Here is a 42,105-nt window from a genome sequence, read left to right as displayed (position 1 = left end):
AGTAGAGGGTGTGAACAACCGAATAAAGACGCTGAACAAAGTCGCCTATGGGTATCGTGATTGGGAATTTTTTGAGTTAAAAATCAAAGCCAGTCATGAGGCGAAGTATCGATTTTCCGGATGAACCGCTATAGGGATACAAAGTACTAAAGACGACGCAAAAAAATCCCCAAGCATGGCTCGGGGATGAAAAGGTTTGAGCAAAGTGGCATCAAGCGCCGCTCATATCATTCTGCGCAGATTAACGCTGAGCTTTTTGTGCTTCTGATTCACATACTGCGGCCGTAAAGATCACGTCAGTTGAGCTGTTGAGCGCCGTTTCCGCTGAATCTTGGATAACACCGATGATAAAGCCGACCGCGACCACTTGCATTGCAATGTCGTTGGAAATCCCGAACAGGCCACACGCCAGCGGGATCAAAAGCAGCGATCCCCCCGCAACACCAGATGCGCCACACGCCGACACCGCCGCCACAACGCTGAGCAGGATTGCGGTCATCAGATCCACTTCAATACCCATGGTGTGTACCGCAGCCAGAGTCAGTGTTGTGATGGTAATAGCAGCACCGGCCATGTTGATGGTCGCACCTAGTGGAATCGATACCGAGTAGGTGTCTTCATCCAGTTTTAGCTTTTCACACAAAGCCATGTTGACTGGAATGTTAGCCGCACTAGAACGGGTAAAGAAAGCCGTTACGCCACTTTCACGCAGACACTGGAACACTAACGGGTATGGGTTTTGTTTGGTTTTTACGTAAACCATCGCTGGGTTAACCACCAGTGCAATGATCGCCATCGCGCTCAGCAGTACCACTAACAGGTGTGCGTAACCGGCCAACGCGTCAAAGCCCGTAGTCGCGAAAGTAGACGCAACGAGGCCGAAAATACCGAACGGCGCCAAACGGATGATGAAACGCACAATGTGTGAAACGCTGTGGCTGAGATCTTCAAACACCGCTTTGGTGGTCGCTGAGGCATGATGCAGTGCCAAACCAAGGCCCACACCCCAAGCCAAGATACCAATATAGTTGGCATTAGTTAGCGCGTTAACTGGGTTATCCACCAGCTTGAACAGCAGGGTTTTAATTACTTCCAGAATACCTTGCGGCGGGTTCGCCCCTTCCGCACCCGTCACTAGGGTCAGTGTCGTTGGAAACATGAAGCTCAAGACAACGGCTATCAGAGCAGCAAAGAAGGTTCCCGCCAGGTACATCACCACGATTGGGCGCATATGGGTATGTTGATTTTTCTTTTGATTGGCGATGGAAGCGGCGACAAGGATAAAGACCAAAATTGGGGCGATCGCTTTCAACGCACCGACGAATAAGCTCCCGAGCAAGCCTACACTTTCGGCTGAGCTTGGTGAGACGACGGCAAGTGAGATCCCAAGGACGATACCGACTAGGATCTGTAGCACGAGGTTGCCACGGGCAAATCGCGCTATAAGACTGTTATGTTGCATACATCATTCCTGCATTTATCAGAATTATGGTGGTTTGATTATTCATTTTATAGAACTAAGCGAAATTCAGCATAGTTGTGCTGAATGGTACCTATAGTAACGAGGGAATATTTTGTGTCTAGTTTTAGTTTATTTCTGGGCTGATTGTTTGTGCAAAGTTGTGATGGGTGGTTAAAAGTGTTGTAAAGATGTTATAAGCAAGAGAAAGAAGAATAAAATAATAGCCAAAGTAGTTTTGCTAACCACTTTGGCTATAAGAGGATGCGTTGTCAGTTAACTCAATAAGGCGCTTTTAATTTTTTCTTATCGCTGAGTACGTTACGATGCATTTTTCCTATTTGCTTCAATCGATTCCTTTGCTCAGCGAAGGTTGACGCATTGTAAGCCTGCTCTTTTTGCAGTTTGAGGTAGTTTTGATAGCGTCTTAGCTCTAATGTGCCATTTTCTATCGCTTTTTGTACCGCACACCCCGGCTCTTGCTGGTGTCGACAATCACTAAAACGGCAGCGCTCTGCCAAACTTTCAATTTCGGCAAAGGTCTCACTGACCCCTTCACCGCAATCAGCCAGTTGCAGCTCACGCATTCCGGGCGTATCAATAATGATGCCGCCACCGGCTATCAGATGCACCGAACGCGCTGTGGTGGTGTGTCGACCTTTGCTGTCGTCTTCACGAATCCCGCCCGTTTGTTGCGTTTCATCACCCAGTAGCGAGTTGGTCAAGGTTGATTTTCCGACCCCGGATGAGCCGAGAAACGCCACAGTGCGGCCCGTCGTGCACCACGGTCTTAACACGTCAACACTATGGCTGTCGAGTGCGTTGACCGCTTCAACCAGCAAAGTCGCGCTTAACTGCTTCACTTGTTGGATACGCGCTTCGGCATCAACACAAAGATCTGCTTTGGTGAGCACCACCACCGGCTCAATGTGTGCTTCCTTGGCGACGCTAAGGTAACGCTCAATGCGGCTGAGGTTGAAATCATCATTGAGCGAGCAAACGATAAACAGCGTATCGACATTGGCCGCAATCAATTGCTCCTCAACTTTGCTGCCCGCCGCTTTACGGCTCAATTCACTCTGGCGTTCCAGCAACCGTTTGAACTGATGTTGCGTATCGACCAACAGCCAATCGCCAACGGTCATTTTGGGCTGCGCATGATGAATAGCTAAATGAAAACTGCCCTGCTCACAAGCCAGTTGATACCCGCTACGATGATGAGCAAGCACACGGCAAATCAGCGTGTCGTCGTAGTCGTCCAGTGTCAGTTGTTGTTGAAAAAAAGGTTTCCAGCCAAGTTGAGCAAGTGTTGCTGGCTGAAGTGGATTACTTGTTTTGTTCATTGCGAATCTTCCCGGTGCACAAAAGCACCTGACTAAATCATTAGGATTCAGGGTGTAATTCGTTCGTTACGATAGAATGACCCCGGTTTTACCGGGCAAACAAGAAGGGATGGGGAGAAGTCGCTCGTTGCGATAAAAAGGTTTGTGAACGGACTTTCCGTTAACCCAACAATGCCCTTTGAAGTTGGTTAGTGACAATCATCAGAATTCCTCCAGTGTGTTTTAGACAGTGGCAGTATAGGCGCACAAAAGAAAAAGGAGCGACTGTTGCCACTCCTTTGTGTGATTTATATCACATTAATGATTGGCGTGCTTCATGCCTGCCATCACTTTTTTCACTGGTGCGGTGAAGGTTTGTTTCTCACCAGTGGCGAACGTGACGGTCACTTCTATCTCACTGCCCTCTTTCAGTGGCTGTGCAAGATCAAACAGCATGATGTGCAAACTGCCCGGTTTAAGTTCCGTCTTGCCATTGGCAGGAACCTCAATGCCTTCAATCTGGCGCATCTGCATCACATCGCCTTGTTTGATCACATCATGCAGTTCCACTTTTCCCGCCGCCGGAGTGCTAGCCGCAACAATGGTTTGCGCTTGCGCGCTATTGTTAACCAGTTCGACAAACACTGCGCTGTTGACCGCCCCCGGTGCCATGGCGCGCGCATAAGGATGGTGGAACATAACATCACTGGCGTGTGCGAGCGGGCTAAGCAGCAGTGCGCCAATCATCAAAGCTTTCAGTTTCATTTTATTGTCCTTGTGTGGTGGTTTTAATTGCATCCACAATCGGTGCAGGCGTTAAGGTGTGAGGCACTTTGGTGATCAAGGTGCCGTCAGGCTTCAAAAAATAAAAATAGGAGCTATGGTCTAAGGTGTACTTGAGTTGTGAATCTTTCAGCTCGGTTTTACGAAAAATAACCCCATAGCGATTAGCCAGCGATTTGGTGATATCGAGTGGCGCAGACAGACCCTCAATCATGGGGTGGAAGTAGTGGGCGTACTCGGCAGAAGCCTTAGCGCCATCTCGCTCAGGGTCGAGAGAGATAAACAGCGGGCGCAACTTGGCTTTGGTGGCATCATCCAGTTGATTGAGCGCGCCAGCGAGCATCGCAAGCGAGGTTGGACAAACATCCGGACAGCGAGTGAAACCAAAATAAGCGATGCGAATGCGTGGATCATTCTGGTCAAAAATATCGACTGGCTGCTCGTTTTCGCCAAACAAAATCGGCTGCTCGGCACTTTGTGCGGGCTTAGGGGCAACTTTCTGCTGCTGATCAAAATAGCTTTTTACGCCAAAACCTAATACAAAAGCCACCACTAAAATTAGTGACCAATTTCTACTCATCGTTGCATCCTCATCGCGGGGTAAAGGGTATGTTGTCCGTCACTCAGTTCCCCCGCCCAGGTCATTGAGTCTGACGTACACACAGGCAGCACTAACTCGCCCACATAGTGGCCGGGAGAAACTTGCTGCAAAATGTATTTTGGATTGCCCATCTCCATTTCCACCCCCGTCAAGCTCAGTACCAGTTGTTTGGCACTGCTCTGTGGCCAATCAACGGTGAGCGTGGCCGCGGCAAGCGGTTGCAGCGTGTCAACGCTTAGCGTCATGGACGCTTGCTGCTGCTGACAAGGCTCAGTGGACAATAGGCAATAATCGGCGAGATCGACGCTTCTATGCTCAGTAGAGAAATAGCTGGCAACATCTTGGGCAAAATAGCCACCAGCCAGAGCCAGCATCAGTGCGACGAATTTGAGAAAGTTGTTCATTGGCATTCCGGGAAGATAAACCGTGCTCGCATCCTAACACAAAACCGCTCAAGGCACTGTTTAAGCAGTGAAAATTGTGCGTCACTGCCTCCACTTTTCTTGGTCGAAAAGGTGTGTATGAGGCAGAGCAGGAAAGGCTATTTTTGATATAGGGTCGAAAGCAGCTCAGGATTAACGCCAAAACCCGTTTTATGCTCTTCAATCACCACTTCGCTGCGAGTTTGAATCACTCCCGGCAAGGTGCCTAGTTTACTCGACATAAACTCCTGATAGGCCTTCATACTTTTCACTCGCACCTTAATCATGGTGTCGAAGTCACCCGAGAGGGAATAACACTCTTCGATTTCCGGCATATCCGCCACCGCTTTGGCAAATTTGTCGAAAATAGAAAAACTGGTTTGATCGAGGCGAATATGAATAAACACTTGCACATCCAGCCCTAACTTTTCCGCATTGAGCTCAGCATGGTAGCCTTTGATGTAGCCCTCTTTTTCTAGGCGTTTAACCCGCTCAGAACAAGGTGAGGTGGTGAGATTGACTATTTTCGCCAGCTCCACCACGGGCAGACGCCCCTTAAGATGCAGTATCCGCAATATGTGTAAGTCGATGCGATCGAGTTGGTAACCTGGCATCTTTAAGTCCTTTTTTCTTTTTTGTCAGTTTTTCTCTTTTTTGTCAGTGTAATCGCCAAGCGCTTTGATCAGCAACCGTCGGCGCCACGGTTGCACATGCCGATTAAAAACAATCCACGCAAAAAGCCCAAGCGGAGAGGCTCAGGCGAGTAAGTGACAAAGTATCGGTACGAATTTAAATGTGTTGCACAACGGAGGGCGCTGGGCTCTTCTTCACTGGCGCGATGTTTTTCTGGTTGCAGTAGCGACAAAAATGCTGCGGCTCCATCTCGTAGTAGTGCTCACCCGAGACGAATTTGGCCATCAATTGAGTAAAGCTCAAGATCCTTCCGGTAAAACTTTCTACTGGCTGTGACTCACAACGACACATGATAACCTTGTGCGCGGTTGTCTTTTTACAAGCTGAGCAGTAAATTTCCGGCATGACCTTTCCTCCGATGTCTGACCACTAGTTAATGAAAGTGACCTATTCTGTGCAAAAATTTCCCACATGAAAAAAGATACTTTTAATTTTTGTGGTACAGATTCAAAATTTATTGTTGATTTTATCGAAAGTGAGAAGCGTATCGGCAAACTATGTTCGTCAGCTCTCACTTTGTCACGTAGCGAGTATAACGTTCAACGTATTGCTTGTGTTAAGCGCATGACAGAATAGCGACAATTTAGTCATTTTCTTTCAACAAGCAAAAACCCCGCACAGCGAACTGAGCGGGGTCTGACTATTTACAATGTAAATCGAGCGGGGGCTTAGTCTAGCTCAACCAGTTTCTGTTCGAACTGTTTGTGCTGATCAACCACATTCTTCGCAGGGCCGCCGGTCAGTTTGCTGACAATTACAATCGCCGCAGTCGAAAGAATAATTCCAGGGACAATTTCGTACACATCGAACCAGCCACCAGAAAGCTGTTTCCACACCACGATCGTCACGCCGCCTAAAACAATCCCCGCCAACGCGCCATTGCGGTTCATCCCTTGCCAATACAGGCTGAGCACCACCGCAGGGCCAAAGGCCGCACCAAAGCCTGCCCACGCATAGGACACCAGACCCAATACAGAGCTGTCTGGCGTCATCGCCAAGAACAGCGCCACCACCGAAATAACGATCACACCGATTCGGCCAACCATGACGATCTCTTCAGAAGAGGCGTTTGGCTTGAAGACTTGTTTGTAGAAATCTTCCGCTAAGGCTGAAGAAGAAACCAACAGCTGCGAGTCCGCCGTACTCATGACGGCCGCCAGAATGGCTGCCAGCAAGATGCCCGCAATCACTGGATGGAACACGGTATTGACCAGCAACATGAAGATTTTCTCGCCATCGGCCAGTTCACTGCCTGGGTGGCCATTGACCCACACCAAGCCCACAAGGCCAACCAGAATCGCGCCGCCCATCGAAAGCGCAGTCCAACCCACAGCGATACGACGTGCCGTGACCAGTTCACGATTTGAACGTGTGGCTTTAAAGCGCGCCAGAATGTGTGGCTGACCGAAATAACCTAGGCCCCACGCAACCAGTGAAATAATGGCAATCGCAGAGAGCGGTTCCCCTTTTACGTCATGCCAAAGGGTTAACAGCTCAGGGTTGATGTTGTGCATGTCGCTCGCCAACTGGCCAAAACCCCCTTCCATCACCGCCACTGGAACGATCATCAGCGCCGCAGCATCAGTAGGCCTTGCACTAAGTCAGTCCACGATACCGCGAGGAAGCCACCAAATAAGGTGTACGATACGACACACACAGTGCCGACAATCACCGCGATGCTGTAGTCTAAACCAAATACCGTTTCAAACAGTTTGCCCCCTGCGACCAAGCCAGAGCTGGTGTAGAAGAGGAAGAACAGAAGAATGAAGAACGCAGAGATTGTCTGAATCAGTTTTGATTTATCATCAAAACGACGAGATAAGAATTCAGGCAAAGTGAGAGCGTCTGTTTGAATACTGTATGTACGCAGACGTTTGGCATTAACCAGCCAGTTCGCCCAAGTACCGACAAGCAGGCCACCCGCGAGCCATAGAGACTCGATACCCGCCGCATATGCATAACCCGGTAAACCAAGCAGCAACCAACCACTCATGTCTGACGCACCCGCCGACAGTGCTGCTGGCCACGGCCCAAGGCTGCGCCCTCCCAAGAAATAGTCACTCGAACTAGACGTCTTTTTATAAGCGTAAATCCCTATAGCGACCATAAGAATTAAATAGGCAACAAACGTGCCCGTAATAGCAAAGCTATTCTCTATCATTAGATAGTCCTCATTAGAATAGTAATCCTTCCCTGTTTCCCCCCAAACGGCTTGGGGGGAGTGGAGAAAGGTTAGTGAGTATCGTTCCCCAACTCGAGCAGAGTTGCGTTACCACCCACAGCGGTAATATTTATGGTACGCGTGCGCTCGGTAATAAAGCGCAGCGAGAGATGCGGATCGTTTGCTACGTTCAACGTTGCCGGATCCGTTGCAGACACTAAACCAACGATCGCCCCGTTGCGTTTAGCCAGTTGCAGGTTAAGCTCACGCTCAACCGAAGTATGCCCAACATAACCGACACTGCGTACATCACGCTCAATCAACTGCTGAGCAGCATCATAAGCCACCATCTGTACTAGGTTTGATGGAAAAGGCGTTTGTTCAAGGGCACTGCTGAGCAAGCCATTGAACGTTTGGTTATCACTGCACACAATCACACTGTTTCCAGCGATCAGCGTACAGGTCACCAGAGCAAACGCGCTATACAGAGCCGCCTCTTGGTCGCTTTGCTCATTTTCAACGATCACCAGCGCGACGCCACGGCCAGCGGTGTACAACTCGTTGGTTTCTCCGGTTGGCCCAACCAGAAGATGGGCCTCCGCCAAAAGTGAAGCCGCTTGCTGCAAGTGGTACGACACCACTTTCGCCAGCGTAGAATGCTTCGCTTCCAGCGCGTTTTTAAATGCCAGCAAGTGCTCGCATTTGTAATCAAAATTGGTCAGATTCCACTGTTCCCACGCTGAGAATGCATCCGCAAAACTTGTTACTTGATGAACCATGTTGTGACTCCTTATGCGTTCTCAGTTGGTTTGAATTGGATCTGGGTAAAGCGGTACAAATAGTGTGGGCCACCTGCTTTCGGTCCAGTGCCAGACAGCCCTTGGCCGCCAAACGGTTGTACGCCCACCACCGCACCGACTTGGTCACGGTTGATATAGCAGTTACCGACTCGCGCATGTTTCTCTATCCAGCGATAGGTGGTCTCGTTACGGCTGTGTATCCCCATGGTCAAGCCAAAACCCGTTTGATTGATCTGCTCAACCACTTTCGTCAGCTCAGACGCTTTGAAACGCACGATGTGCAGAATAGGCCCAAACTGCTCTTCTTGTAGCACGTGGATACCTTCAATTTCAAACGCACTTGGTTCGATAAAATCACCATGCTGGCAGACGTCATCCAGCGTCAGTTGCGCCACTTTCTTCTGCGTGGCACTCATCTGTGCCAAGTGCGCACGTAGCTTCTCTTTTGCTTTACTATCGATCACAGGGCCAACATCGGTTTTGTGCAAATACGGCAGACCAACGCTCAGCTCGTTCATCGCCCCTTGGATCAGAGAAATAACGCGATCAGCGATGTCTTGTTGCACAAACAGCACGCGCAACGCCGAGCAGCGCTGGCCCGCCGAGGCGAAAGCTGAGCGGATCACATCACGCACCACTTGCTCTGGCAGCGCAGTACTGTCGACGATCATCGCGTTCTGCCCACCCGTCTCTGCGATAAATGGCACGGGTTTGGCTTCACGCTGTGCTAAGGTCACGTTGATGCGCTGAGCGGTTGCGGTCGAACCGGTAAAGGCGACCCCCGCAATCGCAGGATGAGATGTCAGCGCTGAGCCGATATCCGCGCCACGACCAGGGATCAATTGAATCACACCGGCAGGGAACCCCGCTTGCTGCATTAACTCCACCGCGCGCGCTGCGATAAGGCTGGTTTGCTCAGCGGGTTTAGCGACAACGGTATTACCAGCCACCAAGGCGGCGGAAATTTGCCCTAAGAAGATCGCCAGCGGGAAGTTCCACGGACTGATACAGACGAACACACCCAAGCCTTCACGGCTAGCGATGCGCTTCACACCATCAAAACCTTGCAACTCGAAAGGTTGCAAGTTTTGCGCTTGCTTAGCGTAGTAACGACAGAAATCGACCGCTTCACGCACTTCATCGATGCTGTCGTGTAGCGTTTTACCCGCTTCTTGATGGCACAGTGCCACCAGCTCGGCCAGATTGGCTTCCATGAGATCCGCTAACGAGTCCAAGCAACGTGCTTTCTCCGCCAGAGGAGTGGTTTGCCAACCGGCAGACGCTTGTTGCGCACCCTCAATCGCGGCGGAAACATGATCAAGTGACGCAAAGGCGATCTTACCAACCTCGATGCGGCGATCATAAGGCGCGGTCACGCTTTCCGCTTGCCCCTCCTTGATCATGCTTTCAGCCAGAGATTGACCATTGATCACCGGGCCAGCGATCCACTGCTTGGCTAAAAACGACTCAACCTGCGCTTCAAACGGCTTGGCTTCGCTTTCAATATCGACGTTCACGCCATACGAGTTCTTACGCTCTGGGAAAATCGCACTCGGCAGTGGGATCTTGGTATTGTTGAGGGTTGCAAAGGAAGTCAGCGCTTCGACTGGATGCTTAGTCAGCTCAGAAATTGGGCAGCGCGCGTCAACCAAACGGTGTACAAACGAGCTGTTGGCACCGTTTTCCAGCAAGCGACGAACCAAATAAGGCAGCAGATCTTTGTGGCTACCGACTGGCGCATAGATGCGCACGGGCTGACGATATTTGTCCATCACATGGTTGTAGAGCGAATCGCCCATGCCATGTAGACGTTGGAACTCAAAATCTTTATGTTGCGCCATCACGGCAATCGACGAGACGGTTTGCGCGTTGTGGCTGGCAAATTGAGGGAAGATGTTGCCGCGCACGTTCTCACTTAAGAGGAAACGAGCACAAGCAAGGTAAGCGACATCGGTCGCTTCTTTACGGGTATAGACTGGATAGTTCTCGTAACCGCGCTGCTGCGACCATTTCACTTCGCTATCCCAGTAGGCGCCTTTTACCAAACGCAGCGGGATCAAATCGCCCTGCTCTTTGGCCAGTGCGTTGAGCCACACCAAAACAGGCAGCGCACGTTTGGAGTACGCCTGAACAACGAGGCCAAACTTACCCCACCCTTTAACCGTTTCGCTGCGGTAGAGTTTGGCAAACAGCTTGAGCGACAGTTCTAGGCGATCCGCTTCTTCTGCATCAATGGTGATGGCGACATCCAATTCAACCGCACGCTTAAGCAGTTGTTCAAGCGTGGTATACAGCTCGCTCATCACACGCGCTTCATTGGCCACTTCATAACGCGGGTGCAGTGCAGAAAGTTTGATCGACACCGACGGCGCAGGGCTGGTGTTATTGCCATAGCTTTCACGGCCCACCGACTCAATCGCCATCAGGTAATCTTTGAAGTATTTATTAGCATCAGCCGTGGTCAGCGCCGCTTCACCCAGCATGTCAAATGAGTAAGTGAAGCCTTTATCACGCATTGGGCGACCGTTTTTCTGCGCTTCTTCGATGGTGCGACCACGGACAAATTGGTGGCCCATGATCTTCATCGCCTGATACATCGCTTTGCGGATCACTGGCTCAGAAAGCTTGTTGACCAAACGATTCACGGCTTGCGTTGGGCTGCTGGTATCTTCATCCGCGAGACCGATCACTTTGCCCGTCAGCATCAATCCCCAAGTGGAGGCGTTGACGAACACGGAATCTGAGTTCTTTAGGTGAGATTTCCAATCGGCCACACTGAGTTTATCTTTGATCAATGCATCGGCGGTGGCCGAGTCCGGAATTCGCATCAGCGCCTCAGCCAGACACATCAACAAGATCCCTTCCTGAGTATCTAAGCTGTACTCCAGCAAAAGGGCATCGATCAATTGGATCGATTTCTTATCAGCGCGAATCGCTTCTATCAGTTGCGTGGTGCTTTTGGCAATCGCCGCTTTTTCTTCCGCTGAAGGGGTCGCCAGTGGCAGGAGTTGCTGTAGCCATTGAGATTCGTCCACCATATACAATGGGGAGATCAATGACCAAAGCGTATCAAGCGGCTGCTGGACAAACTCCGGTTTCAACACATCTGTCGCTGTAAACATGCGTTTTCCTCAATCTCATCCCCGAAAACCGCTCCGGGGCTATACATATGGCAGGCAGTGTATTTTGAGGCTGAGAGGAATACTTGTCAAAAACTCCGAGATTTTTGCTAAAAACTCGCTTTTTTAACAAAACAAACACATGATCACACGAAATCAAGCAAAATAAACCAATACATAATGCAACTTATTTAACGCTATTTTGCTTTTTGTAGAGAGAAGGAGAAATGCCCTGCAGGCGAGTGAAGGAGTGAGTAAAGGTGCTTTGTCCGGAAAACCCGGTGATTTCGGCAATTTGCCCTAAGCTGAAGGTGCCTTTTTCGATCAGTTCTTTGGCCATGTCAATGCGTTTACCCAACACATACTGATGCGGGGTGATGCCCATCTGTTCTTTGAACAAATTATGGAACTGGCTTTCACCAAGAAAAACGCTCCCTGCCAGTTGCGCGACGCTGATCCGATGGCTCAAATGGGTTTCGATGTAGCGATCAATCGCGTCGAGATCAAAACGAGACTCTTTTTTCGGCGTCTCAAACGCTGAGATATGACGTTGCAACAGTGCCATGACCGTATCGTTGCAAGCGCGGCTCAGCAGAAGATCGTCTGGACTGGCCTGCATTTCACGCACTAGCATCTGGATCAATTTTTGGATCTGTCCATCTAGCTGAAAGTAGAGATGAGATTGCTCCAACTGATTGATTTTTTGCAGCATCATAGGATCATCGCCGCTGGGCAGCGGCATATTGAGCACCAAAATATCCGACTGACCAATCACCCCACCGAAAGCATGATCAGAGCACGCCGTCACCACACATCCCTGCCCGGGGCCAACTAAGTTACCGCGCCCGCGCACTTCAAATTCCGCCTGCCCTTTGAGGCCAATGACAATTTGCGTGTACTGATGATCATGGCAATCCATATACGAGGGTAACGTCACCAGCTCTGCGGGTCTGGGCTTACTCTGCTCCGGCGTGATCTTAGATTGCACTTTCGGTTGTTCGCTCATAATCAAGTTTAGTGAGAAAAGGACCAATAAATCATACCCCAGCGCTGACCGATTGCCTATCCGCACTCATTTGATTGGCGAGGATCCATGCGTCGTCTGCGATGATCATTGTTCCGGAACGATGATCATGCTGTACCATCCTACGGTCACTGTACAACCAACCGAGCACTACCGCTTTTGGCCATCTCATTGATGAATAGGGGTTTTCCCCCCTTTTGCTTATGTACCATTTCCCCTACAGTAGCGCTTAGGAACTCAAGGTACTGCTGTACGCTGAGATCCCGGTATCAATCGATACCTCTAAATTCTCGTAGCAGACCCTCGCTATGTGATTTAGAACCTCTTCTACACGTCGACAAGATGATTATCTTGTATTGCCAGCCCGTCTTCAGGCTGGCTTTTTTTTATCTGCGCCTTGTCTCTTTATTGATAATCCTCGCAAAAATGAGACATTACTTATAAGATATTGCGCAACCAAAAGATTGCACACCAATCAAGCGCATATTTATTCTGTCCTAGTGTCGTAAAAGCGAGTTGCAACGTGACGATTTCATTTACCTCTGTCGAACAATCTCTTTTTCATCAGTTACCCGGCTGTTGGGGCTGCAAAGATAAAGACTCCGTATTTCGTTACGCCAATCACCACTATGCGCAGTTAATCGGCCATCGCAAAGCAGAAGATTGCATTGGCCTCACCGATTTCCAGATGCCCAGCCCGACTACCGAGTGCGCTGCCGAGTTTCAACGTCAGGATAAATACGTGATGGAAACGGGCCGCACGCTGAAGATCCTCGATATTCACCCTTATCCAGATGGCCACTGGCACGCACACATCTTCACTAAATCCCCTTGGCGTAACGCTGCGGGAGAAGTGCAAGGCACTATTTTCTATGGGCAAGAGCTGACCGACACGGCGGTACTGGAAGTGGGTTACTGGGTGTGCCGCGCTACGGGGCTTCATCAAGATACGCGCAGCAATTTTCGCTTCGATGAATCGGTCAGCGTGCCGAAAAACTTAACCGCGCGAGAGCAGGAGACGCTGTTTTTGCTGCTTTACGGCCGCAAGCCACAATACATCGCGAAAATTATGGGCATTTCCATCAAGACCGTCGAAGGGCACGTGGCACGATTGCGCACTAAATTTGCGGCCAATAGTAAAAATCAACTGATTGATAAAGCGTTAGAGGCAGGATTTGGATCGATGATCCCGGAGAGTTTGTTGCAAACGCAGCTTTCGGTAGTACTCAACGGCGACCAACTGTGAAGTCGGTCGCCAGAAAAAGGCTTTAAGGTGCAAGACGATCGATCTGCCACTCGCCTTCAGTTTGGCTAAACAGGAAGCGATCGTGCAGACGATGCTCGCCCCCTTGCCAAAATTCCACGCTTTGCGGCTTAACACGGAAACCACCCCAGAAGCTGGGCACCGGAATATCCCCGTTAGCGAACTTCTGTTTTAGCTCAAGAAACTTCCCTTCCAACACGCCACGCGCTGAAATACGGCTACTCTGACGGCTGGCAATCGCCGCCAGTTGGCTCTCTTTGGGGCGCGAGGTGAAATATTTCAGGTTTTCCATCGCCGTCAACTTCTCCGCCGTACCGGTAATGTGCACTTGGCGCTCAAGTGGATGCCAGGGAAAATGCAGACTGATTTTGGTGTTGTGATCTAAATGCTGCGCTTTGCGGCTGCCTAAATTGGTGTAAAAGACAAAGCCATTTTGATCGACACTTTTCAGCAGTACGATGCGTTGAAAAGGCATGCCGTTTTCATCAACCGTGGCCACTGTCATCGCGGTGGGATCGCTTAAATTGGCACGGATCGCTTGTTCCAGCCAAAGATTAAACTGGTCAATCGGATTTTCTTTCAAATCTTTGCGTCGCAAACCACCTTTGGTGTACTCGCGGCGAATATCAGCAAGTTCCATCTTTACTCCTTCACTACTTTTTGCCGATTGTGCGCCCGAACGCAGACAAACTCAAGGTTTGATGGCCGTTTGTAAAACTAAGATCGGTTTCGCGTTGTTACGGTGCATCGGTTTATCTTTGGCTTTCTCGCAGTTAAAGTAAGCCTCCTTTAATCTTCGCTGTGGCTTGGGTTTCCAGTGTCCGTTTCTAATCGTCCATCTTTGCGTCGCTTCGTCTTACTCGCTACCCTACTTGGTGTTGCTGGCCTATTGGTCACCCATTTTTCTGCCTCGCAGTATCTGGAAAAAAAATGGGCAAACATCCTGAAAAATTACTCGGAAAGAGCCACCCAGCAGATCGCCTCTGAGCTGGCGAAATTTGAACAGATCCCCAAACTGCTCAGCCACGACCCTCGCCTAGCGGCCTACCTCACGGAGCAAGGCGATCAAAGCGCACTCAATCGCTTGCTGGCCGATTGGTCACAGCAGACGTTGGCCGATACCATCTATCTGCACGATCGCCACGGTTTGGTGCTGGGATCGAGTAACTACCAGCAAGACGACACCTTTGTCGGCGAAAACTTCTCTTTTCGCCCTTACTTTATCACCGCCATTCAGGGCGAGATCGCCCGCTACGTTGCTTTGGGTATTCGCTCCAACAAACGCGGCTATTTTTACTCTGCGCCGATTTGGCACGCCGATGAGATCCTTGGCGTGATTACCGTGAAAGTGAGTTTGGAAGCGCTTGAAGAGACCATTGAGCCAGAGCGGGCTGACATCATGGTGCTGGATGAAAATCAAGTAGCGTTTCTGAGCAATCATCCTCATTGGCGCTACACGGCTCTAGCGCCGATTGATGAGCAACGTATCGCGCAAATGGTCGAGAATCAGCAATATGGCCAGCAAGCGCCCGAAGCGCACCCCGATATTCAACTGCCGCTGCATCTCGGTCCTGAAGCGGCCGCCTTGATGGCGGCACGCTACCAAGTGTTCATTTCGGCTAGCAACGAAAACGGCTTTCGTGTGGTGACGCTCGCACCGCATCAGCAACGCATTCTCGCTGCGCTACAAGCCGACACCATCTTCTTACTGATTTTCGGTTTAATTACCCTGATCGCGTTTGCTTGGCGTCAAACCCTAACCAATAAACAACAGCTAGCCAAACTCAACACCGAGCTTGAACAGAAAGTGACCCAGCGCACCGAAGTGCTGAGCCAAGCGAATAGCCAATTGCAGCAAACCATCATTCAGTATGAAAAAAGCCAGCAAGAGCTCAAACAAACACAACAAGAACTAACGCAAGCGGCAAAATTGGCGCTGCTTGGCGAGCTCTCGGCCAGCATCAATCATGAGATTAACCAGCCGCTTGCGGCGCTGCGTACTTACACTGAAAACAGCCAAAAGCTGCTGACGATGGACAAAATTGAGCTGGTTAAGGGCAACCTTGAGCAGATGCTTGAGCTTAATCAAACCATCAGTGAGGTGATTGCGCGCCTGAAAGTATTTACCCGTAAATCCACCACCGATGATCGACGCTATTGCGCCAATCTGCACGATTCGGTGCACAATGCCACGCGAATTTTAAGCAATAAACTGATCAAATCAGGCGTCACCCTCAAAGTCGAGCCCATTCCCGCCACACTTGCCGCCAACATTCACCATGTCGAGCTAGAACAGGTGCTGATCAATCTTATCCATAACGCCGCACAAGCGATGGATGGGCAAGCCGACGCACAAATCCTTGTCGAGTGTCAAAATGACAGCGATTATTGTCAGTTGAGTGTTGCGGACAACGGCCCGGGCGTAGAGACACAAAAACTCACTCACTTGTTTGACCCTTTTTATACTACCAAGCCTGAAGGGTTAGGGCTGGGTTTAACCATTTCCCGGCGCATCATCGAGAGCTATCAAGGCTCGCTTGAGGTACAAGCGCGCTCGCCGCAGGGCATGCGTTTTACCATCCGTATCCCACGTCTCTTGCCGACACAATAATAAAGCATGCAAAACCGAATTTACTTCGTCGATGACGAACCACACATCCGCGATTCAGTCAGCCAAGCCCTGATGATAGAGGGCGTTGAAGTACAAACCTTCCCCAACGCCGTAGAAGCGCTCAAACAAATAGATAGCAGCGAGCCTGCGGTTGTGATCACCGATATTCATATGCCAGTGATGAATGGCTTAGCCTTCCTCGCTCAGTTGCTTGAGCGCAACGCGCATTTTCAGGTGATCGTCTTAACTGGCTACGGCGATGTGAAAACCGCCGTGAAAGCGATGAAAAGCGGGGCGTACGATTTTCTCGAAAAACCCTTTTCCAGCGATAGTCTGCTGAAATCGATCCGCAATGCACAAGATAAACTGGCGCTGCTGCAAGAAAACGTCTGGTTGAAAAAGGAGCTCGACATGCAGACTCATGCTGGTTCCAAACTGATTGGCCATTCACAAGCCATGGTGCAGATTCGCCGCGCTTTGATCAGTGCTAATCCCGAAAAACCGCTGATCTTGCTGGGTGACAGTGGTACGGGGAAGCGGCTGTGCGCGCAGTTTTTCTACGACATTCACAATCGCGCTGAAGGCGAACTGGTGCCCATTTCCGGTTTTTACTTTAGCGATATGCCTGCTGACGAGATCCAGAGCAAGCTTGCTCGCCTGCTGGAACAACACAAACACGGCACTTTGTACATTAATGACGGCGAAGTGCTCAAACCATCCCAATGGCAAGCACTGGTCTCTGTGCCCCTAAACGGCACCCGCTTGGTCTGTTCAACACAAGCACTGCCAACTGCGTTGCAAGGCGAAATTGATAGTGTGTCACTGCCGCCGTTGGATGCACGCAAAGAGGATATTCCCGCGCTGTACAAACACTTTGTGCGCAATGCTTGCAGCCGCTATCAAGTACAACCTCCACGTATCACCGCCGCTGAGCTAGACGCCATCCAACAGCAATCATGGCCAGAAAACATTCGCCAGTTGCGTCAGTTTGCCGAACTGCGGGCACTGAAAGCGCAGCAGTTTGTCTCTTGGCAAGATGTCGAACAGCTCAACCACTGCGAAGCGCAAAGTATGTCCCAACGCATGGATTACTTCGAATACACTTTGCTGTTTGACGCTCTGCAACGGCACGGAGGACGGTTAAAAGACGTGCAACACGAATTACAGATATCTCGTAAAACGCTGTATGATAAGCTTAAAAAGCATCAGCTAGATAAATCTCAATTTAAAGAACAGTAAGCAAGTAATATTGGGCGGTACTCGATTTGTCGACCCCGCCTTTAACATTATTTCAGACTGGGCTTACAATTACTTAGACAAATAATCAAACAAGGACAGTGCATGAGCAGCGACAACTACAATAAGCTCAGCAACCAAGAGCTCGATTTTGTCGACGACAAAACCGCCGCTTTGCTTTTAAACACCCCCACCAATGCGCGCCTTATGCTGTGGGTGATTGTGTTGTTTTTTGCCATTGCGATTGGCTGGGCTTCTTGGGCCGAAATCGACAAAGTGACCGTCGGCCAAGGGAAAGTGATCCCCTCGTCGCAAATCCAAATTGTACAGAACCTCGAAGGGGGGCTAGTCAAAGAAATTCTGGTAAAAGAGGGCCAGTTGGTACAAAAAGGCCAGCAACTGTTACTGATTGACGACACCCGTTTTCGCTCTGACTACCGCGAACGTGAGCAGCAAGTGGCCAACTTAACGGCGGCAGTGCTGCAACTCACCGCCTCAATCGACAGTGTCGAAATCGATGAAGAGTTCACCAACGCGGAGTGGGAAAAAAGCGTGGTGATCAACTACAGCCAGCTCAGTTTTCCTGAGCAATTGGAGCAAGAGCAGGCTGATCTAATCCAGAGACAAAAAGCGGAATATCGTCAAGATTTAAATAACTTACGCAACCAAATTTCCGTATTAACCCAGCAAGTCCGGCAGAAGCAGCAAGACTTGGTGGAGATCCAATCGCGCGTGAAGAGCCTGCGACAAGGATACGAGTTTGCTCAAAAAGAGCTGGAAATTACTCAGCCGCTGGCCGACGAAGGTGTGGTGCCGAGAATCGAGCTGCTGAAATTGCAGCGTCAGGTCAACGATACCCGTCGAGAGCTCACATCGACCGAGCTAAAAATGCCGGTACTGCAATCTTCGATTCGCGAGTCCATGCTCAGCCGCATTGATGCGGCGCTGAAGTTTCGTTCGGAACAGCAAGAACAACTCAATAAAGCGCAAGATCAGCTCTCTGCGTTAGTGGAATCCACCGTGGGGCTAAAAGACCGAGTGAAACGAACCGTAGTGGTTTCACCGGTTACGGGCAAGATTAAAACGCTGAACATCAATACTGTCGGCGGCGTTATTCAGCCAGGGATGGATATTGTCGAGATCGTACCCACCGAAGACACGCTCTTAGTCGAGGCAAAAATTGCCCCGCAAGATATCGCCTTCCTCAGACCTAATTTGTCGGCGGTGGTGAAATTCACCGCCTACGATTTTAGTAAGTACGGAGGCCTGACGGGGGTTCTGGAGCACATCAGCGCCGATACCACCCAAGATGAGGAGGGAAACAGCTTCTATATTGTTCGAGTTCGTACCGAAAAGACTAACTTTGGCCAAGATGCCGATTTACCGATTATTCCCGGTATGACCACCTCGGTGGATATCATCACCGGTAAACGAACCGTACTGGAATATCTGCTCAAACCTATTCTTAGCGCGCAAAGCAATGCCCTCAAAGAATAAGAGACACTTTAAAGCCGTGCTCAGCCTGCTAAGGCGTAACACCAACGACATTGGACGATGGGTTGGGCTTGCGTTGCTAGGCTGGGCGGCCTTTGCCTCCCAAGCGCTCAACACCACCGAGCAAAAATGGGTTGAGGCCGTTTCCAGCACGTATGGGCAAAGAGCGGGAAAGCGTGTTACGGCTTGGCGCGAGAATATTGATTTTTTCAAACAGTTAGAAGAACAAGAACAGCTGGCTGGTATCAACGACTTTTTCAACCAGCTCTATTTTGTCGACGACATTAAGCTTTGGGGACAAAAAGATTATTGGGCTACACCTCTGGAATTTTTAGGCAGTAATGCAGGCGATTGTGAAGACTTCACCATCGCCAAATATTTTTCATTGCTGGAATTGGGCGTCTCGGACAACAAACTGCGCTTGGTGTACGTCAAAGCCTTGGAACTCAACCAGTTCCACATGGTGTTGGCTTACTATAAAACACCGAGCTCAGAGCCATTGATCCTCGACAACCTCAATCCAACGATCCTCAAAGCGTCCAAGCGTCAGGATCTGCTGCCGATATACAGTTTTAACGGTAAAAATCTATGGTTGATGAAATCTGCCAACTCCAACGGACAACTGGCTGGCGATTCATCCCGTTTAAGCTTGTGGAACGATCTTCGTTCAAGAGAAAAAACACTCAAGCTAAACAAACCTATCATTAACTATGACGAGTAATGAGCATGACATTATACAAGCAACTTGTGGTTGGTATGATTACAGTGTTTATCCTGCTGATGGCATCAGTATTTGTAATCGAATTCAACACCACTCGGAATAGCCTAGAGCAGCAGCAACGCTCCGAGATGAACAACACCATCAACACCGTTGGTTTGGCACTGGCCCCTTATCTGAAAGACAAAGATAAAGTGGCGGTGGAATCGGTGATCAACGCGTTGTTTGATGGCAGTTCTTACTCGGTGGTGCGGCTTATTTTCCTCGATTCAGGGGAAGAAATCATTCGCACTTACCCAGTCAAGCCGAACTCGGTGCCTGCTTGGTTTAGCAAAATGAATCTGTTCCAGCGCATCCATGATCAGCGCATCGTGACCAGTGGTTGGTTACAACTCGCGGAAGTGGAGATAGTGAGCCATCCGGGCGCTGCATACGAACAGCTTTGGCAAGCTTTTATGCGCCTTGTCAGCGCATTTAGTGGCATCTTTGTCATCGGTCTAGTCGCGATTGCTTACATCCTCAAACGCTCGCTGAAACCGCTCACCGCCATCATTGAGAAGATGAACGATATCGCCAACAACAAGTTTGGCGAGCCGCTCTCTCGTCCTCACACCAAAGATTTGATTGCCGTCGTCGATGGCATTAACCGCATGTCATCACAGATTGAAGTCTCCTTTAAGATTCAGGCGAAAGAGGCACAACGTCTGCGTGAGCAGGCGTACATCGACCCTGTATCGAAGCTGGGCAACCGCTCTTTCTATATCAGTCAGCTCGATCAATGGCTCGCGGAAAATGCTCCCGGCGGCGTCGCGGTACTCAACGCAGAGTACATCGGCGAAGTGTATGACAACAAAGATTATCAATCGGCCGATCGCATGGTGGCAGAGCTGGCAAAACAGCTCGAGAGCACCATCGCCGTTCCGGGCGCAACCATGGCACGCATCTCCAGCGATGAGTTTGGTTTTATCTTCCCTCACATGGATGAGAGTGAGCTCAAAATTGTCGCTGACAGCATCATCAATTGCGTGCAAATGCTCAATACTGACCCAACGGGTACTGCTGATGCCAAAGTGGCGTTGGGGGTTGCGCATAACAAAGACAGCAAAACACGTACAGAAATGCTCTCTATGGTCGACAACGCGCTTTCCAAAGCCAAAGCGTCACCAGAGCTTACCTACGGCTTTGTCGGCACCGACACACAAGGCAGTACCATGGGTAAACAGCAGTGGAAAGCTTTGGTGGAAGAAGCGATTCATAACGATTGGATTCAGTTCCGTTTTCAATCAGCCAACAGCCGCACTGGCAATACGTTCCATCGTGAAGTCTTTTCCAGCATTGAAAAAGAGGGCGTGGTTTACCGTGCGAACCAATATCTCTACGCATTGGAGCAGCTCGAAGCGACCCACCTGTTTGACGAATACGTGATTGAATCAATGATCAAGCTGCTTGAGCGTAAAACCTTCACCGAGCCGATGGCGATCAACATCGCCCACAGCAGTCTGTCACAGCCCAGCTTCATCCGTTGGATAGCCAATACACTGGAGAAACATAAATCGGTGGCGTCTTTGCTTCATTTTGAGATTCCAGAAGAGTGCTTTGTGAACCAGCCGCACCACACCGCTTTGCTGTGCCACGCTATTCGTAACGCCGGTGCCGAGTTTGGCGTGGACAACTACGGTCGCAACTTCCAATCGCTCGATTACATTAATGAGTATCGTCCTAGCTACGTCAAACTCGACTATCTGTTTACCCACAATCTGGACGATGAAAAGCAGAAATTCACCCTGACATCCATCTCTCGGGCAGCGCACAATTTGGGTATCACCACCATCGCCTCAAGGGTAGAAACCCAAACGCAGTTGGACTTCTTGTCAGAACATTTTGTTGAAGTATTCCAGGGCTTCATCGTAGATAAAGAGTAGTAAGGTTATCTCATGAAAGATCCATTGTTGAATTCGCTGATATACGTCAGCCGCTACTACGGACTGGCCAACTCGCCAGAGGCGCTAGTCAACGGTTTGCCACTCTCCGATGGCAAGCTGACGCCTTTTCTGCTGCCACGATCTGCAGAGCGCGCGGGCTTGGTCGCGAAAGAGAACCGCGCTGAACTGGAAGCTATCTCCAGCTTAGTCTTGCCCGCCATTTTGCTGCTCAAAGGCGGCGACTCGTGCGTGCTTAACAGTGTCAGCCAAGAAAAAGGCGAAGCGGAAATCACCAACTTAGAAAGTGGCATGGTGCCAGTCGTCATTCCTTTGGACGAGCTCAAAGCTCAGTACACAGGGCGCTATTTCTTAGTCAAAAAGCAGTTCCGCTATGACGAGCGCTCACCAGAGATCCTCAAAACGCGCGAAGGTCACTGGTTTTGGTCAACCTTGTGGCAATCAAAACACATCTATCGTGACGTGTTGATCGCTTCTATCCTGATTAACCTATTTGCCATCGCAGCACCGATGTTTACTCGTATTGTCTACGATAAGGTGGTACCAAATCTCGCCTTTGAAACCTTATGGGTATTGGCAAGTGGGATTTTCGTTGTCTTCCTGTTCGATTTTGTCCTAAAAATGCTGCGCAACTACTTTATTGATGTGGCAGGGAAAAAATCGGACATTCTGATCTCTTCAAAGTTGTTTAGCAAAGTGATGGGCATTCGTATGGAATCGAAGCCACCCTCGGTCGGTGCTTTTGCTCGCCATTTGCAAGAGTTTGAATCGATTCGCGAGTTTTTCACATCGGCAACGATAAGCTCGCTGATCGACCTACCTTTCGCGTTGCTGTTTCTCTTACTGATTTGGCTGATGGCGGGTGACTTGGTTTGGGTGCCTATCATCGGCGTGCTGATCGTGATGATTCACTCATTTCTAATTCAAGGCCCCCTACGCCGATCGATTGAAGAAGGATCTCGTTTGGCGTCGCAGAAATACGCTAATCTGATCGAAAGTTTAGCCGGGCTGGAAACGGTCAAACTGTTCAGCGCACAAGGGCAGTTTCAGTACCGCTGGGAAGAAGCGGTTGCGCATATGGCCAACTGGAACATCAAAACTCGCCGCATCACAGACAGCATCCAAAGTGCCGCTGGCTTTGTGCAACAAAGTGCCAACGTGGGTATGATCATTCTTGGCGTCTATCTCATCTCTGAGGGTGACCTTACTATGGGGGGCTTGATCGCTGCGACGATGCTGAGCGGCAAAGCGATCGGCCCGCTGGTGCAACTGTCACTGTTATCGACTCGCTACAATCAAGCAAAATCGTCAATGACTATCATTAATAAGGTGATGGAAATGCCAGACGAGCAAGAAGAAGGCAAACGCTATATTCACCGCCCGATTGTGCAAGGCAAAATTGAGCTGGATCGAGTAACGTTCCACTACCCTGATGCCCCCATCGCTTCGATTCGTGATTTGAGCCTGACCATTAATCCAGGGGAGAAAGTCGCCATCATTGGCCGTATTGGTTCGGGTAAAACCACCCTTGAGCGGCTGATTATGGGCTTATACAAACCCACAGCTGGGCACGTGCGTATCGATGATACCGATATTGAGCAGTTGCATCATGTTGATATCCGTCGCAACATTGGCTGCGTTCCGCAAGACAGCACGCTGTTCTTTGGCTCCATTCGCGAGAACATAACCTTGGGGCGTACGTTGGTCGATGATAGGGATGTGTTAGACGCCGCTAACCGCGCAGGGGTAACCAACTTTACCCAAGCAGACCCAGCAGGTTTAGAGCGCCAAGTCGGCGAAGGCGGTGCGATGCTCTCAGGTGGGCAGCGACAATCGGTGACGATTGCACGCGCATTTTTGGGTCGGCCGCCAATCCTACTCATGGACGAGCCAACCAGTGCGATGGATAACCGCTCAGAGATGCAAATCAAGCATCAGCTCTCTCAACTAAAAGCGAGTGAAACGCTGATTCTCATCACGCACAAAACCTCGATGTTGGATGTGGTGGAACGCGTCATCGTGATGGAAAAAGGCAGCATTATTGCCGATGGGCCCAAAGCACAGGTGCTCAGTGATCTCAAACAAGGCAAGGTTCGCGCCGTCAGTTAACACCAACCCCAGCACAGGCTGGGGTTGTTTTTATCCTCAGTTTACAGTGTAAATACACCCAGCCTTAACGCCGCTGTAACGTGGTCGTATGATTGCCAACGTCATTGACTTGATAACCGTTTAATCTCAGCACGCAAGTCAAAACATCAACAAACAAGTCGGTACGCAAATTGCCGATATCCGCGTAATCGTAAACCGTCGGGCCACAAGCATAGAGCCCGACTGCATTTTCCCGAATGGTACAAAAAGGCTGAAGGGTCCTTGTGAGCGTGTTAAATAACTGCACGGGTGAGGGCTAGTTTGCGGCCACGTCTTCTTCTTCCAGGGTTGAGGAAACTTTGATCTCATACTGATTGAAACGGAAGATACTGCCACCATGAGTTCGCTTGGTGACCACCTGTTCATCACCAAATTGCACCGTCACTCGGGTGAACACTTTTTCCGTCGCTTCCACCGTATTGATTTCCAACAACGCATTGAATTCAGAGTCGACTGTTTCAAGCTCACCTTTAAGCGACTCGAGTTGTTCACTGTTTTGCGCTTTCAGCTCTGTAATTTCAGCCTCGACGCCTTCTTCCCTCTCCGCTTTGGGTGTCTTCTTAAATTCGAGTTCGCGACGAATCACATCCATCGTCTCTTCTTGGGCAATCTTATACTGCTCTTTGAGCGAAGCGATTTTATCTTTATATGCTGCAAAACGAGCAAAGGCTTCAATCTTGGTCGCCGTATCCCCTTCAACACCAAGAAAGACACATTTTACTTTTCCGCCAACGCGGGCAACCCCACCACTCAAGGTACCGTTTTTGCCGTTGGCATCCATCACGGTAAGATCATGACCGCACATAATGTCGTTGTTGAGTGAATGCACCGCAAGGTCAATGTTGTGCCCTGCCTGCAACTCACAATATTGTGCATAGTTGGCGCTAATATTGCCTTTGGTTTTAACCGAGCAGCTTTTGGCTTCACCCTCACTCACGGTATGACCGATGATGCCTTTGCCAACCACAATATCGCCTTGTGCCTGCACATCGGCCGATTCGATAAAGCCGCCAACGGTGATCGAGCCTGTCGCGCGAACTTTCATCCCGGCTTCTATATCACCCGAGATCACCACATTGCCCTTAAATTTGATATGCCCCGTCCCGACACCGACGTTATTGAGGCACAACGCGCTGTCGACTTCGATGGCTTTTTCTTTAATCAGAGGCATGCCCGCTTGACTGGCGACGAGTATGTTGGGATTGTAAGATGCGATTTCCGTTCCTTTGCCAGGTTTTAATGCTGCGTCTTTCCCGGCTAAAGGCGGAATGGCTTTGCCTTGAACCGTGAATCCCGGGGTACCTTTAGTGGCAGGCTCGCGACGCATCACTTCGTCTCCGCGTTCGACGGTAATGGTTTCACCAAGATTGCGCATGTCGATTTTAGCGTTCGCTGACTTCCCTTTCTCCGGCTTAAGCACTCGCTTGGTGATGTCTTCCACCAGAGGAACAAATTGGGCATCTTTGCCTTTGACCGGTTGTTTGCCTTGTGCCACAGCTTGTACAAAACGCTCACCAGGTTTGAGCTGGTTGCTCATGACCAGCACTTTTTTCAAGGCCAGCTTGTTAATGCCTTTGGTAATATGCGCGCTGGCTAGGGCGTGGACTATCTCGCTACCGCGCAAACCTCGGCCTCCATAGGCACCCGTTATTTTCATACTGGCCAACATATCATTGTTTGACAGTTCGACTTCTAACTGCGCATTCAACCGTTTTGCCACCTCAATACCTTGATACGCTTCGGCCTTTTTCTCCCGCACACTGTTAATAAACCGCACCACTTCTGCTTCATCAAGAAACAGATTTCCAGCGTCCATCTCTGCCAGTACGGCGTCAATTTCTTTTCTGATCAGCTCACCACCCAAATCCACTTCAGGGAGTTTGGCGATGATACTGGTCTTTTTTTCATTCCATGAAAGGCAAAGTTTCCACATAAACAGCCACGTGCAGTTAAAGCCAAAAGACAATCTTGGAACTAGTCTAACGAAAATGAGGATCGCTGAGAATCATTGAAAGGGAATAATCTGGCTCACATCACTAAAGGGTATGTCGAACGAGATTGCATCCAGTTTGTGACAGTGGGTCTATTTCTTGCCCAATCGGTTTACACTGTAAATCCACATCGCTAGCCACAAACAAAAAGAAGCCGATTAGGTAAAGCGCAACATCGAGGGTATTTTTATTTTCCGCTGAAGCTCACAATCTCTATGTATTTGGAATAAACCGCTAAAGCCACGAGCGATTTACAGTGTAAAGAGCAATGGGTTTACTCTGCAAGATGCTCCAATTTACATTGTAAATTCGATAGAGAAACGAGTTGGCGCACATCGTCTCTTAGCGCTTGTTCTGCTTGTTTGCGACCAGGAAAAGCAAAACGCGCAGCGCAGCGCTGCCACGACTGGTTGAGCAACACTTTGCTGATTAGCAGATCCGACAAGCTCTCCACGTCAAGCGACAATAGCCAAGCTTTAAGCCAAGGTTGGACGCTGTCAAAACTGTTACCACCTTCAGCATAATTGACAATCAGCGCGATACAAGTCGGATTGGGGCTTGAGTAGCTCACCGTGTTGAGCAGCGATCGCACCAGCATCGCATCCAACTCGGAAAAGCTCAACGACAGATAATCCGGCAGTGTCTCCTTGAACATCAGATGCGCTTGGGCTTGCCATATTTCAGCCAACGAACTTAACGCTTTCACCATCACCAGAGAATGGCATCCACTGGCTGCATCTTGAGAAAAACCCAATCGCAGTGGCACATAACCCGCTCGCTGCCAGAAGCGAACCAATCCCGCGCTGGCGCCAAAGCTGGTAGCAAGATAATCCGTTTTATCTTTAAGCAGAGTTTGTAACTGAGCCAATAGATTCTGCCCGATGCCACGCCCTTGCCAATCTGGGTGAACAGCAATCCGCATTACTCGTGTCGCGGTTTGCTGCGCAGCTTGCGTGATGCCGAGATGATTGGCAATGGTGGTCGCAACCAAATGCCCGGCTGGGCGCCTATGTCCAAGCTGAATCGCTTTAATCAGATCGGCGTCCAACCCGCCTTCCTCAACGGTCAAAATGCAGCACACGACAGCATCTTGCACTTGTGCCAAGTAAAGCTGACACGCCTCATCGGCGAGCAACTGAAGTAAGTCATTGGGTGTGGTTTGATAATGCGCGTTGACCAAAAGAGAGAAACAGGATTGGAGTACCGCTGGCTGTGCAAGTAATTCAGCTTTACTCACTAAGCGTAAGCTCAACGCATCACTAATCACGTCATCAATCGACACATCATCGCTTTGTAACAAAAAGGCACGATTGAGCCACTCTTCCAGTGGGTCATTTCTCTTCCAGCGGATCGGCTGCTCTAAGTGATACGCTTTCATTCCGGGGCGCTCAGCTTGCAGCCAAGGGATAAACTTATTAGAAAAACCTCTGCCGCACCCTTCGTAACCATGAACGGTAGAAGAGAAGACCAAACGATGATAGTCAACGACCATCGCTTTTAGCATCGGCAAAGGAATGGCTGCAGCTTCATCAACCAGCAAGAGATCACACGATGGGCGTTGTGATAACAGCTCATCGGGCGCAATAAATTGCAGTGACGATTCACTGGTACGAAACATGAATTTCCCATCGCTTTGGGCACTGGATAACTGTGTTTGTGCGTGGAAAAATAATGTTTCAACTGCTGAAAATGACGGCGCGGTCAGCAAAATTTTCAACGGCCGCTGCTGCATTAACTGGCCACAAGCCAGACCAAGCGCACTGCTTTTTCCTCGTCCTCGGTCTGCCGTCAGCACAAGAGGCCGCTTGCGATGCCCAGTCAGCACTTTTTTGACCGATTCGATGGCATGACGCTGATCCGCGAAGCCATCTTCAACCTCTGGCGCTACAACCAACTGGGGAACCTGTGTGACCTGCCCTTTGTTAATTTGCACTAACTCGGCGAAGTGACGCTCTAACCAAGCTTGAGCATAAGAGGTTGTTGGTCCATCACTGGGTAATATCAGTAAAATCCCGCCGCCAACTAATGCACCACAAGCCGCGGTGAAACTATTGGCATCAAACGGCTGGCGCGCATCGACAACAAGAACTTGGCACTCCTGCCCTAAAAGGCGCTGCCCTTGTTTATATCCGACCGCTTTTCTGATCTGCGGATGAAAGTCATCACGTAGCCCAACAGAAAAAATGACCGCCGAAGTTTGCAGAGTTAGCCAGTGATGCAGTTGTTCATCTTGCCAACTAGCGTCACCACGCAAAACCACGCCATAACGCCAGCCTGTCGTTGATGCTTGCTGATAAATCGCATGCAACGCTTGTAAAGGAGTGTCCATAAATCGTACCCAAGTTCGAAGTGTGCTTATGGTAGCACAGGATCAAAAAAAGCCGCATCAGCGGCTTTTTCGTCAACAAATGGCGGTTTATCCTAGCTTGGATTCAAGAAATTTGAGGATCTCATCCATCGTTTGGTCATCTATTTTCTTTAGTGTCAGTGCTAGATTACTGCCCTTACGGCTGTAAGACGCGCGTCCTTTGATAAGCTCTGTCTTCTCTGCTTTGGCTTGAGGCTTAGTTGGTAGCAACTCAGACATCCACTGCTCAAGCGTTTCCGTCACTTCTTTGGTCAAACGCGCCACTCCCTGAGCCTGACTACGTTGCCAAACCAGCCCTTCTTCACTCAGACATTTATGCAAAAGCTGCGTTTGTTGCTCACTTGGCAAAGAGAAGTACTGTTTGTGCAGTTTTACGATCGTCGGGCGGCCAAGCTCGCTCACGTTTGGGTAAGCTTGCAGCAACTCCATAGGCAGCGAAGCCGCTTTGATCGCGCCGCTAACCAATGCCTCACTACATTGGAACATTTTTGCCAGCGCTTTTTGATCTTCGGCTTCCCCTTTATCCAACTTCGCCTGCATCTCTTTGCCTTTCTCGTACAGCGAGAGTGGCTTGTGTGCATTAGCGACATCAGACAAAAATTTCGCCTGCTCGGCACTGATGTTATCGGCGACATAAATGAGGAAATCTTGCTTCGCGAGAATACAAGACATACGACGGCGACTACCATCGAGCACTTCGATCTTACCGTCAGCTGCACGACGACCGACCGCAGGGTATTGCTGCCCTCTCTCTTTGAGCGTACTTAAAACATCGGACAACGCGTGTTCGTTTAAAAATGCCTGTTCACGTGCATTTTCTGCAAACACGACCGTTTTCTGTTCCACCTCTTGAGCGGCAATACGCACCAATTCAAACGTGACGCTCTGCTCTCCCGCCACAGACAGTTCAATCACTTGTGCTTGTTCTTTCGCCGCAGTCTGCGCCTCTTGAGGTGTGGTGACTCGGCGCTTATCTGCTTTACCAAAGAGTTTGGCATTGAGTTCTGAAGTTCTGATTGCCATGACTTATTTATCCTTGATTCAGTGAAGACCAATGAGAATGAAGCACGCGCTCCAGTTCAAGCGCACTCTTTTGCACCGCATCTTGCGCCGTCGCTAGTGTCTTTTTGCCGCCTTCAAAGTCACCCGTGGTTAAATCAAATACCGTGCTGTAGGTATCGGCGCAGGTTTCAAAAGCGCGACTGCGAGGAATGGTCGCCATCATCACTTGGTCACCAAGTAAGTAGTTCATCTCAGTCAGTACCGAGACTTGCTTTTTATTGTCATCTTCAAACATGGTTGGCATAAGGCGGACAAACTCCAGCCCTTTCCAATCGTCTGGAAACATTTCGTACACGGTTGGCAAGTGCTGGAAGAAGTTGACTGTCGACGCCCAGTCCAAACGTTTCGCCGCACATGGGATCAACAGCGCATTCGATGCATACATCGCATTCCAAACAAGAGGATCGACGTGAGGACCGGTATCAATCATGATGACATCAAAATCATCAGCAATCTTATCGATCAGTTTTTCCTTGAGCAAACGAACGATATCAAGAGACTGATTTTGAGACAAATACTGCCAAGCTTCAGCGTTAAACATCGCATCTTCCGGGAACGCCGAAATGGTTTTCAGATTAGGATATTGCGTTGGTAAAAGCACATTGCGGTGCAAGAATTCACGATTAACCTCGACCTCTTCTGGAACATTGTCCAGCATGATATCAACCGCAGAATAGATATTATCGTGCTCAGCAATGCTGATTTGCGGATTGAGGAATAAACGCAGAGAGCCTTGCGGGTCTAAGTCAATAAGACAAATACGGTAACGTTTATCCAAATTCAACGCCAAGCAAGCGGCTAAATGCACAGCCGTCATCGACTTGCCCGTACCGCCCTTTTGGTTTTGCACATTGATAATCCACGGCTTGTTTCCGGTGCTGTTTTTACGCTGGTGAAACTTCGCCACGCCCGCGGCGTCCATCAACATGTGTGCTTCTTCTAAAGAGATCGAGTAATGGTTGGCGTTGTTTTTGGTAAACTGATGCCCTTCCGCTTCCATTTTGCTGATCGCATCATCCAACTTACGACGGGTTAAACCCGAACGAGTTTCCATTAATGCCTTAGACATTGGCGGAAAATAATCATCACTACGCTCTTCAAGCACAATCTCAATTCGGTCCGCCTGAACTTGTTGGGTTGATTCAGCCAACTTAATGAGATTCTCTATCGTTTGCTCTCTTTTCATTATCGATTCCTTAGAGAAATATCTTTCGCACGATTGTACAGCACTTTAATTCAAATACAACAAAAAGGTGAACGTTCATTTTGAAGAACAATCACATAAAAATGTTTTAATCACGTCATAATGATGTAAACAAGAGCGATAATGTGCTTGTGACTACAATGACTTTCATCAACCCTAACCGATTGCACTGAGACAAAACAAAAGAATTACAGTGTCACTAATTTACAATGTAAATGTTATCACTCATCGGAACGATTAGATAACACCTCTAAATTACGGCACTTGTCAAATTGATTAGTGAAACGAGCGAAAAAGCCGCTCTCATCGCAATCACGTGAAAGACTGAAACAAAGCGCGGAATCTCATCATGATCATGCTTCTGCAAAAGATCAGCGCGTTTTATATTTCATTTTGGACAAACTAGAATGGGAAAGATGATCAAGGAAGTCCGTTGATCATCTTTCCGTAAATAGTCTGGTTGACGAAACGATGATCATGGTAATGAAGATCGGTGAGGTCTACAGAAAGAGAGACGGCAGGAAGATCAATTCTGCGGAACCATGATCAAGTACCGTCATGCTCGGAAGCATGTAAATACTTCGCGAAACTACGGAAGAATGCCGATGGAATGGGGATTCAGGCAATCCCGTACGTTTCTGTAGTGCATCGGCCAGTCAAGACAAACGCATTACCTCTTTCACATCGCCATGATCATGCTTTCGTAAAGATTGCCCCAAGCCAATCACGCTCTATTGCCGTTGGAAAACGCACATTTTTTAGACCATAAGTCCGCACTGCTGTTATTCCCATCGTATATCGCCAATAAGTGCCATGCTTGATCATCGTTCCGTTATCATTTCAGCTTGCCAAACAGAGGCTACAAGCCTAATTTTTTCTTCTTGCTGTGGATAAATTGTTTACCGCGGATGATCATGCTTTCAATACTATGGTGATCATCGTTTCTTTTCTCTAATGATCATGTTTTCATAAACTTGTGATCATGCTTTCTCACTAATGATGATCATGTTTTCAACCTGGCGATGATCATAGTTCCTAACGGGGAAAATAAAAATACTTAAATTACAGCTATCTACAAGCACCTCCCGTCACAGATCATTAGATCATCTATATCAATAGGATCAAATAAATCAAAAAAGATCAGTTATTTAAAGACCGCTATTTTCTCTTTATTTATGATCTTTTTTTCATTATTCTCTTGGAACTATAGTGCTTTTACGGTCAACGCGATCTGGATCTAACATGACAACCGAAGAAAAAATACTGATCAAAGCTCCAAGGAGCCACAAAGACGGCCATCTGTTTGAAGTCAGTGCCTCGTCTGCAGATTGGGTTGAGCAATATCAGCATTTCAAAGGGGTAACGAAAAGTATCTTAGAATTGTTAAATTTGATCTCTTTGCGTGGATTTAGCAGTAAAGACGGACTGGTATCAACCACTGAAATTGTCGATGCTACCGATGGACAATTAACCCGAGCCGCACTACAGCAACGTTTACGAGCCGCGGTCAGCATCGGATTGTTTACCCAAACGCCAGTACGCTTTGAGGAGGGGCTTGCAGGCAAAACGATGCTGCATCGTTTCGTTAACCCGAACAAACTGATCTCGGTATTAGGCGCTGCCAGTTTAGTCACCGAAAAAGTAAAACAGAGTGAAAAAGAGAAACGCTCGAAAGCGTTAGCGCAAACTCAGGTCAATAAACGATTACTCAATGAACACGGCTTAAATACGCCGCCGAGTATGAAAGATGAAGCTGATCAATTCGTCGTTTCACCAACCAATTGGGCCGGGATCATTGACCAGGCACTCGCCCCCCCAAGGACTCGCAAAAGCTACCAGAAATCGATGGTTTCAATCTCCGGTACTCGAGCGGTGATTGAAACTCGCTCCTCGAAAAACATCATGACGGTGGACGATCTGATGACACTGTTTGCGTTGTTCACTTTGACGGTGCAATACCATGATCATCACAAAGAGGAATATCAGTTAGATGCCACCCACATTCCGAACAAGACACCACTCTATATCACGGATATTTTGTCGCTAAGAGGCAAAAAAGACAGTGGACCAGCGCGCGATTCTATCCGCGATAGTATTGATCGTATTGAGTTTACCGATTTTCAATTGCATGAACTGACCGGGCGTTGGCTGAGTGAGAATATGCCCGAAGGGTTTAAAAGCGATCGTTTTCGCTTTATAGCTCGCACCATTACGGCGTCTGAAGAGGCGCCTACAGAGGGCAGTGACGGTGAAATTCGCATTAAACCCAACCTATACATTTTAGTTTGGGAACCCTCGTTTTACGAGGAGCTACTGACTCGCGATTACTTTTTCCTCTTTCCACCAGAAATCTTGAAACAACATACTTTGGTGTTTCAATTGTATTCGTTTTTCCGCAGTCGTATGGTTCGTCGCCACACGGATAGCATGCTGTTGACCGAGCTCAACCAAAAGTTGGCGCGCAATATTGAATGGCGCCGTTTTTCAATGGATCTGATCCGTGAGTTACGTCGGCTATCAGAAGGGAAGGGATCGGAAGATCTTTTTGTCGTTAACTTGTGGGGCTACCACCTGACCGTGGCGACGATCCAAGATAAAGACAAAGTGATCGACTACCAGATCGATATCAAATGTGATGTTGAAGAAGTGCTGCGTTACTCACGAGCTCGTACCACCAATGCGGGCAAACGCAATATGGCGCCGACGCTGCCTAATCCGCTACGCAACGAAATGGTTAGCAAGCAGAAGCTGGAGGAGCTATCAGGCATCATTGATGGTGAGTTTGAGCCGATCCAGCGCAAAGAGCGTTCTCCGAAAGGCAATTTGGGGCGCAGAGTGAAACTGCGTAAGCACTTAGTGGAGATCAATGCCGATGAGATCACTATTACGCTAACCAAATATACCTCTCCAGAGGCCCTAGAACGCAGTATAACGGCGTTATCAGCGATGACAGGGCATCCGTATGTTTCTATCAAAGAAGAGTGTCAGGAGCTGTTAGAGAAGCTGGATTACATTCGCGTCGATGAGCATGTTTTACCATATGAAGCGCTCAGTAAAGTCGTGGAGCTGTACAACAGCCAGACGGAGAACAAACATTTGTCGATTGAGCGTTTGATTGCTGGCCTTGCCGTGCGGCGAAAAGTGTGTCGCCAAGTGTTTGAGGGCCATCTGGATGACACTGTGTTCCGTGCGCTAGACGAAGTGGCCGTTTGACTTTCCAGCGCACCATCTTATTCACTGGGCGGATGTGAAGCCGCTCAGGTCAAATAATCTCACATTATCCTAAATATCAGAGAGTTACCTGGCTTGGGTTGAGTTCACATTGGCGCACTGTCAGCAATAGTTTACGTACCATAAAATAAGCAATTAGTTGCTTATTTTATCACAGCAATTATGTTTTTATCGAGACCTACAACCGATAAGGACATCCAATGAGAAACATTCTACGCAACGTCATATTGGCTTCATCGTTTTGCACCGCTTCCGTGGCTTATGCGCAAGTGGATCTGCCGGTGATCGCCGATCACATACCATTTACTCACTCCTCTGCATTCAAGTCGATCAATCCGCTGGTGGTTCAACATCCCGGCGCACAGTTTATTAAGATCCACTTTAAAACGCTGATCTTACCGCCAGGAAGTTCGATCCGCCTGACCTCAAAAGAGGGAACCGAGGTGCTGGAGTATACGCAAAGCCAAGAGAATTGGTTCGCTCAATCGATTTTCGGTGAACAGGTTACCGTTGAGTTGCTGCCTAACCAAGCGGGTGAAGTCGGTGAGTTCGACATTGACTATTTTACCGCTGGTCATCAGGCTGGAATGACAGCGTCTACGGGGGATAGCACATTCTCCACTTGCGGAATCAATGAGCGTCGGGACGTCGCTTGCTGGCAAGAGAGCCATGCTGACAAAGTGGCGTGGTCAAGCCCGGTGGCTCGGCTACTGATCAACGGGCGTAGCCTCTGTACCGCTTGGCGTGTTGGCCCTGACAATACACTCTTTACCAACAACCATTGTGTAAGCACGGCATCTGAGTTGAAAAACACCGAAGTTTGGTTCAACTATCAACGCAGCAGTTGTAACGGATCCTTGGCAACAACGGTGAAAGTGATGGGTAATGAGCTGCTGCGCACAGACTACACCTTGGACTACACCCTGTTTAGTGTTGATGACTTTGCCAAGATTGCAGCCTTTGGTTACTTAGGCTTGTATGCCAATGAGCCAGTCTATGGTGATGGCATCTATATTCCGCAACATGGCGCTGGCAATCCGAAAGAGCTCGCGATTGAAAGCGATCAAAATGGGTCCGGTTTGTGCCAAATTGATATCGCTTCAACCAATGGCCGAGGCACCAACACCGATACCGGTTATTTCTGCGATACCATCGGTGGATCATCGGGTTCTCCAGTATTGAACGCGGCCAATAACAAGGCGATTGCGCTCCATCATTTTGGTGGCTGTGAAAATCAAGGGGTCAAAATGAGCCGGATTTGGCCGCAAGTGGCCATGTACTTCAACAACACTTTGCCTGAGGGGTCCGTTGATCCAACCGTGCCAACCATTGAAGAACTCATCCCTGGTTCTGCGCGCACTGATCTGGCTTTGAATAAAGGGGAAGAGAAGAGGTTTGTTGTCAAGGCGCAAAATAGGATTTCAGCGCTGACAGTGGCGATTCAATTTGGCGCGGGTGATGCCGACTTATACGTACGGTCAGGCGCACAACCCACCACGAGCGTCTATGATTGCCGGCCTTTTCGTTCAGGCAACAATGAGTCTTGCTCTGTGCCTGCTGTGGGGGAAGATCTTTACATCATGGTGAGAGCTTACAGTCACTTCTCTGGGGTGATGTTGAATGCAACCCAAGAGTAAAAAGCCTCTGTTTATCCGGCGAAGGGTATTCATGTACGTAAATATTAACCAATGCAATAATTTGTATATTGATTGAATTCAGACCGAACGTTAACAATCTACTGACATTTAAATCGTTCGCCAAAGCTACTATGGCTTCGAATAGACAACCTTTTGTCCTTTCTGATGATTAATAGATTGGCTCATATTGTTACATTCATTCTGAATAGATTTCGCGAGTTCACTGAACTCGCTTTTTTTTGTCTTGCGAAAAGTATTACGCATGATCGACTTGATGTTTAGCGATTTCAAAGTCTTCCAGACTGCGGTTTCTGATGATGGGCATGACTCACTGATAGGCTGTACTGGTCTAACTGTCTATAAGATTGATGGTTTAGGCTAGTGTTATCATTGATATAATCGATAACCCAGACTTTGGATAGAGCTCCCCTACGTGACGGCTTCTCCACGTCTGCTCAACGCATCATGGCAGTAGTCGATGTCTTTCCAATCTCCGTACGGATTTATTCCTCCACCGCGATTTGACAGAGTTTATCGAGCAAATATCGATTCAGAAGGAACAAGGGCCAGAAAACATCAGGCACGGTAAAAGTCATGTGCATCCAACGACAATTAGGTAGACGCTCTACCTGTTGGGTTATCCAGTTATCGGTGGATTTTTTACCGCAGCAGGAGCAAGCGCGGCTGGAGCACGTAAACCAAATGTTTTTAGTATGGTAGCAGTCGTCGTTTTCACAATGCAGAGTTTTACCGCCCAAGGTGGATTTGCCGCCGGCGAGCATTTTAGCGACTTCAGAGATTTCAACATCACGAAGAGGATGATCGGTAGAGACCAAGTGTTGCCAGGCTTTGTTGTATTCAAAGAGAAAGTTAAGAGGTCGAGGTTGGTAGAGTGTATTGACAGAAGTGCGAGCGGCCATAGTCAGTAAAGATTATCGGAGCGGTATTGCCGCGAATGCAGAGCCTGATTATACGTCTAAACCTACCCACCCCGTGCCCAATTGCAGCGTAGCTGCTCTGTTCCACCCAAAGCCGAAATGACTATTCAGTGTGGTTCAATGTTCAAACTTTGCAACAGAACCGCAGGAATCAAGCGTCTACCAAGGTGATTCTAGGGAGAATGGCAACCTATCGACCTGACCATCATAACCCCATTTCAATGGCCTTAGTCTAACTGCTTGGTAGGCCCCGGGCCTTACAATACCCTCGAGTTCAGATAGATAACCAACTTTCATACCTCCTCCACCCATCCTACCGATATGTAAGCAGTTCCTCACACTCATGCCTTGGTATTGTTGAACACTCGTAAAGACACCTAGTAGACTAGGAACGCCTCCAAATTCTGAAGTAGCAACCTCAGCAAAGTCCTTTGCGATACTGGGAGTCAAGGAAAAATAAAACCCTTTCCCTCCCGACAACCCCCCATTGATATTCATTTTTCCTAAGTTTAATCCGCCTTCTATTCCTTGATCTAGGAAATGACTTGAAGTCCCATGAAAACCTACAAGTGTGTCACCTGTTGTTTTTGAGATCTTTAGCCCGCTCTCAAGATCCAAAGCATCGAGTAGAGAGTTGTTATAGAGAGCACTAAAACGCCTTCCTGCCGTGACCGCACCTTTCCCACTCAATCCTTTAGTTTTGGCCCTTGCAATCCTTTGACTCGCAGCTGACAGTGATTTCCCCAACTTGCCCACTCCCTGCCCCATTCCAAAGGTGCCCAGACCGACAACGGCGCCGATAATGGTATTGATTCCTGCTTGCTTAACGGGGACCCCTGCGGCAACATTCAAGCCAAAATCCGCACTACCGGAAACCGCGATATCAGCGATCGCTAGGCCAACCTGAACACTGGTCTTCGCTCCCTGGGCTGCTGCACCAAATCCGCCACTAATAAAACCAATAGCGGCACCAATGCCAACTTGCTTCCAGTCAAATTTATGTTCAGGATTGATAGCGCATTGAATTCCCTCACTTACAGCAGATAAAGCGCCTCCCACCAGAGCACCAATAATGGCTCCGATTAACAAACTGAGCAGAGCAAAGTGACCACTGGGATCGTGGCGATTTACTGGATCACCCAGACAATAGGCATATCCGTTGGTCCCACCTTTGCCAAAAGGGCTTAGGCTATCTTGAGCATGGAAGCGCATTAGTGTGGGGTTATACATCCGGTAACCATTGCCTAGTGCATAGAGTTTCGTCACAGGATCTTGACGAACCCCATTAAATCCAACGGGATTCTGGCAGATAGGGCCGATTTTTCCATAAGAAAACTCGGAGGATGATGTGTATGCGATAGGTAATGTAACAGACGTAACCACCAAGGCGGATAGATGACCTGTTTGCTTCAAAAACTGTCTTCGGTTAGGTTGGAAAGAAGAATTGCTCATATTATTAACTGAATTGTTAATTGTGTTACTGACAAAGTAAATAGAGTTTTAATAGAATGGAACTCTCTGTTTACTCCATGGCGTTGTTGCCTAAATCTGTTGAATTTTTTCCAAACCCTGCGATCTGATCCTTTGTGATGGTTAGAACGGTCGGTGGTGACATGGGTAAAGCGAAAAAGAAAATAACTAATTGGGTGGGGCTTTGTTGCAATACTCGACCTCTCCGTCTTTTGACGGATCTCAGGTGTAGCGGTAGCTTTGGGGCATGCCAAGCGATGTAAATCGGTTCAACACGCCGCAGACGATCATCATCTCCATCTTTTGGTTGGAGATTTTTCTGGCATGCAGTTGGTTACCAAAGGGTCGATTGTTTCTAAAAATCAATGAAGGGCTTTTCTCGCCCTCGCGAGGAAAGTTCTTCGTTGATTGTCGCAGCTCGCCTGTACGAGTGAGAATAAGAACTTGAATATCTAAAGATATTCTTAAAGATCTAGAAAGATCCTCAAAACTATACCAGTTGACCATTCCCTAGAGGTTGTGACTGTAAACTCATTTGGTAAAAATTTCCGAGTCGAGCTGCACAATAACTACCGGTTACATGCCCACCGAGATGTGCTTGATCATTTCCCTATTTATTGCCATTTCACTTGATCATGCTTTCGAGATTCATTCCAGCAGAGGGCGTTCAACAGCTTCACGTGGCATTCGATAATCTCATGAGCTTGCATTAACCACTGTTGTCCTTCCTGCTGATTGCAAAACTCCAAGCTCAGCACAGTGAGATGTTGTAGTCGTTTGACACACCAGTCGCGGATCTCAATATCGGTGCGAACATCGCTCGCCACCTGTTCTAGTTTGCTCGATATGTACAGCAAATAGCCCAATGCCCTCTCGGGATGGGTGCTACGAGAGGCTTGAAACAGCCGCAGGCAACCGTCTAACCAGCATGCGATCGCTTTACTTTGCTCATCACTGAGGTGAGGACCAAACACGGCAGGCGGTGCAGAAAAGAGCATTGATTTCAACGCATCACATTGATCATGCTTTTGTGACTGATACCAATGGGAAATATCGGCTAGCCAGAGAGTCAGTTCCATTGCCCGTTCTACCTCTGATTGAATCTTGAGGGTTGTTTATACCATTGAGTCTGGTTGATGTTTGAAGGATTGACCAGTCGTAAGCATGGATGTGAGCGCAAGTGTGTTGGTCTAAATCAGAGCGTTTGAATGAGAAGGTTGAAAGAGAAATGAGAGCTTGATCTCCCTGATTTTTTCAGGGTCAATTTTTTAAATCTACTGGGCGATAGGGAATTTAGCAAAAGGTAAATGACGGTTTTATAATTTAGTTGATGGAAGAGTGGGAATGGTCACATTTCCCTACTGTTTTACTTAATTCAGCAAATCGGGTTTGCTATACATCAATTGTCAAAACATGGTGTGTTCGGAGGTAATATGTCCATTAATTCAATAAACCATGACGAGATAGCAGATATGGCTCATAAGTGGGAAGTTTCGGAAGAGGAAGTCGCGCTGAGACCAGAAAAACAAGTGAAATCTGCAGAAGCGAGACGCCGCATTGAAGCGCTGAGAGAGATCCGTGAAAGCGGTCTGAGTATCGAGGAAGCAAAAGAATTAGGACTGCTTCACTAACGCAACTGTGTGATCTAACGAACTCAATGGAGAGGGTGGCCGCTAGCCACCCTTTGTGTTTTTTGGCAAGCAGACGAGTGTTTTTCGGGACGACTTGCTAAACCAGCGCCCTCAATTTATCTTCTGTAAAAAGCGGGCGCTGTGTTATATTTCGCGACTCGTTGTCCTTAAAGGTGGCGATTTCCTCACTAAGAGGGGCTCCTTATAACAACCAAATACGTACCGATGTAGAACTTCAGGAGATTTTCATGTCGTTTAATCTTTCACTGTTGGCACCGGATGAAAAGAACAAAGTTGAGTTAGATAAGCAGGCTTCGTTCTTGGTCTGGAGAATGAAAGAAGCGAAATGTGGTCCAGAGGCTATCATTGAGCGTGCCAATAAAATCACTGATCCGCGCGAAAAGGCATTTTTTGAGCAATCGATCGAAAAATACAAGAGAGTGATGAGAGTAGCTTGAGCTCCTATTTCTCGTGGAGCGAGAATTGAATTGATCTCGCTTTTTGCTAAAATCCTTCGCGTTAAAAATGTAATGTAGAGAGACATCCCGATGGGAAGAAGTTTTGAAGTGCGCAAAGCCTCAATGGCGAAAACAGCAGGCGCAAAAATTAAAGTTTACTCCAAATACGGTAAAGAAATTTACATGTGTGCGAAAAACGGTGGTATTGACCCAGACATGAACCTGTCTCTACGTCACTTGATCACTAAAGCGAAAAAAGATCAGGTTCCATCGCACGTTATCGAAAAAGCGCTTGATAAAGCCAGCGGTGGTGGCGGTGAAGATTACCAACCAGCACGTTATGAAGGTTTTGGCCCAGGTGGTGTCAGCGTGATCGTTGACTGTCTAACAGACAACGGCAACCGTACTTTCCAAGACGTTCGCCAATGTTTCGTGAAAACGGGCGCTAAAATTGGTACTCCAGGCGTGGTTGCTCACATGTTCGACCATCAAGCGGTTTTCCAGTTCAAAGGCGAAGACGAAGAAGCGATTCTTGAAGCGCTGATGATGGCCGATTGTGATGTGACTGACATCGAACTTGAAGACGGTGTGATCACGATTTACGCACCAAACACCGAGTTTTTCAAAGTGAAAACCGCGTTGAACACCGAGTACCCTGATCTGGTTATCGATGTTGAAGAGATCACTTTCGTTCCGCAAAACTACACGGCGGTTGCGGGCGAAGATGCTGAGAAGTTCCAGAAATTCCTCGACATGCTGGATGACTGTGATGACGTTCAGCAGGTTTACCACAACGCTGAACTGTAATGAAAAAAAAACCGAGCTGTTCGAAGCTCGGTTTTTTTATACCTCGACGTTATTGCACGCCTCGATTTTTCACGCTCGCATTGACTTTTCTGATTGAAGCCTTGCTGACGAAAGTGGCGCAACCGCAATTTCGCCATCGCCATTAAGCTCTCCCGTTTATCCTCTCTGTTGACCGTTTATCGCGCCTCGATGCGTTTGGTCGCATGCTCCTGCAAGAGGTAAATGGGCCCGATATGCTGACATCATCAAACCAACAGAAGGATAACGGTGATGATGTTGCTAAAGAAAAAAACGCTGCTCTCTGGTCTCTTAATCGCGACGTCGCTATGGACGGCACAGGCGCTTGCCAACCCCGATCAAGCGTTGATCAACCAGTATAATCTTGCCGCACAAGGCGAAACGGCACTGGTCGACTCCGTATTCGGTCAACTGAACCGCTTGATTGAACAAGAGGGTGCAACGCCTCTGTCTCTGGTCTACCTTGGCAGTACGCAAACCTTGCAAGGCCGAGATGCCTTCTTACCGTGGAACAAAATGAAGTTCACCGAGCAGGGGCTTTCGACCATTAATAAAGGCTTGGCGCTGCTGCACACTTTACCTTCCTCTCTCGAAAAGCAAGAACGAATTCAGGGATTGCCAGAAAGCTATTTAGTACGTGCGATGGCGGCCGCCACCTTCACAGCGCTGCCGGACATGTTTAATCACTTTGAACGCGGCTACGACTTGTACCTCAATTTGCTTGATGAACCGGGCTTCGTTGAGCAGCCGTTTGCAGCCTCCTCATGGATTTACCGCCACGCGGTGCAGGCGGCATTGCGAGCGGAAGACATTAAACAAGCGAAAGCATGGCTCAGTGAGATGGAACAGCGCGACAAAGCCAATTTAGACACCCAATCGGCATTGGCGCAAGTGGACGCTAAAGGGTAGGGGAAGCAAGATGATTGAATTTAGCCAACTTGAGCGCCACTACCTTTTAGGGAGTCACAGTGTCCCCGCACTGCGTGGCGTGAGCGGGTATATCGCACAAGGGGAAATGGTTGCGTTATGCGGCCCATCTGGCTCGGGCAAAAGCACCTTGCTCAATATTTTGGGCATGCTGGATATGGACTATCGAGGTGAGGTGACTTTTCAAGGCGCTTGTTATCCTCGCCATGCGTTGCAAGCCGCCAAAATGCGTCGTGAGCAACTGGGGTTTATCTTCCAAAAATTTAATCTCGTGCCGGTTATGACGGCACTGGAAAACGTTGCCTATCCACTGCAATTAAATGGCCTTCACAAAGCAGAGCGCGAACGCATTGCGACAGAGATGTTGCTGCAGGTTGGCCTTGAAGCGTATCTGCATGCCATGCCGGACAATTTGTCCGGAGGCCAGCAGCAGCGCGTTGCCATTGCACGTGCTTTGGTGCACCGACCTGCCCTGGTGATTGCCGATGAGCCAACGGCCAGCCTCGACAGCCAAACCGCTAATCGGGTGATTGATATCATGAAGCAGTTAGGTCATGAGTGGCGCACG

At 48.7% G+C, this 42,105-nt stretch carries 33 protein-coding genes and 2 pseudogenes (1 of these 35 cut by a window edge); 15 read left to right on the top strand and 20 right to left on the bottom strand.

The genetic code is table 11. From position 1 onward, the window contains the following. Nucleotides 1-124, top strand: a 124-nt coding sequence (locus tag UF06_RS24775) for a transposase (protein ID WP_045569239.1), incomplete at its 5' end; no start/stop codon positions are given. A 117-nt stretch (nt 125-241) separates the two neighbouring features. On the opposite strand, the gene sstT is transcribed toward UF06_RS24775, so the two are convergent. From sstT to UF06_RS16650, 11 genes and pseudogenes are all read right to left on the bottom strand, one after another. After that, nucleotides 242-1,462: a serine/threonine transporter SstT gene (gene sstT / locus UF06_RS16700; protein WP_045571431.1), complete on the bottom strand. Its 1,221-nt coding sequence runs from the start codon at nt 1,460-1,462 to the stop codon at nt 242-244. 278 nt (nt 1,463-1,740) lie between these two features. Further along, nucleotides 1,741-2,802, bottom strand: a complete 1,062-nt coding sequence (rsgA, locus tag UF06_RS16695; RefSeq protein ID WP_045571430.1) for a ribosome small subunit-dependent GTPase A — start codon at nt 2,800-2,802, stop codon at nt 1,741-1,743. A 297-nt stretch (nt 2,803-3,099) separates the two neighbouring features. Then, nucleotides 3,100-3,546, bottom strand: coding sequence for a copper chaperone PCu(A)C (locus UF06_RS16690; protein WP_045571429.1), 447 nt, complete (start codon nt 3,544-3,546; stop codon nt 3,100-3,102). A 1-nt stretch (nt 3,547) separates the two neighbouring features. Beyond that, nucleotides 3,548-4,144 (bottom strand): SCO family protein, encoded by a 597-nt coding sequence (locus UF06_RS16685; RefSeq protein WP_039441666.1) that lies wholly within the window; start codon nt 4,142-4,144, stop codon nt 3,548-3,550. After that, nucleotides 4,141-4,569: a hypothetical protein gene (locus tag UF06_RS16680; protein WP_045571428.1), complete on the bottom strand. Its 429-nt coding sequence runs from the start codon at nt 4,567-4,569 to the stop codon at nt 4,141-4,143. Before UF06_RS16680 ends, UF06_RS16685 begins: the two co-directional genes overlap by 4 nt. 137 nt (nt 4,570-4,706) lie before the next feature. Continuing rightward, a complete protein-coding gene (locus UF06_RS16675; RefSeq protein WP_039426589.1) occupies nt 4,707-5,201 on the bottom strand; it encodes an Lrp/AsnC family transcriptional regulator in 495 nt (164 codons plus the stop codon). Nucleotides 5,202-5,376: 175 nt separating this feature from the next. Beyond that, nucleotides 5,377-5,625 (bottom strand): hypothetical protein, encoded by a 249-nt coding sequence (locus UF06_RS16670; RefSeq protein WP_045571427.1) that lies wholly within the window; start codon nt 5,623-5,625, stop codon nt 5,377-5,379. A 323-nt stretch (nt 5,626-5,948) separates the two neighbouring features. Beyond that, nucleotides 5,949-7,441, bottom strand: a pseudogene (gene putP / locus UF06_RS16665) (sodium/proline symporter PutP). 71 nt (nt 7,442-7,512) lie between these two features. After that, on the bottom strand, nt 7,513-8,220 hold the full coding sequence (locus tag UF06_RS16660; RefSeq protein ID WP_045571426.1) for a 1-pyrroline-5-carboxylate dehydrogenase: 708 nt from the start codon (nt 8,218-8,220) through the stop codon (nt 7,513-7,515). An 11-nt stretch (nt 8,221-8,231) separates the two neighbouring features. Continuing rightward, complete coding sequence (putA, locus tag UF06_RS16655; protein ID WP_045571425.1) at nt 8,232-11,363, bottom strand: bifunctional proline dehydrogenase/L-glutamate gamma-semialdehyde dehydrogenase PutA; 3,132 nt, start codon at nt 11,361-11,363, stop codon at nt 8,232-8,234. 184 nt (nt 11,364-11,547) lie between these two features. Beyond that, entirely contained in the window at nt 11,548-12,366 is an 819-nt protein-coding gene (locus tag UF06_RS16650) for an AraC family transcriptional regulator (protein ID WP_045571424.1), read from the bottom strand. A 541-nt stretch (nt 12,367-12,907) separates the two neighbouring features. Between UF06_RS16650 and UF06_RS16645 the strand changes: the two genes are divergently transcribed. Next, a complete protein-coding gene (locus tag UF06_RS16645; RefSeq protein ID WP_045571423.1) occupies nt 12,908-13,630 on the top strand; it encodes a helix-turn-helix transcriptional regulator in 723 nt (240 codons plus the stop codon). A gap of 22 nt (nt 13,631-13,652) precedes the next feature. On the opposite strand, the gene pdxH is transcribed toward UF06_RS16645, so the two are convergent. Further along, nucleotides 13,653-14,288, bottom strand: coding sequence for a pyridoxamine 5'-phosphate oxidase (pdxH, locus tag UF06_RS16640; RefSeq protein ID WP_045571422.1), 636 nt, complete (start codon nt 14,286-14,288; stop codon nt 13,653-13,655). Nucleotides 14,289-14,465: 177 nt separating this feature from the next. Between pdxH and UF06_RS16635 the strand changes: the two genes are divergently transcribed. The 6 genes from UF06_RS16635 to UF06_RS16610 all read left to right on the top strand — a co-directional run bounded on the left by UF06_RS16635 (nt 14,466) and on the right by UF06_RS16610 (nt 23,756). Then, entirely contained in the window at nt 14,466-16,259 is a 1,794-nt protein-coding gene (locus UF06_RS16635; protein WP_045571421.1) for an ATP-binding protein, read from the top strand. Nucleotides 16,260-16,265: 6 nt separating this feature from the next. Further along, nucleotides 16,266-17,498, top strand: coding sequence for a sigma-54 dependent transcriptional regulator (locus UF06_RS16630; protein ID WP_045571420.1), 1,233 nt, complete (start codon nt 16,266-16,268; stop codon nt 17,496-17,498). 102 nt (nt 17,499-17,600) lie between these two features. After that, nucleotides 17,601-18,992, top strand: coding sequence for an HlyD family type I secretion periplasmic adaptor subunit (locus UF06_RS16625; RefSeq protein WP_045571419.1), 1,392 nt, complete (start codon nt 17,601-17,603; stop codon nt 18,990-18,992). After that, a complete protein-coding gene (locus UF06_RS16620; RefSeq protein WP_045571418.1) occupies nt 18,976-19,710 on the top strand; it encodes a transglutaminase-like cysteine peptidase in 735 nt (244 codons plus the stop codon). The genes UF06_RS16625 and UF06_RS16620 overlap by 17 nt, the downstream gene beginning before the upstream one ends. 5 nt (nt 19,711-19,715) lie before the next feature. Continuing rightward, on the top strand, nt 19,716-21,629 hold the full coding sequence (locus UF06_RS16615) for an EAL domain-containing protein (protein WP_045571417.1): 1,914 nt from the start codon (nt 19,716-19,718) through the stop codon (nt 21,627-21,629). Between the two features lie 12 nt (nt 21,630-21,641). Further along, nucleotides 21,642-23,756 carry a type I secretion system permease/ATPase gene (locus tag UF06_RS16610; protein ID WP_045571416.1) on the top strand — a complete coding sequence of 705 codons (2,115 nt, stop codon included), beginning with the start codon at nt 21,642-21,644 and terminating at the stop codon, nt 23,754-23,756. Between the two features lie 85 nt (nt 23,757-23,841). On the opposite strand, the pseudogene UF06_RS24770 reads toward UF06_RS16610, so the two are convergent. From UF06_RS24770 to UF06_RS16590, 5 genes and pseudogenes are all read right to left on the bottom strand, one after another. Further along, nucleotides 23,842-24,042: pseudogene (locus UF06_RS24770) on the bottom strand (cysteine--tRNA ligase); the annotation flags it as partial. Nucleotides 24,043-24,051: 9 nt separating this feature from the next. Beyond that, nucleotides 24,052-25,728 (bottom strand): FapA family protein, encoded by a 1,677-nt coding sequence (locus UF06_RS16605; protein WP_045571415.1) that lies wholly within the window; start codon nt 25,726-25,728, stop codon nt 24,052-24,054. A 332-nt stretch (nt 25,729-26,060) separates the two neighbouring features. After that, nucleotides 26,061-28,115, bottom strand: coding sequence for a GNAT family N-acetyltransferase (locus UF06_RS16600; RefSeq protein ID WP_045571414.1), 2,055 nt, complete (start codon nt 28,113-28,115; stop codon nt 26,061-26,063). 87 nt (nt 28,116-28,202) lie between these two features. Continuing rightward, a complete protein-coding gene (locus UF06_RS16595) occupies nt 28,203-29,177 on the bottom strand; it encodes a ParB/RepB/Spo0J family partition protein (RefSeq protein ID WP_045571413.1) in 975 nt (324 codons plus the stop codon). Between the two features lie 7 nt (nt 29,178-29,184). Continuing rightward, nucleotides 29,185-30,402, bottom strand: a complete 1,218-nt coding sequence (locus UF06_RS16590; protein ID WP_039426622.1) for an AAA family ATPase — start codon at nt 30,400-30,402, stop codon at nt 29,185-29,187. 1,260 nt (nt 30,403-31,662) lie between these two features. On the opposite strand from UF06_RS16590, the gene UF06_RS16585 reads away from it, so the two are divergent. Together UF06_RS16585 and UF06_RS16580 are read left to right on the top strand one after the other, a co-directional pair. Beyond that, nucleotides 31,663-33,633, top strand: a complete 1,971-nt coding sequence (locus UF06_RS16585) for a replication initiator protein RctB domain-containing protein (protein ID WP_045571412.1) — start codon at nt 31,663-31,665, stop codon at nt 33,631-33,633. A 218-nt stretch (nt 33,634-33,851) separates the two neighbouring features. Further along, the gene (locus UF06_RS16580) at nt 33,852-35,288 is read left to right on the top strand and encodes a serine protease (RefSeq protein ID WP_045571411.1); all 1,437 of its coding nucleotides are present in this window, start codon (nt 33,852-33,854) and stop codon (nt 35,286-35,288) included. Between the two features lie 503 nt (nt 35,289-35,791). Here UF06_RS16580 and UF06_RS24765 read toward each other — a convergent pair. From UF06_RS24765 to UF06_RS16565, 3 genes are all read right to left on the bottom strand, one after another. Beyond that, on the bottom strand, nt 35,792-36,208 hold the full coding sequence (locus UF06_RS24765) for a transposase zinc-binding domain-containing protein (RefSeq protein WP_082069740.1): 417 nt from the start codon (nt 36,206-36,208) through the stop codon (nt 35,792-35,794). A 177-nt stretch (nt 36,209-36,385) separates the two neighbouring features. Next, the gene (locus tag UF06_RS24760; protein ID WP_082069739.1) at nt 36,386-37,678 is read right to left on the bottom strand and encodes an RHS repeat-associated core domain-containing protein; all 1,293 of its coding nucleotides are present in this window, start codon (nt 37,676-37,678) and stop codon (nt 36,386-36,388) included. A gap of 632 nt (nt 37,679-38,310) precedes the next feature. After that, nucleotides 38,311-38,775: a hypothetical protein gene (locus UF06_RS16565; protein WP_045571409.1), complete on the bottom strand. Its 465-nt coding sequence runs from the start codon at nt 38,773-38,775 to the stop codon at nt 38,311-38,313. 354 nt (nt 38,776-39,129) lie between these two features. Here UF06_RS16565 and UF06_RS16560 point away from each other — a divergent pair, with 354 nt between their 5' ends. The 5 genes from UF06_RS16560 to UF06_RS16540 all read left to right on the top strand — a co-directional run. After that, nucleotides 39,130-39,327 (top strand): hypothetical protein, encoded by a 198-nt coding sequence (locus UF06_RS16560; protein ID WP_045571408.1) that lies wholly within the window; start codon nt 39,130-39,132, stop codon nt 39,325-39,327. Nucleotides 39,328-39,575: 248 nt separating this feature from the next. After that, entirely contained in the window at nt 39,576-39,785 is a 210-nt protein-coding gene (locus tag UF06_RS16555; protein ID WP_045571407.1) for a DUF3283 family protein, read from the top strand. A 90-nt stretch (nt 39,786-39,875) separates the two neighbouring features. Next, on the top strand, nt 39,876-40,592 hold the full coding sequence (locus tag UF06_RS16550; RefSeq protein ID WP_045571406.1) for a YebC/PmpR family DNA-binding transcriptional regulator: 717 nt from the start codon (nt 39,876-39,878) through the stop codon (nt 40,590-40,592). Nucleotides 40,593-40,865: 273 nt separating this feature from the next. After that, nucleotides 40,866-41,519: a hypothetical protein gene (locus UF06_RS16545; protein ID WP_045571442.1), complete on the top strand. Its 654-nt coding sequence runs from the start codon at nt 40,866-40,868 to the stop codon at nt 41,517-41,519. A 10-nt stretch (nt 41,520-41,529) separates the two neighbouring features. Continuing rightward, nucleotides 41,530-42,105, top strand: partial view of an ABC transporter ATP-binding protein gene (locus UF06_RS16540; RefSeq protein WP_045571405.1) — the 5' portion only. Its footprint extends 123 nt past the window's final position; the window shows 576 of its 699 coding nt (coding positions 1-576); it begins with the start codon at nt 41,530-41,532; its stop codon lies beyond the right edge, outside the window.

The organism is Vibrio sp. S234-5 (genome assembly GCF_000960595.1).
Classification (GTDB): Bacteria; Pseudomonadota; Gammaproteobacteria; order Enterobacterales; family Vibrionaceae; genus Vibrio.
The sequence above is the reverse complement of the archived record's forward strand: the minus strand, read 5'-3'. Positions and strand labels throughout refer to the sequence as shown.

Excerpts from the sequence above, each read along its gene's own strand:
- sstT (WP_045571431.1), bottom strand. The coding sequence starts at position 1,462 with ATGCAACATAACAGTCTTATAGCGCGATTTGCCCGTGGCAACCTCGTG.
- rsgA (WP_045571430.1), bottom strand. The coding sequence starts at position 2,802 with ATGAACAAAACAAGTAATCCACTTCAGCCAGCAACACTTGCTCAACTT.
- UF06_RS16690 (WP_045571429.1), bottom strand. The coding sequence starts at position 3,546 with ATGAAACTGAAAGCTTTGATGATTGGCGCACTGCTGCTTAGCCCGCTC.
- UF06_RS16685 (WP_039441666.1), bottom strand. The coding sequence starts at position 4,144 with ATGAGTAGAAATTGGTCACTAATTTTAGTGGTGGCTTTTGTATTAGGT.
- UF06_RS16680 (WP_045571428.1), bottom strand. The coding sequence starts at position 4,569 with ATGAACAACTTTCTCAAATTCGTCGCACTGATGCTGGCTCTGGCTGGT.
- UF06_RS16675 (WP_039426589.1), bottom strand. The coding sequence starts at position 5,201 with ATGCCAGGTTACCAACTCGATCGCATCGACTTACACATATTGCGGATA.
- UF06_RS16670 (WP_045571427.1), bottom strand. The coding sequence starts at position 5,625 with ATGCCGGAAATTTACTGCTCAGCTTGTAAAAAGACAACCGCGCACAAG.
- UF06_RS16660 (WP_045571426.1), bottom strand. The coding sequence starts at position 8,220 with ATGGTTCATCAAGTAACAAGTTTTGCGGATGCATTCTCAGCGTGGGAA.
- putA (WP_045571425.1), bottom strand. The coding sequence starts at position 11,363 with ATGTTTACAGCGACAGATGTGTTGAAACCGGAGTTTGTCCAGCAGCCG.
- UF06_RS16650 (WP_045571424.1), bottom strand. The coding sequence starts at position 12,366 with ATGAGCGAACAACCGAAAGTGCAATCTAAGATCACGCCGGAGCAGAGT.
- pdxH (WP_045571422.1), bottom strand. The coding sequence starts at position 14,288 with ATGGAACTTGCTGATATTCGCCGCGAGTACACCAAAGGTGGTTTGCGA.
- UF06_RS16630 (WP_045571420.1), top strand. The coding sequence starts at position 16,266 with ATGCAAAACCGAATTTACTTCGTCGATGACGAACCACACATCCGCGAT.
- UF06_RS16625 (WP_045571419.1), top strand. The coding sequence starts at position 17,601 with ATGAGCAGCGACAACTACAATAAGCTCAGCAACCAAGAGCTCGATTTT.
- UF06_RS16620 (WP_045571418.1), top strand. The coding sequence starts at position 18,976 with ATGCCCTCAAAGAATAAGAGACACTTTAAAGCCGTGCTCAGCCTGCTA.
- UF06_RS16615 (WP_045571417.1), top strand. The coding sequence starts at position 19,716 with ATGACATTATACAAGCAACTTGTGGTTGGTATGATTACAGTGTTTATC.
- UF06_RS16610 (WP_045571416.1), top strand. The coding sequence starts at position 21,642 with ATGAAAGATCCATTGTTGAATTCGCTGATATACGTCAGCCGCTACTAC.
- UF06_RS16605 (WP_045571415.1), bottom strand. The coding sequence starts at position 25,728 with ATGTGGAAACTTTGCCTTTCATGGAATGAAAAAAAGACCAGTATCATC.
- UF06_RS16600 (WP_045571414.1), bottom strand. The coding sequence starts at position 28,115 with ATGGACACTCCTTTACAAGCGTTGCATGCGATTTATCAGCAAGCATCA.
- UF06_RS16595 (WP_045571413.1), bottom strand. The coding sequence starts at position 29,177 with ATGGCAATCAGAACTTCAGAACTCAATGCCAAACTCTTTGGTAAAGCA.
- UF06_RS16590 (WP_039426622.1), bottom strand. The coding sequence starts at position 30,402 with ATGAAAAGAGAGCAAACGATAGAGAATCTCATTAAGTTGGCTGAATCA.
- UF06_RS16585 (WP_045571412.1), top strand. The coding sequence starts at position 31,663 with ATGACAACCGAAGAAAAAATACTGATCAAAGCTCCAAGGAGCCACAAA.
- UF06_RS16580 (WP_045571411.1), top strand. The coding sequence starts at position 33,852 with ATGAGAAACATTCTACGCAACGTCATATTGGCTTCATCGTTTTGCACC.
- UF06_RS24765 (WP_082069740.1), bottom strand. The coding sequence starts at position 36,208 with ATGGCCGCTCGCACTTCTGTCAATACACTCTACCAACCTCGACCTCTT.
- UF06_RS24760 (WP_082069739.1), bottom strand. The coding sequence starts at position 37,678 with ATGAGCAATTCTTCTTTCCAACCTAACCGAAGACAGTTTTTGAAGCAA.
- UF06_RS16565 (WP_045571409.1), bottom strand. The coding sequence starts at position 38,775 with ATGGAACTGACTCTCTGGCTAGCCGATATTTCCCATTGGTATCAGTCA.
- UF06_RS16560 (WP_045571408.1), top strand. The coding sequence starts at position 39,130 with ATGTCCATTAATTCAATAAACCATGACGAGATAGCAGATATGGCTCAT.
- UF06_RS16555 (WP_045571407.1), top strand. The coding sequence starts at position 39,576 with ATGTCGTTTAATCTTTCACTGTTGGCACCGGATGAAAAGAACAAAGTT.
- UF06_RS16550 (WP_045571406.1), top strand. The coding sequence starts at position 39,876 with ATGGGAAGAAGTTTTGAAGTGCGCAAAGCCTCAATGGCGAAAACAGCA.
- UF06_RS16545 (WP_045571442.1), top strand. The coding sequence starts at position 40,866 with ATGTTGCTAAAGAAAAAAACGCTGCTCTCTGGTCTCTTAATCGCGACG.